General features: G+C 44.5%; 55 protein-coding genes and 1 pseudogene (1 of these 56 running past the window's edge). 10 read left to right on the top strand and 46 right to left on the bottom strand.

Annotation, left to right across the window (positions count from 1 at the left end; genetic code table 11):
• Nucleotides 1-530, top strand: the 3' portion of a protein-coding gene (locus LNN34_RS01070) for a hypothetical protein (RefSeq protein ID WP_069487077.1). It extends 127 nt beyond the left edge of the window; the window shows 530 of its 657 coding nt (coding positions 128-657); its start codon lies beyond the left edge, outside the window; the stop codon is at nt 528-530.
• A 30-nt stretch (nt 531-560) separates the two neighbouring features.
• Here the strand turns inward: LNN34_RS01070 and lrgB are convergent, their stop codons facing one another.
• The 4 genes from lrgB to lytS form a co-directional block, all read right to left on the bottom strand.
• Nucleotides 561-1,256, bottom strand: a complete 696-nt coding sequence (gene lrgB / locus LNN34_RS01065) for an antiholin-like protein LrgB (RefSeq protein WP_044153942.1) — start codon at nt 1,254-1,256, stop codon at nt 561-563.
• Between the two features lie 21 nt (nt 1,257-1,277).
• Entirely contained in the window at nt 1,278-1,718 is a 441-nt protein-coding gene (lrgA, locus tag LNN34_RS01060; protein WP_044153938.1) for an antiholin-like murein hydrolase modulator LrgA, read from the bottom strand.
• Between the two features lie 134 nt (nt 1,719-1,852).
• Nucleotides 1,853-2,578: a LytR/AlgR family response regulator transcription factor gene (locus LNN34_RS01055; protein WP_044153936.1), complete on the bottom strand. Its 726-nt coding sequence runs from the start codon at nt 2,576-2,578 to the stop codon at nt 1,853-1,855.
• The gene (gene lytS, locus LNN34_RS01050; protein WP_202647566.1) at nt 2,556-4,337 is read right to left on the bottom strand and encodes a two-component system sensor histidine kinase LytS; all 1,782 of its coding nucleotides are present in this window, start codon (nt 4,335-4,337) and stop codon (nt 2,556-2,558) included. The genes LNN34_RS01055 and lytS overlap by 23 nt, the downstream gene beginning before the upstream one ends.
• A 173-nt stretch (nt 4,338-4,510) precedes the next feature.
• Between lytS and LNN34_RS01045 the strand changes: the two genes are divergently transcribed.
• Complete coding sequence (locus LNN34_RS01045; RefSeq protein ID WP_044153932.1) at nt 4,511-5,296, top strand: HAD family hydrolase; 786 nt, start codon at nt 4,511-4,513, stop codon at nt 5,294-5,296.
• A gap of 39 nt (nt 5,297-5,335) precedes the next feature.
• Here the strand turns inward: LNN34_RS01045 and thrS are convergent, their stop codons facing one another.
• The 9 genes from thrS to LNN34_RS01000 form a co-directional block, all read right to left on the bottom strand.
• Nucleotides 5,336-7,267, bottom strand: coding sequence for a threonine--tRNA ligase (gene thrS / locus LNN34_RS01040; RefSeq protein WP_229042554.1), 1,932 nt, complete (start codon nt 7,265-7,267; stop codon nt 5,336-5,338).
• A gap of 395 nt (nt 7,268-7,662) precedes the next feature.
• Nucleotides 7,663-8,508 carry a putative sporulation protein YtxC gene (ytxC, locus tag LNN34_RS01035; protein ID WP_044153929.1) on the bottom strand — a complete coding sequence of 282 codons (846 nt, stop codon included), beginning with the start codon at nt 8,506-8,508 and terminating at the stop codon, nt 7,663-7,665.
• A 78-nt stretch (nt 8,509-8,586) separates the two neighbouring features.
• Nucleotides 8,587-9,228, bottom strand: coding sequence for a TVP38/TMEM64 family protein (locus LNN34_RS01030; protein WP_044153927.1), 642 nt, complete (start codon nt 9,226-9,228; stop codon nt 8,587-8,589).
• Between the two features lie 36 nt (nt 9,229-9,264).
• Complete coding sequence (gene dnaI, locus LNN34_RS01025) at nt 9,265-10,197, bottom strand: primosomal protein DnaI (RefSeq protein ID WP_059335577.1); 933 nt, start codon at nt 10,195-10,197, stop codon at nt 9,265-9,267.
• Between the two features lie 27 nt (nt 10,198-10,224).
• Nucleotides 10,225-11,646, bottom strand: coding sequence for a replication initiation membrane attachment protein DnaB (dnaB, locus tag LNN34_RS01020; RefSeq protein WP_059293438.1), 1,422 nt, complete (start codon nt 11,644-11,646; stop codon nt 10,225-10,227).
• Nucleotides 11,647-11,759: 113 nt separating this feature from the next.
• On the bottom strand, nt 11,760-12,218 hold the full coding sequence (nrdR, locus tag LNN34_RS01015; protein ID WP_010335260.1) for a transcriptional regulator NrdR: 459 nt from the start codon (nt 12,216-12,218) through the stop codon (nt 11,760-11,762).
• Nucleotides 12,219-12,491: 273 nt separating this feature from the next.
• Entirely contained in the window at nt 12,492-12,872 is a 381-nt protein-coding gene (gene speD, locus LNN34_RS01010) for an adenosylmethionine decarboxylase (protein ID WP_003223584.1), read from the bottom strand.
• A gap of 237 nt (nt 12,873-13,109) precedes the next feature.
• The gene (locus LNN34_RS01005; protein WP_202657607.1) at nt 13,110-14,132 is read right to left on the bottom strand and encodes a glyceraldehyde-3-phosphate dehydrogenase; all 1,023 of its coding nucleotides are present in this window, start codon (nt 14,130-14,132) and stop codon (nt 13,110-13,112) included.
• A gap of 206 nt (nt 14,133-14,338) precedes the next feature.
• Entirely contained in the window at nt 14,339-14,719 is a 381-nt protein-coding gene (locus LNN34_RS01000) for a winged helix-turn-helix transcriptional regulator (protein WP_044153912.1), read from the bottom strand.
• A 183-nt stretch (nt 14,720-14,902) separates the two neighbouring features.
• Between LNN34_RS01000 and LNN34_RS00995 the strand changes: the two genes are divergently transcribed.
• Nucleotides 14,903-16,093 carry an MFS transporter gene (locus tag LNN34_RS00995; protein WP_059352209.1) on the top strand — a complete coding sequence of 397 codons (1,191 nt, stop codon included), beginning with the start codon at nt 14,903-14,905 and terminating at the stop codon, nt 16,091-16,093.
• A gap of 23 nt (nt 16,094-16,116) precedes the next feature.
• Nucleotides 16,117-16,959, top strand: a complete 843-nt coding sequence (locus LNN34_RS00990; RefSeq protein ID WP_106293453.1) for an aldo/keto reductase — start codon at nt 16,117-16,119, stop codon at nt 16,957-16,959.
• Nucleotides 16,960-16,994: 35 nt separating this feature from the next.
• On the opposite strand, the gene coaE is transcribed toward LNN34_RS00990, so the two are convergent.
• From coaE to LNN34_RS00940, 10 genes and pseudogenes are all read right to left on the bottom strand, one after another.
• Entirely contained in the window at nt 16,995-17,588 is a 594-nt protein-coding gene (coaE, locus tag LNN34_RS00985; RefSeq protein WP_059293434.1) for a dephospho-CoA kinase, read from the bottom strand.
• A 15-nt stretch (nt 17,589-17,603) separates the two neighbouring features.
• A pseudogene (gene ytaF / locus LNN34_RS00980) lies at nt 17,604-18,254 on the bottom strand (sporulation membrane protein YtaF); the annotation flags it as partial.
• A gap of 153 nt (nt 18,255-18,407) precedes the next feature.
• Nucleotides 18,408-19,235 carry a DNA-formamidopyrimidine glycosylase gene (gene mutM / locus LNN34_RS00975; RefSeq protein ID WP_059293432.1) on the bottom strand — a complete coding sequence of 276 codons (828 nt, stop codon included), beginning with the start codon at nt 19,233-19,235 and terminating at the stop codon, nt 18,408-18,410.
• A gap of 24 nt (nt 19,236-19,259) precedes the next feature.
• The gene (gene polA, locus LNN34_RS00970; RefSeq protein ID WP_059293431.1) at nt 19,260-21,902 is read right to left on the bottom strand and encodes a DNA polymerase I; all 2,643 of its coding nucleotides are present in this window, start codon (nt 21,900-21,902) and stop codon (nt 19,260-19,262) included.
• A gap of 243 nt (nt 21,903-22,145) precedes the next feature.
• The gene (gene pnpS / locus LNN34_RS00965; protein ID WP_101863484.1) at nt 22,146-23,885 is read right to left on the bottom strand and encodes a two-component system histidine kinase PnpS; all 1,740 of its coding nucleotides are present in this window, start codon (nt 23,883-23,885) and stop codon (nt 22,146-22,148) included.
• Entirely contained in the window at nt 23,878-24,600 is a 723-nt protein-coding gene (phoP, locus tag LNN34_RS00960) for a two-component system response regulator PhoP (RefSeq protein WP_010335269.1), read from the bottom strand. The genes pnpS and phoP overlap by 8 nt, the downstream gene beginning before the upstream one ends.
• Before the next feature lie 226 nt (nt 24,601-24,826).
• Nucleotides 24,827-25,765, bottom strand: a complete 939-nt coding sequence (gene mdh / locus LNN34_RS00955; protein WP_010335270.1) for a malate dehydrogenase — start codon at nt 25,763-25,765, stop codon at nt 24,827-24,829.
• Between the two features lie 43 nt (nt 25,766-25,808).
• Complete coding sequence (gene icd, locus LNN34_RS00950) at nt 25,809-27,080, bottom strand: NADP-dependent isocitrate dehydrogenase (RefSeq protein WP_024122455.1); 1,272 nt, start codon at nt 27,078-27,080, stop codon at nt 25,809-25,811.
• Between the two features lie 160 nt (nt 27,081-27,240).
• Nucleotides 27,241-28,359, bottom strand: coding sequence for a citrate synthase (citZ, locus tag LNN34_RS00945; RefSeq protein WP_010335272.1), 1,119 nt, complete (start codon nt 28,357-28,359; stop codon nt 27,241-27,243).
• Nucleotides 28,360-28,688: 329 nt separating this feature from the next.
• Entirely contained in the window at nt 28,689-29,153 is a 465-nt protein-coding gene (locus tag LNN34_RS00940; RefSeq protein WP_044153881.1) for a DUF441 domain-containing protein, read from the bottom strand.
• Nucleotides 29,154-29,248: 95 nt separating this feature from the next.
• Between LNN34_RS00940 and ytvI the strand changes: the two genes are divergently transcribed.
• Nucleotides 29,249-30,364 (top strand): sporulation integral membrane protein YtvI, encoded by a 1,116-nt coding sequence (ytvI, locus tag LNN34_RS00935; RefSeq protein ID WP_101863485.1) that lies wholly within the window; start codon nt 29,249-29,251, stop codon nt 30,362-30,364.
• 30 nt (nt 30,365-30,394) lie between these two features.
• Here ytvI and LNN34_RS00930 read toward each other — a convergent pair whose 3' ends face one another.
• The 7 genes from LNN34_RS00930 to dnaE all read right to left on the bottom strand — a co-directional run bounded on the left by LNN34_RS00930 (nt 30,395) and on the right by dnaE (nt 40,706).
• Entirely contained in the window at nt 30,395-30,778 is a 384-nt protein-coding gene (locus LNN34_RS00930; RefSeq protein WP_024122457.1) for an FxsA family protein, read from the bottom strand.
• Between the two features lie 96 nt (nt 30,779-30,874).
• Nucleotides 30,875-32,632, bottom strand: a complete 1,758-nt coding sequence (gene pyk, locus LNN34_RS00925) for a pyruvate kinase (protein ID WP_044153869.1) — start codon at nt 32,630-32,632, stop codon at nt 30,875-30,877.
• Nucleotides 32,633-32,675: 43 nt separating this feature from the next.
• A complete protein-coding gene (gene pfkA, locus LNN34_RS00920) occupies nt 32,676-33,635 on the bottom strand; it encodes a 6-phosphofructokinase (protein ID WP_044153864.1) in 960 nt (319 codons plus the stop codon).
• Nucleotides 33,636-33,820: 185 nt separating this feature from the next.
• Nucleotides 33,821-34,798 (bottom strand): acetyl-CoA carboxylase carboxyl transferase subunit alpha, encoded by a 978-nt coding sequence (gene accA, locus LNN34_RS00915; RefSeq protein ID WP_024122460.1) that lies wholly within the window; start codon nt 34,796-34,798, stop codon nt 33,821-33,823.
• Complete coding sequence (gene accD, locus LNN34_RS00910; protein WP_044153863.1) at nt 34,783-35,655, bottom strand: acetyl-CoA carboxylase, carboxyltransferase subunit beta; 873 nt, start codon at nt 35,653-35,655, stop codon at nt 34,783-34,785. The genes accA and accD overlap by 16 nt, the downstream gene beginning before the upstream one ends.
• Before the next feature lie 334 nt (nt 35,656-35,989).
• The gene (gene maeB, locus LNN34_RS00905; protein WP_044153862.1) at nt 35,990-37,222 is read right to left on the bottom strand and encodes an NADP-dependent malic enzyme; all 1,233 of its coding nucleotides are present in this window, start codon (nt 37,220-37,222) and stop codon (nt 35,990-35,992) included.
• A 136-nt stretch (nt 37,223-37,358) separates the two neighbouring features.
• Entirely contained in the window at nt 37,359-40,706 is a 3,348-nt protein-coding gene (dnaE, locus tag LNN34_RS00900) for a DNA polymerase III subunit alpha (RefSeq protein WP_229042549.1), read from the bottom strand.
• A 140-nt stretch (nt 40,707-40,846) separates the two neighbouring features.
• Between dnaE and ytrH the strand changes: the two genes are divergently transcribed.
• From ytrH to LNN34_RS00885, 3 genes are all read left to right on the top strand, one after another.
• Nucleotides 40,847-41,188 (top strand): sporulation membrane protein YtrH, encoded by a 342-nt coding sequence (ytrH, locus tag LNN34_RS00895; RefSeq protein ID WP_024122464.1) that lies wholly within the window; start codon nt 40,847-40,849, stop codon nt 41,186-41,188.
• Nucleotides 41,185-41,688 (top strand): sporulation membrane protein YtrI, encoded by a 504-nt coding sequence (gene ytrI, locus LNN34_RS00890; protein WP_229042542.1) that lies wholly within the window; start codon nt 41,185-41,187, stop codon nt 41,686-41,688. The genes ytrH and ytrI overlap by 4 nt, the downstream gene beginning before the upstream one ends.
• A gap of 100 nt (nt 41,689-41,788) precedes the next feature.
• Nucleotides 41,789-41,980 (top strand): hypothetical protein, encoded by a 192-nt coding sequence (locus tag LNN34_RS00885; RefSeq protein WP_010335284.1) that lies wholly within the window; start codon nt 41,789-41,791, stop codon nt 41,978-41,980.
• A 17-nt stretch (nt 41,981-41,997) separates the two neighbouring features.
• Here LNN34_RS00885 and nrnA read toward each other — a convergent pair whose 3' ends face one another.
• Entirely contained in the window at nt 41,998-42,939 is a 942-nt protein-coding gene (nrnA, locus tag LNN34_RS00880) for a bifunctional oligoribonuclease/PAP phosphatase NrnA (protein ID WP_024122466.1), read from the bottom strand.
• Between the two features lie 130 nt (nt 42,940-43,069).
• Here nrnA and LNN34_RS00875 point away from each other — a divergent pair, with 130 nt between their 5' ends.
• Entirely contained in the window at nt 43,070-43,372 is a 303-nt protein-coding gene (locus LNN34_RS00875; protein WP_024122467.1) for a YtpI family protein, read from the top strand.
• A gap of 19 nt (nt 43,373-43,391) precedes the next feature.
• Here the strand turns inward: LNN34_RS00875 and LNN34_RS00870 are convergent, their stop codons facing one another.
• From LNN34_RS00870 to sppA, 14 genes are all read right to left on the bottom strand, one after another.
• A complete protein-coding gene (locus tag LNN34_RS00870; RefSeq protein ID WP_044153858.1) occupies nt 43,392-44,711 on the bottom strand; it encodes a CBS domain-containing protein in 1,320 nt (439 codons plus the stop codon).
• A 117-nt stretch (nt 44,712-44,828) separates the two neighbouring features.
• The gene (locus LNN34_RS00865; protein WP_044156693.1) at nt 44,829-45,512 is read right to left on the bottom strand and encodes a metal-dependent hydrolase; all 684 of its coding nucleotides are present in this window, start codon (nt 45,510-45,512) and stop codon (nt 44,829-44,831) included.
• Nucleotides 45,513-45,574: 62 nt separating this feature from the next.
• Entirely contained in the window at nt 45,575-46,342 is a 768-nt protein-coding gene (locus LNN34_RS00860; protein ID WP_044153857.1) for an SDR family oxidoreductase, read from the bottom strand.
• A 128-nt stretch (nt 46,343-46,470) separates the two neighbouring features.
• Nucleotides 46,471-46,602, bottom strand: coding sequence for a hypothetical protein (locus LNN34_RS21900; RefSeq protein ID WP_010335290.1), 132 nt, complete (start codon nt 46,600-46,602; stop codon nt 46,471-46,473).
• A 64-nt stretch (nt 46,603-46,666) separates the two neighbouring features.
• Nucleotides 46,667-48,052 (bottom strand): argininosuccinate lyase, encoded by a 1,386-nt coding sequence (gene argH, locus LNN34_RS00855; RefSeq protein ID WP_024122484.1) that lies wholly within the window; start codon nt 48,050-48,052, stop codon nt 46,667-46,669.
• Complete coding sequence (locus LNN34_RS00850) at nt 48,049-49,260, bottom strand: argininosuccinate synthase (RefSeq protein ID WP_024122485.1); 1,212 nt, start codon at nt 49,258-49,260, stop codon at nt 48,049-48,051. Before LNN34_RS00850 ends, argH begins: the two co-directional genes overlap by 4 nt.
• A gap of 168 nt (nt 49,261-49,428) precedes the next feature.
• Nucleotides 49,429-49,941, bottom strand: coding sequence for a MogA/MoaB family molybdenum cofactor biosynthesis protein (locus LNN34_RS00845; RefSeq protein WP_059352199.1), 513 nt, complete (start codon nt 49,939-49,941; stop codon nt 49,429-49,431).
• 79 nt (nt 49,942-50,020) lie between these two features.
• Nucleotides 50,021-51,208 carry an acetate kinase gene (locus tag LNN34_RS00840; protein ID WP_024122488.1) on the bottom strand — a complete coding sequence of 396 codons (1,188 nt, stop codon included), beginning with the start codon at nt 51,206-51,208 and terminating at the stop codon, nt 50,021-50,023.
• Nucleotides 51,209-51,554: 346 nt separating this feature from the next.
• Nucleotides 51,555-52,541 (bottom strand): class I SAM-dependent methyltransferase, encoded by a 987-nt coding sequence (locus LNN34_RS00835; protein ID WP_044153854.1) that lies wholly within the window; start codon nt 52,539-52,541, stop codon nt 51,555-51,557.
• 61 nt (nt 52,542-52,602) lie between these two features.
• Nucleotides 52,603-53,106 carry a thiol peroxidase gene (tpx, locus tag LNN34_RS00830; RefSeq protein WP_024122490.1) on the bottom strand — a complete coding sequence of 168 codons (504 nt, stop codon included), beginning with the start codon at nt 53,104-53,106 and terminating at the stop codon, nt 52,603-52,605.
• Between the two features lie 109 nt (nt 53,107-53,215).
• Nucleotides 53,216-53,671: a GerW family sporulation protein gene (ytfJ, locus tag LNN34_RS00825; protein ID WP_024122491.1), complete on the bottom strand. Its 456-nt coding sequence runs from the start codon at nt 53,669-53,671 to the stop codon at nt 53,216-53,218.
• A 13-nt stretch (nt 53,672-53,684) separates the two neighbouring features.
• Complete coding sequence (locus LNN34_RS00820) at nt 53,685-54,365, bottom strand: DUF2953 domain-containing protein (RefSeq protein ID WP_229042541.1); 681 nt, start codon at nt 54,363-54,365, stop codon at nt 53,685-53,687.
• A gap of 75 nt (nt 54,366-54,440) precedes the next feature.
• Entirely contained in the window at nt 54,441-54,935 is a 495-nt protein-coding gene (locus LNN34_RS00815; RefSeq protein ID WP_044153850.1) for an RDD family protein, read from the bottom strand.
• Between the two features lie 12 nt (nt 54,936-54,947).
• On the bottom strand, nt 54,948-55,955 hold the full coding sequence (gene sppA / locus LNN34_RS00810; RefSeq protein ID WP_229042537.1) for a signal peptide peptidase SppA: 1,008 nt from the start codon (nt 55,953-55,955) through the stop codon (nt 54,948-54,950).
• A gap of 183 nt (nt 55,956-56,138) precedes the next feature.
• On the opposite strand from sppA, the gene LNN34_RS00805 reads away from it, so the two are divergent.
• Complete coding sequence (locus tag LNN34_RS00805; protein WP_069487066.1) at nt 56,139-56,942, top strand: NAD kinase; 804 nt, start codon at nt 56,139-56,141, stop codon at nt 56,940-56,942.
• 136 nt (nt 56,943-57,078) lie between these two features.
• Here the strand turns inward: LNN34_RS00805 and LNN34_RS00800 are convergent.
• The coding region (locus tag LNN34_RS00800) for a transposase (protein ID WP_229042535.1) at nt 57,079-57,671 on the bottom strand (593 nt) is incomplete at its 5' end.

Raw genomic sequence — 57,671 nt, 5'->3', positions numbered from 1 at the left:
AGCTGGAGAAAGAGCTGAAAAACCTAAAACCCGTTTCATTGAAAATGGTGAATCCCCTCGCAACTGAATTAGGAAAGGTGAGGGCGAAGGAAGAAGCCGAGAAACAAAGGAAAATCGCTGCAGCGAAAAAACGTGAAAAAGAGCAGAGAGCGAAACGAAAGAAACAACAGGAGGAAGAAGCGGAACGGCAACGATTGGCACAGGCTGCAGCAGAGAGACAGCGATTAGAGGAAGCAGAAAGACAAGCTGAGCTTGAAAGGCAGCGTCAGGCAGCACTCCAAAAGCAGCAGGAAGCGGACGCCGAAAAAGAACGGCAAGCGCAGGCCCAGCGTCAGCAGAATGAGGCATCCTCATCTAACAGCCAAAATGCGCCATCTTCCCCAAGCCAGACAGATGATGCCATTCAACAGCCGGCTTCAGAGCTTCCTGATGACGACGGCTATGGTTATGAAGAACGAAAAAAGTGGCATGACGATCAAGTGGAATGGGGCATTAAACAAGGATATATCGATCCGGAAGACGCACCATAAAATAGAAAAAGCCAAGGGTTCAACCTTGGCTTATCCTCCGATCAGGTGCACGAACACAGGAATGACCAGAACCGTTACGACCCCGACAACGACAACAGCGATACTTGCCATCGCGGCTTCGACTTCACCCATCTCGATCCCGACAGCTACACCGAGTGCGTGTCCGGATGTTCCGAGAGCCAACCCTTTCGAAATGGGATTCTTCACTTTAAATATTTTTAAGAACAAAGCGCCGAGCGCATACACAATGACGGCGTTAAAGATAACAGCAAAAGCTGTGATATCGCTGATGCCGCCAATATCTTTTGATAAAGGAAGCGCAATCGCCGTTGTTGCCGCCTGCGGAAGCATACTTTTCATCACTGCCGCATCAAGGTGAATCCCTTTTGCAAGCAAATAGACAATCGTGACAGAGCAGATAGAGCCTGCGATAATGGAGGACATAATTTGCCACCAGTATTTTTTCAGTTTATCTCTTTGTTTGTACAATGGAATGGCAAAGGCAATCGTCGCGGGTTCCAAGAAAAACTTAATGATTTCTCCCCCGTTATTATAGTCAGCGTAAGAGAAACCGCCGATTTTCAAAAATGCAATCCCTAGCACCATCGCAACAAACAATGGAGTGAAAAGGAAGAACCCTTTTGTTTTTTTAAATAAAAAGGTGCCGATGCCGAAAGCGGCCAGTGATACGACAATTCCGAAATATGGACTCATTGTGCTTTCCATTTCATGAACCTCCTGCTTCTCTTAATGATGAACAAGTTCGTTTTTCTTCTGCGGGGGCTGTACTGTTTTTGCTTTTATGTCATCAGCAGTCTTGCGTTTTCCGCTCAGTGTAAGAATAAGCTGAGAAAACAGTCCTGTTGCCCCCAATAAAATAATCGTTGCGAGAAGAATGACAAGGACGATTTGCAGGCCGTATTGCTGCATCACACCAAGAGAATTCATAACAGATATACCTGATGGAACAAATAAAAATCCGATCAATGAGGTTAAAGACGCTCCGAGCGTTTCTACTTGGTCCAGTTTAATCACTTTCAAACATAATAGGAGAAATAATAAGACCAAACCTACAACCGACGCTGGTATAGGAATTGGGACAAAAGCGGCAATCATATTGGAAACCAGCATAATGACGGCAAAAATAAATGCTTGTGTTAAAAATCCGTACACTTTTTTAGCACTCATTTTCTTCACCTCTTTCTCTTTTGTACCCTCATTATAAATAAGAACCACTCTCTATTAAGCGCTTACATGATAACTTGCCGAATATTAAAGATGAGTTGCAGCATAAAAAGGATGAAATACAAAAAGCCGCCCCGTCAAATATGGAGCAGCTTTTTTAATTCCTTGGCATATGTCCGGCTGACCGGTATTTTCGATCCGTCTTTCATGATCAGATTATAGGTGGAATTAAACCATGGCTGTATCTCTTTGATGTACTCAGTATTAACGACAAAGCTTCGATGGACGCGGAGAAAATCAGTTTCCGGCAGTTTTTTTTCAATGACAACGAGCGTATCATTGACTGAATAAGATGCATCAAAGGTTTTCACATGGACATGGCCGTCTTCGGTTCCCGCAAAGATTATATCCTTCGTATCCACAATCACAATCGATTCGCCGACAGATAAGGCTAGTTTATGCTGGCTGGCATGGCTGATCTGTTCTGGTTCATCAATCTCCCGCTTTACCTTTTTATACTTTTTCATTGTTTGCCGAACCCTTTCTTCATCGAAAGGTTTGGTTAAGTAATCAAGAGCGTCCACTTCAAAAGCTTTAAGTGCATACTGGTCATAGGCCGTCGCAAACACAATAACCGGGGGATTCTTCATATTCTTCAATCGTTTTGCGATATCAAAACCATTCTCTCCGGATAAATCAACGTCTAAAAACAGCAAATCAGGCTTTTGATCCATCATTTGGTCAAATGCGGATTCAATATTTTCCGCTTCATTGATTTCTAATTCCTCATTTGTCCTTTTGAGCAAATAAGCCAGTTCATCTCTTGCCAGAATCTCATCATCAACTATTAACACCCTGAGCATGTTCTTCTCCCTCTTTCATTTGCTGCATAGGTACTTGAAAGGAAACCTCTGTCCCTTTATGTACCTCACTCTTGATATGTAATGCAGCCTGCTGGCCGAATAAACCGATCAGCCGCTGATTCAGATTATAAAGCGCAGTCCCTGTTCCTTCCTTAGAAGGCAGCGGTTTATTCCCCAGTTCCGGCAAGACGTCCGGCGGAATTCCGCGTCCATTGTCCGTGACCTTCATATAGACGGATGACTCATCAGATAAGACACAAACCGTTACTTTGCACATGTCTTGTTTTTTTGGAAATGCGTGCCGTAATGCGTTTTCAACAAGCACCTGTAAGACAAACGGAGGAATCTCAATTTGCTCCAGCCTGCTGTCAATATCAAGCTCAATCTTATATTTCCCGGGAAAACGCGCCTGTTCTAATGACAGATAGGCTTGAAGATGATTCAGCTCCTTCGAAAGCGGAATCAGCAGCTGCCTTGCTCCCTGGAGATTAGAACGAAAGTACACGCTAAGCTGCAGCAAAAGCTTACGGGTTTTTTCAACATCTGTCCGGCATAAAGCAGAAATCGTATTGATGGCATTAAATAAAAAATGCGGGTTAACCTGTGCTTGAAGCGCTTTGATTTCCGCATCCTTCAGAAGCTTGCTTTGCAGCTCGGCTTCACCGAGCTCAAGCTGTGTCGAAAACAGCATGGCCAGCCCCTCGGCAAGCTCCTCCTCTACCTGACTGAGACCGGCCGGGCTTTTAAAATACATTTTTAACGTTCCGATTGTGTTGCCGTTTGATGTCAAAGGCAGTACAATCGCCGCGTGCAAAGGGCATTCCGAATGGGTGCATTCAATCTCTTCCTGTGAAGTAGCCTTCATGATGCGCCCAGTTTTAATTACCTTTTTAGACAGACCTGTGATCAGGCTTTCAGATGGGATATGATGATCCATTCCCGCGCCGACATGCGCAAGTATTTTCTCATTGTCCGTCAGAGATACCGCATCCGTTCCGGTCATCTTATGGATGATGGCCGCTACACTTTTACAAGAGCTTTCATTTAACCCTTGACGGAAAAAAGGAAGCGTCTGATCGGCAATGGTCAGCACCCTGTGCGTTTCAAGCGCCCTTGCCTGTTCTTCCTTGCGAATAATGGCTTGAATAATCGACAGGAAAATAAAGCTGCCTGTTCCGTTAATGAGGATCATCGGAATCCCGATCATGCTGACAAGCTCCCAAGCGTCATTGAACGGCTTTGCCATCAGCAAAATAATGACCATTTGCAAGGTCTCCATACCGATCCCGACGAGGGCTGCGATACGCGGTGTCGGCATTCGATAGCGCTTCGTAAAATACCTGCCGATCCATCCCGCTAGAAACCCTGCTAAAACGGATGAGACCGCACAGCTTAAAGCCGTGCTGCCGCCGAGCGAAAAACGATGTAGGCCTGCTAATAAACCGATTCCCGCTCCTACAAACGGCCCGCCTAAAAGCCCGCCTATTTCAACGCCCAAAATACGGGTATTTGCAATAGAGCCCGACGGATCTATTGTAAACACCCAATCATTATTCACAATCATATGTTTTTGAATTTCGATGCCGGTATAATTGCTGATGATGCTGAAAAGAGAAAAAATAGAAATCAATACGGCTTTTCCTTTGTAGCCCTCCGGATTTTGAAGAGCCTGTCTGAAAAGTTTAGTGTGGGCCAGAATAAATCCCAATATAACAATAATCCCTACCCTTTCCAGCATCATGATCATTAATTGAATCATCTGTGTCACCTGTTCTTTCCCATTTCATTTTATCATTTTTTCGGTAAACCGTTTCATGGCTGACTGTTTTTTTAAAATCGTCTGAAAACATATTTCACAAGGCTTTTATCTATTGTAGAATAAACATGAGCCTTTTGGCAGAAAGAATTGAATCTGAAGCAGAGGAGAAGATCATGAAAGCCGTATTTTTTGATTTAGACGATACACTACTGTGGGATGAGAAAAGCGTCAGAACAACATTTGCAGAAACATGTTTACAGGCCGAGAAAAAATATGGTCTTGACCCTGAGGAATTCGAAGCAGCTGTTCGGGAAGCGGCGAGAGAATTGTACATGTCTTACGAGACATACCCTTATACGGTGATGATCGGCATTAACCCATTTGAAGGGCTGTGGTCAAATTTCTCCGAGCCGATCAGTGAAGGATTTCAGAAGCTGAATAAGATTGTGCCGGAGTACAGACGAAACGCATGGACAAACGGCCTAAAAGCGCTTGGTGTCGACGATCCGGCATATGGTGAATATTTGGGAGAGTTTTTTGCAGCGGAACGCCGAAAACGCCCGTTTGTTTACGATGAAACATTTGATGTGCTTGATCAATTAAAAGGAAAGTATGAGTTGCTGCTTTTGACTAACGGCGATCCGAGTCTGCAAAAGGAGAAGCTCGCCGGCGTGCCTGAGCTCGCCCCTTATTTCAATGAAATTGTCATCTCAGGCGCTTTTGGCAAAGGGAAACCCGATGCTTCTATTTTCGAGCATTGCCTGCAGCTAATGAAGATCCAGAAAGAGGATGCCATCATGGTCGGCGATAATTTGAATACTGATATTTTAGGCGCTTCCAGAGCCGGAATCAAAACCGTTTGGATCAACCGGACGGATAAGAAAAATGAAACAGAAGTGACGCCTGATCACATCATCAGCAGCCTTCATGATTTGTTTCCTATTTTAGAACATAAATAAAAAAGCATGATCTCTTTCATGAGATCATGCTTTTTTGTATTATTTCTTCGCTTCAGCTACAGCCTTTTTCACAAAATCATCAAGTGAAATGGTTTCAGACTTCTGCTCTCCGTATTTACGGACGTTTACCGCACCGTTTTCTGCTTCTTGGTCACCGACCACAAGCATGTACGGAATTTTTTGCATTTGCGCTTCGCGGATTTTGTAGCCGATTTTTTCATCACGGCTGTCGACTTCTACACGCAGGCCTTCACGCTGGAGGCTCTCTTGTACTTGCTTCGCATAATCCAAATGCACAGCCGGAGAAACCGGGATGACTTGGAACTGAACCGGTGCAAGCCATGTTGGAAGTGCGCCTTTATGCTCTTCGATTAAGAATGCAACAAAGCGTTCCATTGTTGATACCACACCTCTGTGAATAACAACCGGACGATGCTGCTTGCCGTCTTCACCGATATATGTCAGATCGAAGCGTTCAGGCAGCAAGAAGTCCAGCTGAACAGTAGATAATGTTTCTTCCTTGCCGATCGCTGTTTTCACCTGAACATCAAGTTTAGGGCCGTAGAATGCCGCTTCACCTTCTGCTTCGTAATAGTCGTGGCCGATTTCGTCCATTGCAGATTTCAGCATGGATTGCGCTTTGTTCCACATTTCATCATCATCAAAGTATTTCTCTGTGTCTTCCGGATCACGGTAAGACAGACGGAATGTGTAATCATTTAAACCGAAATCTTCATATACATCCTGGATTAAACGGACTGTACGGATAAACTCATCCTTAATTTGATCCGGGCGTACAAAGATGTGTGCATCATTCAACGTCATTCCGCGTACGCGCTGAAGCCCTGACAGCGCACCTGACATTTCATAGCGGTGCATCGTTCCCAACTCCGCAATACGGATTGGAAGTTCGCGGTAGCTGTGAATGTCTTGTTTGTAAATCATCATATGGTGCGGGCAGTTCATCGGACGCAATACAAGTGTTTCGTTGTCCATTTCCATCGGAGGGAACATGCCTTCTTGATAATGATCCCAGTGTCCTGATGTTTCATACAGCTCTTTGCTTCCAAGCACTGGTGTATAGACGTGTTCATAGCCGAGGCTGATTTCTTTATCGACAATGTAGCGCTCGATCGTGCGGCGGATTGTCGCGCCTTTTGGCATCCAAAGCGGCAGACCTTGTCCGACTTTTTGAGAATTCGCAAACAGCTTTAATTCTTTGCCGAGTTTTCTGTGGTCACGCTCTTTTGCTTCTTCAAGCATGCGAAGATGCTCGTCAAGATCAGCTTTTTTGAAGAAAGCTGTTCCATATACACGCTGAAGCATTTGATTATTGCTGTCACCGCGCCAATATGCACCTGCAAGGCTTAACAGCTTAAACTCTTTGATTTTTCCTGTTGATGGAACGTGTACGCCGCGGCACAGGTCAAAGAATTCGCCCTGCTCGTAAATCGATACGGTTTCTCCCTCAGGAATCGCATCCAGCAGTTCAAGCTTCAGGTCATCGCCGATTTCCGCAAAGCGGGCTTTCGCTTCTTCACGGCTGACTTCTTTTCGAACGATCGGAAGGTTCGCATTGACGATTTTTTTCATTTCTTTCTCGATTTTCGGCAGATCCTCCGGCGTAATCGCTTCTTCCATTTCTACATCATAGTAAAAACCGTTTTCGATAACAGGACCGACACCGAAATTCACGTCTTTGTAAATGCGTTTAATCGCTTGTGCCAGCAAGTGAGCCGTACTGTGGCGCATAATCTCAAGACCCTCTTCTGATCCTTCAGTAATGATTTCCACAGTGCCGTCTTCGTTGATCGGCGTTTTCAAATCGATTTCTTTTCCGTTCAGTTTTCCGGCTAATGATTTCTTTTTTAATCCCGGACTGATGGATGCCGCGATATCTTCTGTTGTTGTTCCTTTCGCAAACTCCTTGACTGCTCCATCAGGAAATGTGATTTTTACCATATCTGACATCATTGTCACTCCTTTTTTGCATATAAAAACCCCGCCCCCTATGAAAGGGACGAGGTTGAATAAACGGAATCGTGGTTCCACCCTTTTTTCCGCAAGCCAATACACCGGCACCTGCGGCTCTAAACTCTGTAACGGGAGTTCCCGTCAGCTATTACTGTTCCTTATAAAGGGGTTCACAGCTGAAGTTCAAAGGCGGTAAAGCGAATGGTCCTTAGCTGGGAAGCTTGCAGCCGTGACTTCCCTCTCTTTAAGCCGGTATCATTCCTTCATGTCCTTATCAGTACGTGTGTCAATCTTAATCTCCTATGTATTATAAATTGTTCGTTCCAAAAAATCAACACGATTGTATTTCCTTTTTTTCAAGCGGCAGCCTTATGTTTACAGGCTGCCGGCACTTATCCCTCTGAGTGCTTGACCGGTGTTTCAGCGTTTGAAAACGCCTGAAGCGGAAGCATTTGCACACGCTCTTGAAATACGTTTTGAATCGTCCTTACCATCATATGCTCGGGCTGGTCTGTATAGAGAATCACCTCATCAGGCGCGATGGAGATCAGCGGCGCAAGCAAATGGGAGTCAATGTACATGGGATGATCCCGGACAAATCGCCTGTCTATGTATTTCATTTTTTCCCGTTCCGGCACATAGCGCATCTCCCACAGTGTAAATGAACCATCATGGACAATGTGCACCCTTTTGATTCGCGGCGGTTTAGCCATTACATAGTCTCTGAGTGTCTGAATAAAGTTTTGGTACTCCTGCTCCATCTTATATTCGTCTATTGCCGCTTCCACAGTTTCTCTAAGCTGTTCGTAGTACTGTCCGAGGCGAAAGGTTTGAAAGGAACGAATTGAAAATACCCCGTCCTCTAAACAAATCGTTTGGAGCTCATCTAAAATACACTGCTTGCGCGGCGGCTTCATCGGTTCAAACGGAAGAACATCAGCTTCTCCTTCTATAATACTGTGTGCGAGCTGAAGGATTTGCTGCTGCTCATCCTGGTCCGTGAAACAATACGTCTCTTCAATCAACGACAGCATATGCTCGTCTTCTTTGCAATCTAAAAAAAACTTGACCAGAATCGGCTCCATAAAACCCTGAATAGAGAAAGCCGGCTCAGCTTTTTCAATCCCGATTTTTCGTATGCCTTCACGGACAATGATGTTTTTCCGATCGTCCGAATGCTGAATGAGATGTAAAAAAGCGGCAGTATCATGGTCATCTTCAAAGATTATTTCAAGCATGTTTGTCCCCCCTTACGGCATCTGTTACAAGTATATGGGGGATGTTTTTAAAATAGACGTAAAGGTCACCGGCAAATCTTAATTTGATTCTTGAAACAAGCTTTGCATTTTCTTTCTGAAGATAAATGGCAGCGCCATAAAAATGATATAAAATCCGAGGACGAGAAAGAAGGCGGGCAAATTGCCCGTGAAAAAGCTTGCTCCCAGCACGTTCAGTGCAACGGTCCCAGGGATGATTCCCGCAGCCGTCGCCGCAAAGTATGGGAGCGGCTTGACATTAGAAAGCCCTGCCGCATAGCTGACGAAGTCAAAATTAATCGGAAGGATCCGCAGAAGAAAGATATAGAAAAAACCGTTTTCCTCCATCTGCTTCTGGATGTTTTCCAGCCTTTCGTGATGGCTGTTGGTTTTTGCCGCAAACAGACCGGCTGCAAAAAATGAGACAGCCGAAGCGCACATCGACCCAAATAGTGTGTAAAGCGTGCCGAGAATCGGGCCAAAGGCCAGACCGCCCGCAATAGAAATAACTGATACCGGAAATAATACAAGCGGCCTGACGATCGATATCCCGATAAAGATAAGCGGCGCAAAGATGCCGAATGATAAAACCCATATCCTGATTTCTTTCGGAGATAGATTTAAATACCTTTTATTTGCCCAAAAAATCAAGCCTGCTCCCGCAAGCACTGCCAGCCATTTAACAGCCGTTTTTAGTTTCATACCCTCAGTTCCTTCCCCTTTGAACCGCAGCGGTTATTAATGGCGGCGGTTTTCTCCGTCAAGACGGATAGGAGCAGCCAGATATAAAATTCGCTCCATTAATCTTGCCGCTTTCACTTCTTCCTTTTCTCCCCTTTGAGAATACGTAAAATGATGTTTCAGCTCATCAGGCGAGAAATTAGAAGAGAAGAAAGTCGGCAGCTGCTGGGACATTCGGTGCTGAAGCACTGTCCCGATGACTTCATCCCTGACCCAGCTCGTCATCGATTCTGCTCCGATGTCGTCGAGCATCAATACAGGCGTGGTTTTTACCATGTTCAGCTTTTCTTCCAACGAATGATCTTGAAGCGAATTTTTCAGCTCTCTGACAAATTCGGGCACATAGACGATCATGGAGGAATACTCTTTTTCCGCCAGCTCATTGGCAATAGCGGCGAGCATAAAGGTTTTCCCTACACCGAACTTGCCGTACAAATATAATCCTTTCCCTTTTCCCGTCTCATTATAGCTTTTCAGAAAATCCGTGACATGCTGGAACATTGCAAGTCTGCTCGGATCATTAATATCGACCTGCTGGAACGTCGCTCCGAGAAGATCCTGCTGAATATACATGCTTTTCATGAGGGACTTCTGTTTTTTCTGCTGATCGAGCTTTCGTTTGACCGGACATTCGTAATACTCGATATCAATAGAGCGGCCGGTCATCACAAGCTTCGGGTGGTAGCCCTCCAACAGATTATTGCTGTTTTCGTCTTCTGAACAATAAGAGCAGTGCTTGCTCTGTCCACTATATTCATAAAGCTTATTTAAGCTTCTTTCAATCATTTTTTGATCGATGACGTTTTCATTTTCCTTTAAAAATGCCTGAACGTCTTGATCCTTCATCACTTTTTCCTTCATTTGTTCAAGACGCTTTTGGAAATCCGGTCTGCCGGTTACGCCCTGCAGGGAACGGCTGATTGGTTCCATGTATTACTTCACCCCGCATCTCTGCTCTTAATAGGCAGAGTATTTTTTCAGTTTTTTCATTTCTTCCATCATCTTTTTCTTCTGTTCTTCCAAGTCCTGTTCTTGCAGCATTTGCTGTCCGGTTTCAGAATCGGAAGCCGTTTTCTTTTCTTTCATCCAGTCAGGAAGTTTTTCCTCGCGAATTACTTTTTGATTTCGTTTAGAAGATTGGCTCGTTTTCCCTTCAGCCCATTCGAGATACTGGCGGTTTTCTTCTATGGCAAGCTTCATCGCTTCTCTGACCGTTTTGACTTTTTTGCGCGCCCAATGGGAGGCAATTTTTTGTATATAGTTTTTCGACAGCTTCATGTCGGTTTTCAGCATGACGTAATAAATCAATACATTTGTGACGCCTGGCTCCAGCTTCTGTTCAAACATAATCTCTTCTATAATTTTCAAATCTGCTTTTGACGGTTCGGTTCCGTCCGCGATATCCTGAAGAAGCTTTTTCGGTGAGATGACCTCCAGCAATGCGATCAGCTCACTATCCAGCGAATCCTCTTCTGCCGCTTTTCCGCCTTCACGCAGATGTACCGGCTGTGTTTTCTCCACTAAGTCCGGCAGCTGTCCGTTCCTCTCGATTTGGTACCAGTCGCTTGCCGCTTTTCTTAAAGCTTCGGTGGTAATCACTTCATGCTCATCGATCGCGCTCATGACAACGTTTTGCATCTGCAAAGGATCAATGCCGTACAAATAAGAAAGCTTTTTAATCGTTTCCCGCACCTGCTGTGTCATTGCTTTTCTTGGAATCATCGTCTCCGAAAGCCCCGCTAAAAACAAATCAAAATCGAAAACATCCTCTGTAACAGTATAGGACGGAGCCTGTCCGACAGTTGTATACTCCCTTCCCGTCGCAAGTCTCACCGTTTCCTCCATATCGGATGTGAGCTTCCATTCACTCGGCTGCAGTGATTCAAACGCATGATTAAACGGCCTTGTAATGTCTTTGGCGTCTTCTGAAATCGCCGGATGCGTGAAAAATTGTTTTAACTGCTGATATTTTGTTTTTCCGACTCTGTTATACAGAAAAACGTTCAGCATGCCGTCTTCGAAAAATTCATTCGGCCGCAGCGGCGGCAGCAGTTCATATATAAAGAGACGCTCCTGCCGCTCGGATTCTTTCATATATACTTTTAGCAATCCGATGCCCTCGAGCTTTCCCTGTTCCTGATGGATCGTTTTCAAATTGGACTGGGTCATTCCCATCAGCTGTCTATGTGTGGATTCTCCGCCCCACAGACGGTTTTGTTCAAGTTCTCCCCACAATGTCATATAAAGAGAGAATGCAACAGGGCCGATTAAGGGCTGGTACAGTTGTGTAATAATTTGTCTGTCAATATCCTGCAGCATTGATTTGCTTTTCACCACATAAGGGTCTACAGGCAGTACATCTTTCCAATAGTCAGCCATACATTCTCAAACCTTCCGATTATGTTTCTACCTCTCATTTTACACCGTTTCGAATATCTATCAAATGCCAATTTTGCACATGAGAAAAGAGCTAGAAGAATCCTTTTAGCTCTTTAACGCTCTTTCTTTATTAAATCTTTTAATTCATCGATAAAGACATTAATATCTTTAAACTGCCTATAGACGGACGCGAACCGCACATATGCGACTTCATCAACCTTAGCCAGGCGGTCCATGACCATTTCTCCGACGAACTCGCTTTTCACTTCGGAACAGCCTTGATTGCGCAGTTCCTTTTCAATGTCAAAACACATATCTTCCAGCGTTTTGAGTGAAACAGGCCTTTTTTCACACGCTTTAATAAGGCCGCGCAGCATTTTTTCCCTGCTGAATTCCTCTCGCACGCCTTCTTTTTTTACAACGATGAGCGGGGTTTCCTCCACTTTCTCAAAGGTAGTAAAGCGGTAATGGCAGGCTTCGCATTCCCGTCTTCTGCGAATGGATTTTCCGTCATCCACAGGACGTGAATCGAGGACTCGCGTTCCGTTATGCTGGCATGAAGGACATTTCAATAAAATCAGCTCCCAACTATTTCGTTCCCTGCAATGTATATTCGGCAGCCTCCGGCTATAAAAAGATGTGACAGGCATCTGTCGGGAGAGCCGTTGTTTAGGCTGTGTCTAACAGCATCAGGCGGTTTATGACATATCTCTTTCTTATTTTACAAAAAAAACGGAAAAAGAAAAAGCTAGCCGCCCTTGTTTGTTCATAAAAATAAAAGGAGCATAAGCTAAAAAGCGCGTAACGGCTTTCTAGCTCCAGCTCCCTTTGTGTTCGTGTTTACTTTATAGGACTTTCGCTTGCGCCTGCTTAATCTGCACAGGCCCCATTCCTCTTGGTATTTCAATGTTTTCTCTTGTATCAGCATGTAATGCCTCTGCAATGTAGTCAGCAGCGACATTAGGATCTAAGTCTCCACAAGTATAAACATCAATGCTTGCATATCCGTGCTCAGGAAAACTGTGAATCGTTAAATGTGATTCAGAAATAATAACGACTCCGCTTACGCCCTGCGGTGCAAATTTGTGAAATGCAACCTCGCGCACCTCAGCTCCTGATTTTAAAGCAGCATTTACAAACGTTTTTTCAATAAAATCCATGTCATTCAGCTTATCAAAATCGCATCCCCATAGCTCGGAGATAACGTGACGCCCCATTGTTTCCATAGTCATGGACCCCCCTTAACAAGAATTAAAAAGTGAAGTTCCAACAACTGGGTCGGCTATTTACCACGGGGGAAAGTTAGTCCGGAGAGGTCCTAACCCTTTAAGTAATCCCGAAACAGTCTCAAGCAAGAAGTTCACGAAAAATAGTATACTGTGTTTAAGTCTAATTTGCAAGAAGCGTTTTTTCAGAAATATGCTGTTAAGGGTTTTTTCTTAAATTGTGTCCATGACCTTATTCTATACAGCAGATGGATGTTTCATTCGTGCCGCCACATGGCGGATGAGATCAACTACTCTGCATGAGTAGCCCCATTCATTGTCATACCATGCGAGAACCTTTACTTTCCTGTCTTCCATCACCATTGTCGTAAGCCCGTCAATAACCGCTGAATGCGGATTCGTATTATAATCTGTCGACACGAGCGGTTCATCCGAATAATCAAGCACTCCGTACATTGACGTTTTGGCAGCCTGCTTGAATGCTTCGTTTACCTCTTCTGCCGTTACATCCGTTTTCAAGTCGACAACAAGATCAACTAATGAGACGTTCGGAACAGGCACACGCAAAGCGAGACCGTGAAGCTTTCCTTTCAGGTGAGGCAGAACAAGCGAAAGCGCCTTTGCCGCTCCTGTTGTCGTCGGAATGATGGATTCACCGCATGCCCGGGCGCGGCGCAAATCTTTGTGCGGATTATCAATATTTTTTTGATCATTCGTATAAGCGTGCACTGTCGTCATTAGACCGCTCTCAATGCCAAATTCATCATCAAGCACTTTCACAACCGGTGCAAGACAATTTGTCGTGCATGACGCATTTGAAATAATCACGTGGCGTTCAGCATCAAATTGGTCTTCATTAACACCCATCACAATGGTAACGTCTTCATTTTTCCCCGGAGCGGTCAGAATGACTTTTTTCGCGCCCGCTTCAATATGTCCCATCGCTTTTTCTTTTGAATTAAACTTCCCTGTTGCTTCAATGACAATGTCAATATCATATTCCCGCCAAGGCAGCTGTTGCGGATCACGGCTGTTTAACAAGAGTACTTTTTTTCCATTCACAATCAGACTGTCTTCTCCAGCCTCAACCTCTTTGTCGTACCGTCCGTGATTTGTGTCATACTTTATTAAATGAGCCAGCGTTTCAGCCGAATAGCTGGCATTAATAGCCACTACTTGAATTTGATCGTCTAACATTGCTTTTCTAAAGACCATTCTTCCGATTCTTCCAAACCCGTTTATCGCTACTTTTACCTTCACGTTGGTCACCCCTCATCAATTATGTCATTCTAAATTGTTGTCATCTGAAATTAGTATAACACATTAAAAAGAATTCGCCAGTACATATTGATAAAAATCAACGATTATAACGTTAATTTATGATGTATCATACGTTTTCTTGCACACAATATGAGGATGAAGAATCAAAAAAGCAGACAGCGCTGCGCACTGCCTGCTTTATTTTCTTATGATTCCTGTTTCAATTTATCATTGAGCACACTTTCTTCTAATACAGAGAAAGTATCGCCGTATACCTTGTTGATATGATTCGCTCCCCAATCGCAGAGCATATTTAAAATGCCTTCTAAGCTGCGGCCGTATTCACTCAGTTCGTATTCCACTTTAGGAGGAACCTGATTGTACACGATACGGTTAATGACACCGTCAGCTTCCAGCTCGCGCAGCTGCTGGGTCAGCATTTTTTGAGTGATATTCGGCATTAAACGCTTTAACTCACTTGTTCGTTTTTTTCCGTGTGTCAGGTGGCATAAAATCACGCATTTCCATTTCCCGCCTATTACTTCAAGAGTCGCTTCAACTGAAATGTTATATTTTTTCTTCTCCATGCGGTTCACTCTCCTTACAGGCACCAAAAAGTGACTATAGCACTTAAAAGTACGTACTTTTCTTTTTTGATGATATCTTTCATAATCACATTTGCCGGCTGAATTGAATCTGCTCTTTTATTTATATAGCTTGTTCGGCAGAATTTCAATCATACAACACATAACAGAAAAGGAGGATCTTGAATGACTTCAGCCAATAAAAGCAGCATTCCTGCACTTCTGGCACTCGCCATTAGTGCATTCGCGATAGGGACAACCGAATTTATCAGCGTCGGCCTTTTGCCGTTAATATCTGATGATTTACACATTCCTGTAACAACAGCGGGATTGACCGTTTCGCTATACGCACTGGGTGTTACGTTCGGCGCGCCTATTTTAACGTCATTGACCTCAAGCATGTCACGAAAGACGCTATTGCTTTGGATCATGATCATTTTTATCGCCGGGAATACGATGGCCGCGTCGGCCTCAAGCATCGGGATTCTTTTAGCAGCACGTGTGATATCCGCTTTTTCACACGGTGTGTTTATGTCGATCGGCTCGACGATCGCAGCTGATCTTGTCCCTGAAAATAAAAGGGCGAGTGCGATTTCCATTATGTTTACAGGACTCACCGTCGCAACAGTAACCGGAGTTCCTTTCGGCACGTTTATCGGCCAGCAGCTCGGCTGGCGGTTTGCCTTTATGGTTATTATCGCCGTCGGCATTATCGCTGTCATTGCAAATGGCATTCTTGTCCCTTCCAATTTACGAAAAGGGACGAAAACAACGATGCGGGACCAATTGAAGCTTGTGACAAACGGCCGTTTACTGCTTTTATTTGTCATAACAGCTTTAGGGTACGGAGGAACATTTGTTGTGTTCACTTACCTGTCTCCCCTGCTTCAGGAAGTGACGGGCTTTAAGGCCGGCACTGTAGCCATTATCCTGCTCGTATACGGAATTGCCATTGCCATCGGCAATATGATTGGCGGGAAACTGTCCAATCGAAATCCGATCGCCTCGCTGTTTTATATGTTTATCGTACAGGCCCTCGTCCTGTTTACGTTAACATTTACGGCTCCTTATAAAATTGCCGGCCTCATTACGATTCTCTTTATGGGCTTGCTGGCCTTTATGAATGTGCCCGGCCTGCAAGTATATGTCGTCATGCTGGCTGAACGTTTTGTACCGAGCGCAGTAGACGTAGCATCCGCGATTAATATTGCAGCATTTAACGCAGGAATTGCCCTAGGATCTTTTTTGGGAGGCGTGATTACCGATTCCATCGGACTGATTCATACCGCGTGGATTGGAGCTTTAATGGTAGCAGGAGCCGTCATCTTAACAGGCTGGAGCCGTCTTCTGGAAAAACAGGATCGGCAGGCAGCCTAACATTTCAATAGGAGGAAACAAACATGACAACACATTTACAAGCAGCAGCAACACTTCATAACGGGGTGAAAATGCCGTGGTTCGGCCTCGGTGTATTCCAAGTGGAAGAAGGATCAGAACTCGTCAGTGCGGTGAAAACAGCCATTGTTCACGGTTACCGCAGTATTGATACTGCCGCTATCTACGGAAATGAAGCGGGAGTCGGGGAAGGCTTGCGGCAAGGAATTGAAGAAGCCGGCATCTCCAGAGAGGATCTATTTGTCACATCAAAAGTGTGGAATGCGGATTTAGGGTATGAGGAAACATTGGCGGCATTTGAAACAAGCCTGTCAAAACTCGGTTTGGAATATTTAGATCTATACCTCATTCACTGGCCTGTGGAAGGCAAATATAAAGAAGCTTGGAGAGCACTTGAAACACTGTATAAAGAAGGCCGTGTCAAAGCGATCGGAGTGAGCAATTTCCAAATCCACCACCTGGAGGATCTGCTGAAGGGTGCTGAAATGAAGCCTATGATCAACCAAGTGGAATTCCACCCGCGCCTTACGCAAAAAGAGCTGATGGATTATTGCAAGAAGCAAGGCATTCAAATGGAAGCATGGTCACCTTTAATGCAGGGACAATTGCTTGATCATCCCGAACTGACAGACATTGCAAAATCATATAACAAATCCGTCGCGCAAATCATTTTACGCTGGGATTTACAGCACGGCGTCATCACCATTCCTAAATCTACAAAGGAACATCGAATTAAAGCGAACGCGAACATATTTGATTTTGAATTATCACAGGATGACATGAACCGAATTGATGCGTTAAATGAAAATCTGCGCGTGGGTCCTGATCCGGACAATTTTGATTTTTAATCACAAAAACACCGTTCATAATGAACGGTGTTTTGTTATGCCCAGCAGCTGAGAATTTCCTCAAGCTGCTGTTTTGTCTCTTCCAGTGTGCCGCTATTATCTATAACGTTATCCGCTCTTGACACTTTTTCCTCTAATGGCATTTGGGAGCGGATCCGGCTAAGCGCTTCTTCCACCGTTAATTGGTTGCGCTTGGTCAGGCGTTCAAGCTGAAGCTCTTTTGTCACACTGACCACAATAATTTTATCCACTAAAGACTCCAATTTGCTTTCGAACAAAAGCGGAATATCTAATACTACAAATGTCTCCTGATTTGCAATGGACTCATCACGCCGCTTGAGCATTTCCTCTCTGACCGCAGGATGAACAATTGAATTCAAAGCAAGACGCTTCTGTTCATTTGTAAAGACCAGCGCCCCAAGCTTTCTTCTGTCTATATCACCATTTTCGAGCAGAATGTCTTCACCAAATTCGTCAATGATCTGCCGGTAGGCCGGCATCCCTATTTCTACCGCTTGTTTTGCAATGATATCCGCATCTATGACAGTGATTCCTTTATCTATCAGCATATTGGCAACCGTACTTTTGCCGCTTGCTATTCCTCCCGTTAAACCAATGACTAAGGTCAAGAGATCCACTCCTTTTTACAATTTCCAGAGCCCGATCGTGATCAGCAGAAGCCCCGGCAAAAACGCCATTTTATCGATCCATCTCCATTTAGACAGAATATGGCCGGCATTGATGCCGACTGACACAAACAGCGAACTCATCATCGCGACGGTTATGCTCATCGCAATGGGGGAAAAACCGAGAATGGCTGCTCCCATACCTGCTCCGAAGGCATCAATCGACAGGGCGAATCCCAATAACACCGCTTCAATTCCATTAATCACACCAGATTTGTCGATATCCGCACTCATCGGTTTTCTCAAAATATGGATCACAATGCCCAATGACCGAACCTCTAAATTAAGCAGCGTTTTTTCATGCAATAAGTAGTCTTTGTCTTTTGCCGGCCTGAAAAATTGATATAAAACCCACACGCCGATTCCAACCAATATTAACCCGCCGAGCTTCTCAGTCACATACACGGGAAAAAACTTGGTGAGAAAGCTTCCGATCAGCATGGATATAAACATAACAGTGCCGGAACAGAAGGCAATGACAATAATGGCTTTTAGCGGTATCTTCATTTTTCGCAATCCATACGTAAACCCGACTGAAAAACTGTCCAAGCTGACAGCTAACGCCAGCAGCAGTATAGAAACCATTTGCATATCCGTTTCTTCCTTTCTGTTGGTGCTCTTGTATCAGATGTTAAATGCCCGGAGATTCATCACAATCATGTATATGGAAAAGTGAAAAATCCGTGTTTCCGAAAAACGGCACTTCCTCTATTACAGAGTTACTGATATATGCACCGACAGCTTGGACGATGAAGCATTCCTCTATTTTTTCTGGCACTTGGCGCAAAAATGTGTGCCTCTGCCTCCGACGACAATTTTGGTAATCATGGTACCGCAATTTTTGCAGGGCTCATCTTTTTTCCCGTACACAAAATGCTGCAGCTGAAACATTCCGATTTCTCCTTGGGAATTGATATACGACCGGACAGTGCTTCCACCGGCATCAATCGCTTCCTGAAGGGTATTTTTAATTTCAGCATGAAGTTTTTTGATTTTTTGATCTGATAGCTGGTTTGCTTTTGTCTCAGGATGGACGCCCGCTCTGAACAGAGCCTCGTCCACATAAATGTTCCCGAGTCCGACGACCGTTTTCTGATCCAGAAGAGCGGTTTTGACAGCTCGGTTTGTTTTCGCCAGCCGTGCTTTCAAATACGCACTCGTAAATTCTTCTGCATCCGGTTCGGGTCCCAGCTGAGAAAGCGGCAGCTCCCCTGCTTCCTCTCCCGGTTTAAATAAATGCATGGTTCCGAATTTCCGAACGTCCCTGTAACGCAGCTGGGTTCCGTCCGTCATCGTAAATATGACATGCACGTGTTTATCGTCCGGCTCCTCCTCTTGGTGAAGCCCGTACTTCCCTTCCATACGAAGGTGGGAGACCATGACATAATGATCCAAGAAAAACAGCAAAAACTTTCCCCGTCTTCCGATAGACTGGATGGTTTCTCCTGCTAAGTTTCGCGCAAATTCCTCCGGTTCGGCAGGCCGTTTGATGATATTCGGCCATCTGATCTCTACCGATTTGATTGTTTTTCCTCTTACAAGCCCGGTCAGAGTGCGCCGGACGGTTTCAACCTCTGGTAATTCCGGCACATCCATCACTTCCTTTATCTCTGTTTATTTCGCATCGTACCAGGATGGGCCTGAAGCAAAGTCCACCTTTAACGGCACATCTAATGCAAGCGCATGCTCCATCACTTCTGGAACAAGCTTTTCAAGTATTACAATTTCTTCCTTCGGCGCTTCAAAAATCAATTCATCGTGCACTTGAAGCAGCAATCTTGTCTTCAGCTGCTTTTCTTTCAGCTTGGCTGCCATATCAATCATGGCTTTTTTAATAATATCCGCGGCACTTCCTTGAATCGGCGTATTCATTGCCGTCCGCTCCGCAAAGCTGCGGATATTAAAGTTTCGGCTCGTCAGTTCAGGGATGTAGCGGCGGCGATGCAGCAGCGTGGTTACGTAGCCTTTTTGCTTCGCGTCCTGCACCGAGTCCTCCATATACGCTTTGACGCCCTGGAAGCTTTCCAAATATCGGTCGATGAATGCCCCGGCTTCTTTCCGCGTAATGCCGAGATTCTGTGAAAGCCCGTAATCACTGATGCCGTATACGATCCCGAAGTTGACCGCTTTCGCCTGGCGTCTCATCGCCGATGTCACTTCATCCTCAGCAACATGGAACACATCCATTGCTGTTTTTGTATGAATATCCATGTCGTTTGTAAAGGCTTCGATCAAATTTTCATCCTTTGAAATGTGGGCAAGCACCCGCAGCTCGATTTGCGAGTAATCAGCAGCAAAAATGAGCCAGTCTTTTTCAGACGGAACAAAGGCCTGGCGGATCTTGCGCCCTTCCTCAAGCCTGATCGGTATGTTTTGCAGGTTCGGATCAGTCGAGCTGAGACGTCCTGTTTGCGTTAATGCCTGGTTAAAGCGTGTATGCACCTTGTGTGTATCTTTTCTTGTCACCTTTAAAAGCCCTTCGATGTATGTCGATTGGAGCTTGCCGATTTGTCTGTACTGCAAAATATAGTCAACAATATCATGTTTGTCAGCCAGCTTTTCAAGCACATCAGCAGACGTTGAATAGCCTGTTTTCGTTTTCTTCACAACTGGCAGGCCGATCTTTTCAAACAGGATGACGCCGAGCTGTTTAGGAGAATTGATATTAAACGACTCTCCCGCAATGTCATGAATTTTTTCTTCATATTCCTTCAGCTTGGCGCTCAGTTCTTCTCCCATTCGTTTTAAGCGGTCAACATCAACCTTAACGCCTGTTGATTCCATTTCTCCGAGAATAAGCGCCAGCGGCATTTCCAGCTCCTCAAACAATTCAAGCTGATCGTTGTTCTCCAGCTCCTGAACGAGCTTTTCCCGGAGGCTTTGAATGGCTAAAGCCTTTCTGACGAGATGCTCAGACAGTTCGCCCTCTGCCGGCACTGCGCGTTTTGCTCCCTTGCCGTAAACTGATTCATCGCTTGAAACGATGTGCAAGCCGTAATCCTTGGCCACACTGGCAACGTCGTCATACGAATTGCCCGGATTAATGATATAAGCGGCAAGAAGCGTATCAAACTCCGCACCTTTCAGCTCAATGCCCTGCCAGCGCAAAGCCACGACAGCCCGCTTGCTGTCAAAGACCCATTTTTTCTGATCGTCATTTTCCACCCATTCTTTAAACACAGCAGACTCGACAGCAGCGTCTTTTGGAATAAAGTAGGCTCCCGTTTCGTTCACTATTGAAAAACCGAGAATCGGCACTTCATGATAATTATCGCCAATCTGTTCAACGACAAATGCAGATGGAGAAACCAATATATCGCTAGTCACATCGGTGACTGTTTTGACATCAATTTCTTCTAACGATTGATCCTGCTCCGCCTCTACACCGTCTTCCCCGAGCCGTTCAAGAAGCGTATTGAACCCAAGGTCCTTAAAGATGGCAATGACCTGTTCACGATTAAAGCCTTGATATTCCAGACCCGAAACGGACACCTCAATCGGCGCATCGGTCATAATCGTCGCCAATTCCTTGCTCATCAAGGCCTGATCCTTAAATTCTTCCAGCTTTTCCTTGAGTTTTTTTCCGCTTACCTCATCAATTGATTCGAGAAGCTTTTCAACAGAATGGAATTGCTTTAACAGCTTAATCGCGGTTTTTTCCCCGACACCAGGCACACCCGGTATGTTGTCAGAAGAATCCCCCATTAAACCCTTCATATCAATAATTTGGTCAGGCGTGAGTCCGTATTTCTCCCGGACGTGCTCTGGTGTGTAAAACTCAACATCGGTAATTCCTTTTCTCGTAATGGCAACCGTCGTCTGATCTGTTGCCAGCTGTGTTAAATCCTTATCTCCCGAGAAAACCTTTACCTCAAAGCCGTCTTTTTCAGCCGATTTGGCGAGTGTGCCGATAATGTCGTCAGCTTCGTATTGTTCCAGTTCGTAGCGGCTGATTTGATAGGCATCAAGCAGCTCGCGGATAAACGGCATTTGTTCTGAAAGCTCAGGCGGGGTTTTCTGTCTTCCGCCTTTATACTCTTTAAATGTGCCGTGACGAAACGTCGTTTTCCCGGCATCAAACGCAACCAGCATATGCGTCGGCTTTTCATCCTCAAGCATTTTCATCAAAATCATCGCAAAACCGTAAACCGCATTTGTATGAATTCCTTTATCATTGCTTAACAGCGGCAATGCGAAAAACGCCCGGTAAGCGAGACTGTTTCCGTCTACAAGCACTAATTTTTTTCGTTCCGTCATTCAATATCCTCCTAAGAAGCAGCAGCTTCCATTTATCTCATAATAATAGTCTTTAGCTTCTCTTATTTTAACAAAGTTCAATTTGAAAGGAAAATACGCGAACCGATGAGAACACACAAAAAAGGACGGGAACACAAAAAGGTTCCCGCCGTCAAAATTGGCTCCTTGGATGAAGGGGTTCTACTACATCCTACCAGCATAGGTTTAACAGTGCATGAAGATATTGTTAAAGCTTTGTAAACATTAAACAGGCTTTTCAGCAGCCCGCTTCAGCGTCACTGTAAACACAGTGCCTCTGCCCGGCTCGCTTGTCACATCGATTTTGCCTTCATGAGCCTCTATTAAATGCTTTACAATCGCAAGACCGAGACCGGTCCCGCCTGAGTTTCTGCTTCTGTCTTTATCAACGCGGTAAAACCGTTCAAAGATGCGGGGAATTTCTTCTTTCTGGATTCCAATCCCGGTATCGGAAACTTCGATTTGAATCTCTGTTTCTCCCGGTTTGACATTGATAGCTACCGAACCCTTCTCCGGTGTATAGGTTAATGCATTGTTTACGAGATTCAAAAACACCTGTTTCAGCCGGTACGGGTCGCCCGCTACATAGAGAGGGTCTTTCGGAACATTCAGCTGTAAAGAGATACCCCTCTCCGTCGCTTTATGCTTAAGTAGCGTTTCAATATCAGCCAGCATTTTCGCTGCATCGAACGTTTCGATGCTGAGCGTAAAGTTTTGCTGCTCAATCTTAGAAAGATCAAGCAAATCCTGCACCAATGACTGAAGCCTTTTGCTTTCCTTTAAAATAATCGAGAGAAATTCTGAAAGCGCCTCTTTGTCCTCCATTGCCCCGTCTAATAGCGTTTCAGTAAACCCTTTGATCGATGTAATCGGCGTTTTCAGCTCGTGGGAAACATTGGCCACAAAATCTTTTCTCATCTGCTCTAATTTTTTCGTTTCCGTCATGTCATGAAAAACGAGCACGATCCCTTTCCATTCATCATCCGGCCCCATAATAGGAACGCCGTCCACTTCAAAATAACGCCTTTCAATTTTGATCGGAAGCCTTAATAGCTTGCATTTCTTCGTCTCAGTCATAAAAATCTCTTCGACAAGCTGGATCACTTCTTCATGTTCAAATGCATCATGATAAAGACGGCGCAGCATCTGATTCGGATTGACATGAAACTGCTTCGCGTAAGACCTGTTGACGAGATTGATAAAACCTCTTCCATCAATCATAATCAGCCCGGAGCCGATGTTTTCAATGACAGTCAGCAGGCGGTCGCGCTGCATTTCCTGCGTCCTCGTCATTTCCATCAGATCAACAGCAAGGCTGTTCATGGCCCGGCCAAGCTTGTCAGAACGCCTGATATAACCGCCGTATGTACGGGCATCGTAATTCCCCTTGGACAGCTCTGTTGCCATGTTTGTGGCTGCTTCAATAGATCTTTTGTAGCGAGAGGTCATATTAGAATAAAAGAAAACAATAATAATAAAAGCGGTACAAAGACTGGCCGTCAGCATGCCCCACATCTCGCCATTCAGACCCGAGCTTTCTTCACGGGAAGTAAGCAGCACATACCCAGTTTTTTCGCCTTTGCTCCTAAGCGAAAGCCCATAATAAAGCATGTTCTCCTCTTTTTCGAGAACTCCCTCATGACCGGAGACAAGCGCCTGAATCTGTGAAGAATCCGCCGCGCTGCCGTCAGACCCGTACAGCACCTTTCCTTCTGTATCGATCACGGACGCTTCTACATCAAGCGCACTGCCTGCATCTTTAATGACTTTCTCATTTGCCTGGTCATTCAGATTGCCGGCATCAAGCAGCGAAGCCATGTATTTGGCTTCCTTTTCAATGTGTTCCTCCGAATTTTTTTGATCAGAAGATTCAAAGAGCTGCTGTAAAAACAGCCCGAGTACACTAAACACCACAATCATACAGACAACGAGCACAGAAAAAAGGCGCACACGATATTTAATCATTCATTTTTGGCTCCTCCAATTTATACCCCAATCCCCTAATGGTTTTAATATAGATCGGTTTTTTTGTATTCGTTTCAATTTTGTCTCGAAGATGGCTGATATGCACATCAACAATTCTCGTATCTCCGGCAAAATCGTAATTCCAGACAGCACTTAAAAGCAAATCTCTCGTCAGCACTCTGCCTTTATGTCTGCCTAAATACAAAAGCAGCTCAAATTCTTTCGGTGTCAGCTCAAGCTGATTTTCTTTAAAATAAGCTTCATAATGATCGGGCAGAATCTTCAAATCGCCGATAACAATTTGTCCTTCTGTTTCCTCGTTTTTCATATCATTAGAGGGCGCAGCCATTTCAGAACGCCTTAAAATAGCTTTTACCCTTGCATTGACTTCTCGAGGGCTGAACGGCTTGGTCATATAATCATCAGCACCAAGCTCAAGCCCTAATACTTTGTCAAATTCTTCATCCTTCGCTGTCAGCATCAAAATAGGAAACATGAGTTTTTGCTGTCTCAGCTGCTTGCATACTTCAATTCCATCCAGCTTTGGAAGCATCACATCTAGCACAATTAAATCAGGATTTTCTGTTTCCGCTCTTTTGAGTGCTTCTTCTCCATCCGAAGCAGTAATAACCTCATAGCCTGATCGCTCCAAATTGTACTGCAAAAGTGTAACGATAGATTCTTCATCATCCACAACTAAAATTTTCTTGTTCATGCTGTGCCTCCAGTATCTTAATTCCCCGACATCCTATTTCTCTATTTTATGTCATCTTACCATGTTTCATGATTTTATTTTAACGAAAGCCGGACATTCCGACAATTCGCCTTTTACATCATTTTAAAAGAAAAATACAAGAGGCAGCTGAGGAATAGGAGGAAGCGCTTTCATTTTGTAATAAAAAGAGAAAGGCTTCGATTAAACCAGCCTTTCTCTTTTTATTTTAGGATAATACTTTCATCACATTTTTGACAGATTCAACTGATTTATTCAGCTGTTCTTTCTCGTATTCTGTCAATTCAAGCTCAATGATTTGTTCAAGCCCATTTCCTCCGACAATTGTAGGAACACCAAGGTAGATGCCTTCATAGCCGTATTCTCCCTCAAGATAAGCAATTGTAGGAAGGACGCGGCGCTGATCTTTTAAGATTGCTTCGATCATTTCTGTCAATGAAGCCGCAGGCGCATAATATGCGCTTCCGTTTCCTAAAAGATTCACGATCTCGCCGCCGCCTTTTCTTGTGCGCTCCACAATCGCGTCAATCCGGTCTTTTGGAATGAGAGTTTCAAGCGGGATACCGCCAGCATAAGAATAACGTACAAGCGGCACCATATCGTCACCGTGCCCGCCGAGAACAAAACCAGTCACATCTTTCACTGACAAGTTTAATTCCTCCGCCACAAACGTTCTGAATCTTGCCGTATCAAGCACACCTGATTGGCCGATCACGCGCTCTTTCGGGAAGCCAGACTCTTTATATACTGCGTATGTCATTGCGTCAACAGGGTTTGTCAAAACCACAATGATAGAGTCAGGAGAATATTTCACGATTTCTCGTGTGACGCTTCTCATAATTTTTTCGTTTGTAGAGACTAGATCATCCCTGCTCATACCAGGTTTTCTTGCAATACCGGCTGTAATGACAACAATGTCAGAGCCCGCCGTATCCTCATAATTAGATGTACCCGTAATTTTCGCGTCAAAGCCTTGAACCGGGCTGGCTTCCAGCATATCAAGGGCTTTTCCTTTCGTCGGGTTCTCCAATTGCGGGATATCAACGAGAACAACGTCCGCCAGCTCTTTTTGAGCGGTTAAGAAAGCTGTTGTCGCTCCGGTAAAACCTGCTCCGATAACAGAAACTTTTTTACGAGTATTTCCCATGTCTCTCTTCTCCTTTATGGCTAATTTTAGGCTGTTTCCTTGCTTAGTCCATGTTTTTAATCAGTTCTTCTCCGAACTCTGAACATTTAACTTCAGTCGCGCCGTCCATTAATCTGGCAAAATCGTAAGTTACGACTTTAGAAGCGATTGTTTTTTCCATAGATTTAATGATTAAATCAGCCGCTTCATTCCATCCTAAATGCTCAAGCAGCAGCACACCTGAAAGAATAACTGAAGATGGGTTTACTTTATCAAGTCCGGCGTATTTAGGAGCCGTTCCGTGTGTCGCCTCGAAAATCGCATGTCCTGTTTCGTAGTTGATGTTCGCCCCAGGAGCAATACCGATTCCGCCTACTTGCGCCGCAAGAGCGTCAGAAATATAGTCTCCGTTAAGGTTCATTGTTGCAACAACATCAAATTCGCTTGGACGTGTCAGAATCTGCTGAAGGAAAATATCAGCAATGCTGTCTTTGATAATGATTTTGCCTGCTGCTTCTGCTTCGCTTTGCGCTTTATTAGCGGCGTCTTTTCCGTCTTTTTCAGCAATGCGGTCATATTCAGCCCATGTGAAGACTTTTTCGCCGTATTCTCTCTCTGCAAGCTCATAGCCCCAGTTTTTGAAGGCGCCTTCCGTGAACTTCATGATGTTTCCTTTGTGTACAAGCGTTACAGACTTGCGGCCGTGCTCAATCGCATATTCAATTGCCGCTCTGACCAGACGGCTTGTTCCTTCTTCAGAAACAGGCTTAATACCGATACCTGATGTTTCAGGGAAACGGATTTTGTTGACATTCAATTCATTTTGCAGGAAGCTGATAAGCTTTTGCACTTCTTCAGAGCCTTTTGCGTACTCGATGCCTGCGTAAATATCTTCTGTATTTTCACGGAAGATGACCATGTCAGTATCCTCAGGGCGTTTTACCGGTGACGGCACTCCAGTAAAATATCTTACCGGTCTCAAGCAAACGAATAGGTCAAGCTCTTGTCTGAGCGCTACGTTCAAAGAACGGATACCGCCGCCGACAGGTGTCGTTAACGGGCCTTTAATCGCGATGAAATATTCGCGGATGACATCTAATGTTTCAGCAGGAAGCCACTCACCTGTTTTATTATAAGCCTTTTCTCCGGCATAAACTTCTTTCCACGTAATTTTCTTTTCACCTTTATATGCTTTTTCTACTGCGGCTTCCAAAACTTTTGAAGCCGCATTCCAAATATCAGGACCGGTTCCGTCTCCTTCAATAAACGGGATAATCGGGTTGTTTGGTACGTTTAATACTCCGTTAGAGACTGTAATTTTTTCACCTTGTGCCACAATAAAAACCTCCCAGTATGTAATTCATATTTAGAAAACATTTTATTTTTCTTATATAGAAAACAAAATGATTTTTCTTAACATTCTAAAGTGTAAACCATCTTTGATGTTCTGAACAAGAGGCTAACTTCATTAACATAAGCCAGCCCCCCATGGTTCTTTAGGCTCTTTCTTCAATCGGAACAAAAGTTTGTTTGTCAGGGCCTGTGTAATCTGCACGCGGGCGGATCAGGCGGTTATTGTCATACTGCTCAAGGATATGAGCGAGCCAGCCGGACATTCTGCTCACAGCAAAAATCGGTGTGAACAGGTCATGGTCAATTCCGAGGCTGTGATAAACAGAAGCGGAATAGAAATCAACGTTAGGCGGAAGCTTTTTTTCTGATGTCACGATTTCTTCGATGCGAATCGACATGTCATACCATTTGCTTTCGCCGGTCAGGTTGGTCAGACGTTTGCTCATTTCTTTTAAATGCTTGGCGCGCGGATCGCCATGCTTATAAACGCGATGGCCGAATCCCATTATTTTTTCTTTCTTTTCCATCTTGGCGCGAACGAAAGGCTCGACATTCTCCACTTCGCCGATCTCTGTCAGCATTTTCATGACGCCTTCGTTTGCACCGCCGTGAAGCGGGCCCTTCAGTGCGCCGATTGCTGCAGTAATTCCTGAGTAAATATCCGAAAGTGTTGCCACACAGACCCTCGCTGTAAACGTTGACGCGTTCAGCTCGTGATCGGCATGTAAAATCAGTGCTTTGTTGAAGGCTTCAACCTCAATCGGTGAAGGCTCTTCTCCATTTAATGTGTAGAGAAAATTCTCGGCAATGCCGTAGTCTTCTCTTGGCTCAACGGGTTCAAGACCCTTGCGGATTCTGGAAAACGCTGCAACCAGACCAGGCACCTTTGCCTGAAGGCGGATCGCCTTTCTGTAGTTGGCTTCCGGGTTCATGGTATCAGCCTCGCTGTCAAGCAGGCCTAGTAAAGAAATCGCTGTCCGAAGAGCAGCCATGGGATGAACATTTTCGAGGGAATAAGATTTGAAGTGCTCAATAATTTCTTGCGGAACGGCAGCTTCTTTTGCTAACTGCTGTTTTAACTCATCAAGCTCTTTTTTGTTTGGCAGCCTTAAGTGCCAAAGCAAGTAAATGATTTCTTCAAAGCTCGCATTCTCTGTCAAATCATCGATATCATACCCCACATATGTAAGGGTATCATCAATAATCGAACTAACAGATGATGTTGTTGCTACAACCCCTTCAAGACCGCGTGTCGCTGTCATATATAACATCTCCTTTTCAATAAATTTCCCCTTTAAGAGTGTTGTAAAAACATGAGGCTAACTTAAAAAGCATGTTGTAAGTATTTCTCCCCCCAAAAGAAAATGCTTACATTTTACTGCCTGCTGGTGCTGAAACCCTTTGCTTATGAAAGAACATAACAAATTCTTATAAGCTTTTTTAAGTTTGTGCCTATTCCTATTATAAACAATAATCAGACATTTGTTAAATGTTTACCTATAATTTTTTTTTTCATTCTATGATTTTCCCGAAAAAACGCCTTTATTTGCGGGTTTTTGGCATAAAAAAAAGCGGCAGCAAGCCGCTTTTTTCATGAAGTGAACAGTTTTACGAGCTGCATCGCAATATAAGCAATCCCCGCTCCGATCAGCGGACCCACTGCGACTCCGCCGAAAAGCGCGACGGCGAGAATGGTACCGATGACAAGAGCAGTGGTGATGTGAGGATCGTTTTCCAGCAGGGTCAGGCCATTTTTGGCAATCAGCGCAACGGCAATTCCCGCCCCCAGTGCAATCCAGGCGTAAGAAGAACGCATTGCCTCACCAAGCTGTTTAAATCCAATCTCTCCTGTGGCGATTGGAACAAGAACAGCAATTGTGATGACGGTCACGCCCCAGTTGATGCCTTTTGACTGGATAGTCGGAAAAATTTTTTGGTCAAGTCCCACGATTTTTATGATCAAAAGGACGGATACAGCAAAAAGCAGCGATTGATTTTTTGCGATAAGTGCAATAGCCAAGAGTAATATTAAAAATAAATTCGCTTGTGTAAACACGCGTCATCCCTCCTTTAAGATGAATGTATTCATATACAGCCGTACCGTGAATAAACATAACAATAGGACATGCTGACGAGAGGAGGATCGTTTTTGTGAATCAATCCTATATCACTATTTTTTTCCGAACCCTCTTTGTCGTGTCGCTTACAGCCGGGTCAGCAGCCGCTGTTTATTATTCGTTTCCGTTAACATATCCGTTCCTCATTGCCCTTATTCTTTCAACAGCGATTCACCCTGTTGTAGACTACTTGGACAAGGTGACGGGATTCCCGCGAACTTTAAATGTCATCGGCGTGCTTGCCTTTTTTCTGCTCGCGGCGTTCGGTGTGCTGACCATTGTGGTAGCAGAAATCGTAACAGGGACTGCATATCTTGCAAAAACCCTTCCTCCGCATATCAGCACATTTATCTCTTATTGTGAAAAACTGTTTACCACTCATATCCAGCCGCTCTATCACGAACTGACCGTTTTATTTCATGAATTGGAGACCAACCAGCAGGCTTCCATCGTCACTCACATTCAGACACTTGGAGATTCCGCTGCCAAAAACGCAGGACTGCTGCTGTCTCACATTCTTGAAATGATCCCGAAGTTTTTCGCGCTGCTTCCGAATACCGCGGCTGTTTTGATATTTTCACTTCTTGCTACATTTTTCATGACAAAGGATTGGCACAAGCTGAAAGCGATGCTCGTTTCAGTGCTGCCGGATCGAATAACAGCAAACGGAAAGGCGATCAGCAGCGAGCTGAAAAAAGCAATGACCGGTTTCATTAAAGCACAGGCTGTTCTTGTATTTCTTACGATGGTCATTGTATTCATCGGTCTTTCTCTCTTAAAGGTTGAACATGCAGCAACGATTGCTTTTTTAATCGGGCTAGTCGACCTTCTCCCGTATTTAGGAGCAGGATCCGTCTTCGTGCCGTGGATTTTGTATTTATCGATTACAGGCCAGCTTCCTCAAGCAATTGGAATTGGTGTGCTGTACCTTGTCGTACTCGTTCAGCGGCAGCTGACAGAGCCCAAAATATTAAGTAAATCAATCGGAATCGATCCGCTGGCAACACTTATTGCCCTCTTTGCAGGCTTTAAATTGTTCGGATTTTTAGGACTGATTGCCGGTCCTGCCGTTATCGTCGTCATCCAAGCTTTTATTACAACAGGTGCCTTAAAGGAAATATGGTCCTACATCACTGTCCAGCAAAAATAAAACAGCAGCCCATAATGCAGGCTGCCGTTTTTATTTTATAATGATCCGCTTGTTCTTCGACATGCCTCTCAGCCATTTGAACAGGATCGGCTTACACCAGCTGCGGGTGAACGGGATAAGCAGGCATGCGCCGGCCAGGTCTGATAAAAAGCCTGGCAGCATCAGCAAAAGGCCGCCAATAAAGATGCACAGGCCGTCAGCAATCGCTTCACCAGGCATCTTGCCGTATTGAAGGTCACGCTGAACCTTGAAGTAGACTTCAGTTCCTTGTTTTTTGGCAGCTGCTGCCCCAATGATTCCGGTCAGAATCATTAAAAGGACCGTCGGAAGAATGCCGATCAGCTTGCCCGAAAATAGAAATATGCCGATTTCAATTGCCGGAAACACAATAAAAAGCAAAAATAAAAACCTCATCTCCAGCCCCCCACATGTGTAAAACGCCTTAGTTCAAAAATAGTGACAAATAGAGAAAAGGAAGGGAATTCGCTCCCTTCCCATTTTCAGATGTGATTAAAGTACACTTGCACGGCCTTGGTAGACTGCCCCTCTAGAAGCGTCAACCGTAATATCCTGGCCTTCTGTCAAAATGGATGTCGCATTTTCCAAACCAACAATAACCGGAATACCGAGGCTTAATCCGACTACTGCAGCATGGCTTGTCAAGCCGCCTTCTTCTGTAATAAGGGCAGACGCTTTTTCAAGAGACGCGATCATGTCACGGTCAGTGCTAGTTGTAACCAAAACCGCGCCGTCAGTCATTTTTTGTTCGGCTTCTTTCGCGTTTTGCGCAATGACAACCGGACCGTAAGCTGATTTGCGGCCGATACCTTGGCCTTTAGCGATGATATCGCCGACAGTATGAACTTTCATCAAATTCGTTGTTCCTGACTCACCGACAGTGCCTGCTGTAATGACGATCAGATCACCATTTTTCACAATTCCGCTGTGTAATGATTTTTGCACAGCATCTTCCAGCATCTCATCAGTTGAGCTTGCATTTTGACCGCTTTCTGCGAAAACGCCGGATACAAGAGCGAGCTTTCTGGAAACAGACTCATTTACTGTCACAGCGACAATCGGTGCCTGCGGGCGGTATTTAGCAATCATACGCGCTGTATGGCCGCTTTCAGTCGGAGTCACAATCGCAGTAGCATTCAAGTTAATGGCCGTATGTGCAACCGATTGGCCGATTGCATCAGTAATCGTCATGCCTACCTGGTCTCTGCGTTTTGAAAGAATCTCTTTGTAATTCAGCGCCTCTTCAGAACGGGATGCGATGTTGTGCATCGTTTGAACCGCTTCAACCGGATAGTTTCCGGCAGCTGTTTCACCAGAAAGCATGATCGCATCTGTGCCGTCGAAAATTGCGTTTGCGACGTCACTCGCTTCCGCACGAGTCGGACGCGGGTTGCGCTGCATGCTGTCAAGCATTTGTGTCGCTGTAATAACCGGTTTGCCCAGTGCGTTGCATTTTTTAATCAGGTCTTTTTGCACGAGCGGCACTTCTTCAGCCGGGATTTCCACACCTAAGTCTCCGCGCGCAACCATTAAGCCGTCAGACACTTCGAGAATAGAATCGATGTTGTCTACGCCCTCTTGGTTTTCAATTTTAGGGATAATTTGAATATCCTGAGCATTATGCTCCTCAAGAAGTTCACGGATTTCAAGCACGTCAGTAGAACGGCGTACAAAAGACGCAGCGATGAAATCTACGCCTTGCTCAATACCGAAAACGATATCTCTCGCGTCTTTCTCAGTAATACCAGGAAGGTTGACGCTGACACCCGGCACGTTAACGCCTTTTTTGTTTTTCAGTGTTCCGTTGTTTAGTACTTTTGTTTTGATTTCGCGTTTAGCGGCATTCACTTCAAGTACTTCAAGACCGATAAGCCCGTCATCTAAAAGAATCGTTGAGCCTTTTTCAACGTCCTCTACTAAACCTTCATACGTTACTGAAATTTTATCAGTTGTTCCAACTACCTCGTCCATTGAAACGATAAGCTCTTTGCCTGTTTCAAGCTCAATAGCACCGTTTTCCATTGTATGTGTACGGATTTCAGGGCCTTTTGTATCAAGCAGGATTCCGACGTTTTTACCGAGCTTTTTGCTCGCTTCGCGGATATTTTTAATACGTGCTCCGTGCTCCTCAAAATCTCCGTGAGAAAAATTTAAACGAGCCACATTCATTCCTGACTCCATTAATTTCGTAAGCATTTCAATACTTTCACTTGCCGGACCGATGGTACAAACAATTTTTGTTTTTCTCAATTCGTTCACTTCCTTCTGAAATCTTCAGCCTTCTGCTGCATTCTTAAATAGACAGTTCTTTTGAAAGCTGATACATGTTTTGCTCAACTGTGTGTTTTTGATCCAGTATTTCTATAATATCATGGTCTACAAGCTTATTGTTTTGTATACCTACACAGCGTCCGCCTTTTCCTTCAAGCAGCAGTTCAACTGCATATGCGCCAAGTCGGCTTGCCAGAACACGGTCAGCAGCACTTGGGGAACCGCCGCGCTGGATATGGCCTAATACAGATACCCTAGTTTCAAGATTTGTTTCTTCTTCAATGCGTTTCCCGAATTCAACACCGCTGCCTACACCTTCGGCAACGATAATAATACTGTGTTTCTTCCCGCGCTCATGGCCGCGTTTTAACCGGGCAATGATTTCGTGCATGTCGTAATCAGCCTCAGGGATCAAGATTGATTCCGCGCCGCCTGCAAGTCCGGCCCATAATGCAATATCGCCGGCGTGGCGGCCCATCACTTCGATCACATATGTACGTTCATGAGAAGTCGCTGTATCGCGGATCTTATCAATTGCGTCAATTACTGTATTTAAAGCTGTGTCGAAACCGATTGTAAAATCAGTACCCGGAATGTCATTATCAATTGTACCCGGTACACCTACACATGGAAACCCGTGCTCCGTTAATTTCTTCGCACCCATGTATGAGCCGTCTCCGCCGATAACGACAAGCCCTTCGATACCCAGCTTCTTCAAGTTTTCGATCCCTTTTTCACGGCCTTCAACCGTTTTGAATTCAGGACATCTTGCTGTATAAAGCTTTGTTCCTCCGCGATGAATAATATCACCTACAGAACCGAGCTCTAGCTTTTCAATCTTTCCGTTGATCAATCCTGAGTATCCGTTATAAATGCCGTAAACTTCAACGTCATGATAAATCGCTTTTCTGACAACTGCGCGAACTGCTGCATTCATTCCCGGGGAATCCCCGCCGCTCGTCAATACCCCTATACGTTTCATTCTCCATTCACCTCAGCAAACATATATGATTAAAACATAACATGATCATTGCCCTAAAAACAATGAAAAGGGATCTCCATCCTCCCTATGAAACCTTACCTATTATACAATTAAATAAATTGTTTTTAAATAAAATTTAAGGAATGTCACAAAAAATAAACGTGAGCCAAAGGCTTCACGTTTATTTAGTTTACCCCGATATATTGATCTTCAATCGATACTTTCCCAATTGCTTTGTATTTTTCATAGCGCTGCTGAATTAATTCTTCTTCATTCAGCTTCAGCAAAGTCTTTAACGATTGTTTAAGGGTTTCATCCATGTAGCTTGCCTGCAGCTTAATATCGTGGTGCGCTCCGCCTTTTACTTCTTTTATCATATGATCTATAATACCTAATTCTTTTAAGTCAGGCGCAGTGATTTTCATTGTTTCCGCCGCTTTTTTGGCAAGACTGGAGTCCTTCCATAAGAGTGCCGCAGCACCTTCCGGAGAAATAACAGAATAAGTAGAGTTTTCCAGCATATGCAAGTGGTTGCCCACACCTAAACCTAGAGCTCCGCCGCTTCCGCCTTCGCCGATGACGATACAAACAACAGGCACTCTAAGACCGGCCATTTCAAACAGGTTTTTGGCGATTGCTTCGCTTTGTCCTCTCTCTTCAGCTGCTCGTCCAGGGTATGCCCCCTTCGTGTCAATAAAACAGATAATCGGTCTGTTAAATTTATCAGCCTGTTTCATCAGACGAAGCGCTTTACGATAGCCCTCAGGATGAGGCATTCCAAAGTTGCGGACCAGGTTTTCCTTCGTGTCTTTTCCGCGCTGATGACCGATAACTGTCACAGGCAGGCCGTGGAACTTGGCAATACCGCCGACAATGGCTTCATCGTCTCCGTACGCTCTGTCGCCGTGACATTCAAAAAAGTCTGTAAACAGGTAATGAATATAATCAAGTGTTGTCGGACGGTCCGGCAGACGTGCGATTTGAACACGGTCCCAAGGCTTCAGATTTTTATAAATATCATCCTGAAGCTTAGCTAGACGGTCTTCAAGCCGTTCGATTTCTGCACTCAGATCCATTTCCGAATCCTGGGTGAATTTTTTTAATTCGGCGATTTTGGTTTGCAGTTCAATCACCGGTTTTTCAAATTCTAATCTTGCAGCCACTCAATGTCACCTCCTGTTTGATGCATATCCAGCAGATTCTCTAACGTTTTTTTCATGTCGTCGCGGTGAATAACCGCATCAAGCTGTCCATGTTTTAATAAGAATTCCGCCGTTTGGAAGTCCTCCGGCAGTTTTTCGCCTATTGTCTGTTCGATAATCCTTCTTCCGGCAAAACCGATCAGCGCGCCGGGCTCCGCGAAATTATAATCGCCAAGAGAAGCAAAGCTTGCCGATACCCCGCCGGTAGTCGGATGCGTCATGACTGAGATAATGAGACCCTGTTCCTCACTGAATAATTTTAAGGCAGAGCTTGTCTTTGCCATTTGCATAAGGCTTAATATGCCTTCCTGCATCCTTGCACCGCCGGAAGCAGTAAAGATAATAAACGGAACTTTATCCGCTTTTGCTTTTTCAATCGCAAGCGTGATTTTTTCGCCGACGACAGAGCCCATGCTGCCCATACGGAATGAAGAATCCATTACCGCGACAACAGCAGGAAATCCCCCGATGGTGCCCTTGCCTGTGACAACAGCCTCGTTTAAGGATGTTTTCTCGCGATCTTTTTCAAGCTTTTCCAGATATCCCGGGAAACCGAGCGGGTTTTCCGATAACATCCCCTGATTGAATTCCTCAAAGGACTGTTCATCCATCAAGCTTTCGATACGCTGTTTTGCATTCATTGGGAAATGATAATCGCAGTTCATGCATACTCGCATATTTTTATCCAACTCTTTAGTGAGCATGATTTTTTTACACTTAGGACATTTTGTCATAATGCCTTCCGGAACATCGTGCTTCGCTTGATCTGACGGTACGGAAGCATACTTTTTCTTTTTAGTGAATATATCCTTTAACAAATGATTACCTCCCTTTTGTGAAGGGTTCTCTTCACCGCATGCCATCCAGACAGATAGACTTGCTAATAACTTTACCGAAACTATTGTACTTTTTTTGTCAAACGCTGTCATCCTCAATTCGACAACTTTTTATCCGCATACGCGTGCGGACAGACTCATGATAAACCTGATAAATCGTTGAACCAGTAGGGTTGGTAACGTATTCAAAAATCATGTTAAACTCGGCTGAAATTTTTTTATGTCCTGGCCCCAAAAAAATTTCAGCCGCAAGTTTAACTTGAGAACAGCGCGCCGGTCTCCGCCAACGCGCTGCCATTTTTGGAATGAATTAAAACTATTCGCCAATAATCGTAAGTTTTCTGGTTTTTTCTGCAACTTCTTCAGGATCTACAGTAATTCTTGCCACACCTGTTTCCATCGCCGCTTTCGCCACAGCCTTAGCCACAGCAGGCGCAACACGTTTATCAAACGGTGCAGGGATGACGTACTCTGGGCTAAGCTCATCGTCTGATACTAGTGAAGCAATGGCTTCAACCGCTGCAATCTTCATTTCTTCGTTAATGTGAGTAGCGCGCACGTCAAGAGCTCCGCGGAAAATTCCCGGGAAGGCAAGCACATTGTTTACTTGGTTCGGAAAATCTGAACGGCCTGTTCCGATAACGCTCGCTCCAGCTTCACGCGCATCTTCCGGCATAATTTCCGGATTTGGATTTGCCATTGCAAAGATAATTGGATCTTTTGCCATGCTTTGAACCATTTCTTTTGTTAACGCGCCTGCTACAGAGACACCGATAAATACGTCAGCATCAACGATGACATCTTTCAGAGAACCGTCTTTGCGGTCTTGGTTTGTGAACTTCGCCACTTCGTTTTTAACATCGTTCATGCCGTTCGGGCGCCCTTCATAAATGGCCCCTTTGGAATCGCACATCACAATGTCGCGAACGCCATAATGATGAAGAAGCTTGATAATCGCAATACCAGCCGCACCCGCGCCGTTTGCGACAACTTTAATGGATGACATGGATTTTCCAGACAGTTTCAGCGCGTTTACAAGACCTGCTACGGTTACAATGGCAGTACCGTGCTGATCATCATGGAAAACCGGGATATTTGTTTCTTTTTTGAGGCGCTCTTCGATGATAAAGCAGTTTGGCGCTGCAATATCTTCTAGGTTGACGCCGCCAAATGTCGGTTCAAGTAATTTTACAGTTTCAACGATTTTATCAACATCGTTTGTGTTTAAAGCAATCGGGAACGCGTCTACGCCGGCAAAGCTTTTGAAAAGAACGGCTTTACCTTCCATAACAGGAAGTGCGGCTTCAGGGCCGATATTTCCAAGGCCGAGCACAGCTGTACCGTCTGTCACGACTGCTACCATGTTCCCCTTCATTGTATAATCATATACTTTGTTAATGTCTTCATGAATATCCTTACATGGTTCTGCTACACCCGGGGAATAAGCAAGGCTTAAATCTTTCGCATTTTTAACCTCTACTTTAGATTTAGATTCGAGCTTCCCCTGGTTCACTTTATGCAGATGTAATGCTTCTTCTCTTAATGACATTCTCCTAAACACTCCTTAATGGAATTTTTTGATTCGTATGCTGCTGCATTGATTGCTGCATTCTGCGGAGTTTATCTATCAGAATATTTAAACAGAGTAACATAATTGCTCCAATTGTATAACAAAAAGCGAATGGTTACCACTGTTTTAAAACGACGTTTTTTTGACCTAACAGCTCTTTTAAGCGGTATAACACCTGGTGATCCGCATCGATATGGAACGCCTCAGGAAGCTTTATCGTCTGTTTTTGCCTTTCATAATAGAGATAAACGCCGGTTTCCCCCTTATGCTCCAGCAAAATGCGCTTGATCTTTGTCAGGATCTCCTGACTGTGCTGACTGCTTTCTATCTTCATATAAACCGATGGCGCTTTTTCAGCATTCATATTTTCCAGCAATTCCGCTCTGGACATAATAAACTGGACTTTTTCCTGCCTGATTTCACATTTCCCTGCTGAGAACAATAAAGCGCCCTCTTTTAAAACCGGGGAAAGCTGTCTGAATTGTTCAGGGAACACAACGGCTTCCATTTCGCCGGTCTCATCACTTAACGTTAAAAACGCCATGTTTTGACCTGTTTTTGTCCGAATCGTTTTGATTTTCGACAGCAGGACACCGAGTGAAACCTGCTTTTTAACAGCCTGCTGAGCCTGCTGAATGGATACCGCTCCGCGCGCTGTCAGCTGGTTTCGAAAGGCAGAGAGCGGATGATTTGAAAAATAAATACCGAGCGTTTCTTTTTCAAATGCAAGAATATCCACAAGCGGAAGCTCCTCGGTCTCCACGTACTTCGGTTTAATGGAAAACGATTCATCTAAAAACAATCCCATTTGGTCATCATCCGCGGCGAATAGCTCGGCATGCTCTAACGCAACGTCAATCGATGCGAGCAGCGTAGCCCGGTTTTGATCGAATTCGTCCATTGCACCAGAAAATATGAGTGCTTCGAGCGTTTTGCGATTTACGCTTTTTGACGGCACGCGAAAGCAGAAATCGAAAAGATCTTCAAATGGTTTCTCTTTTCTTGCTTTATATATATCTTTGACTGCTGAGACGCCTACACTTTTTATCGCACGGAGGCTGTACCTGACAGCTCCGTCTTCAACTGTAAACGGATAGCTGCTTTTGTTCACTGACGGAGGAAGGATACGAATCCCGCTCCCCTTCGCTTCGTAAAGATATTGAGCTATTTTATCCTCATTGCCAATGACGCTTGTAAGCAATCCGCACATAAAATATAAAGGATAATGAGCCTTCAAATACGCAAGCTGGCAGCCGATCATGCTGTATGCCACCGCATGGCTTCTGTTGAAGCCATAGTTTGCGAATTTGACGATTAAATCGTAGACTTCATTTGCAGTGTCTACAGAATACTCCTTTTTTAAGCACCCTTCAACAAAATGGCTTCGCTCTCGGTCAAGAATGTCTTTCTTTTTTTTGCTGACTGCACGTCTGAGCAGGTCCGCCTCACCTAAAGAAAATCCTGCCATACGCGATGCAATCACCATAATTTGCTCCTGATAAACGATGACGCCATACGTATCTTCCAATATCCCTCTTAAATCTTCGTGAGGATAATGAACCGGCACGCGCCCGTGTTTACGGTCAATAAATAACGGAATATTTTCCATCGGACCGGGCCGGTACAGTGCGTTTACCGCGACAATATCTTCTAATCCTGAAGGCTTAAGCCTTTTCAAAACGCTTCTCATCCCTGAGGATTCAAGCTGGAAAATCCCTGTCGTATCCCCTTTTGACAGCAGAGAGAATGTTTTTTCGTCTTGATAGGAAATACTCGAAAGATCTATTTTAATATTTTTTTCTTTTTCAATCATTGAAGTGATCGACTCGATGAGTGTCAGGTTGCGCAAGCCCAAGAAATCCATTTTCAAAAGGCCCAGATCTTCGAGGTGATCCATCGCGTATTGCGTTAAATAGATCCCTTCATGTCCTTCCTGAAGCGGGACAACATCAGTTAACGGTTCCTCACTTAAGACAACGCCGGCCGCGTGGGTTGACGTATGTCTCGGAAGACCTTCTATTTTTCTGGCAATCGTAAATACTTGCTGAAGCAGACTTGACTCACTGAGTCGCTTATTCAGCTCCGCCGATTGTTTTCTCGCATCATCCAAGGTCATGCCCGGCCTTGAAGGTATGAGCTTCGCAAGCTGATCCGCTTCCTTCGGGCTTACACCGAATACCCTTCCGACGTCCCGAAGCGCCGCTTTTGCCGCCAGCGTCCCGAAGGTAATAATCTGCGCGACGTGCATTTCGCCGTATTTCTGCTGAACGTATTGAATGACCTCGTCCCTTCTCGTATCCGGAAAGTCGATATCAATATCCGGCATACTGATCCGTTCCGGGTTTAAAAACCTCTCAAACAGCAGGTGATGCTTGATCGGATCAACGTCCGTGATATAGAGGACATAAGCTACGAGCGATCCCGCCGCAGAACCCCTTCCCGGTCCTGTCACAATCCCTTTTTCATGGGCGTGCTTCATAAAATCCCATACGATCAGAAAATAATCGCTGAACTTCATCCGCTTGATGACATCAAGTTCATATTGAAGACGTCGAATATACTGTTCATCTGGTGTATCGAAGCGGCTGCGAAGCCCTGTCATACAAACATCCGTCAAATAATCATCCGCGGATGTACCGTCTGGAGTCGGAAATGACGGCAGGCGGGTCTGTCCCAGACTGACGTCAACCCAGCATTGTTCTGCAATCTCAACAGATGCTTGCAATGCCTCAGGATGCTCTTGGTATATAACACGCATTTCATCAATGGATTTCAAGTCGAGATCCGGCATCTCTTCGTTTGATGCCTCAGTGAGTTTTTCACCTGACTTTATCGCTTTCAAACAGCGATAGGCAGCCTGATCTTCTTTCCTTATATAATGAACATCGCCTGTCGCCGTGACCGGAATTCCCGTTTCTTCAGACAGCCGGAGGATTTGCTCAGATAAGAATTTATTTTCTTTAAACGGCTGAAAGGATAAATAAAAAGCACCTTTTCCGAATATAGACTGAAAATGAAGTGCGGCTTGAGCGGCCTGGTCAAACAGCCCTCCTTCAAGCAGCATTTCAATATAGCCCTTCTCGCCGGGAGTGATCGCAATAATGCCTTCGCGATAGCTGTTAAGCCATTTTGGCTTCAGGCCGTTTTTTGATTTCGATTGCAGGACGCTGCTGATTTTCAGCAGGTTTTGATAGCCTGTATTTGATTTTGCCAGCAGGACGAGCGGGAAGGCTTCGAGCTCGTCATCATCTGTGAAAACAGAAGCCGTCAAGCCGATAATCGGGTTGATCCCCCTCGCCTTGCATGCTTTATAAAATTGAATAGCTCCGTACATGACATGATCATCTGTCAGCGCCAAAGACGCATATCCGAGCCTGTCAGCTTCACTGACGAGCTCTTCCACAGCCGCGGCGCTGTTTAGCAGGCTGTACCCGCTATGCACTTGCAGGTGAACAAAAGACATGCTATCACCTCTTTCTCCATTACGATCCATTTCTTTCTTCATTATAAGTCGGGTTTTCAAAAGAAACAAATGTTCTTTTTCGAGTCGTCATCATACTTGTCCCGAATGCTCAATATGATATAAAAGGTGAGGTGATCAAGATGGATCAGGAAGCTGGTTTTATGGTAAATTTTATCAACAGTTATTTTATTGCATTAGGGGTGCTGATCGGAGGCGCACTCATCGGAGGCCTTGGAGCATATTTGGCAGGCGAAGCCCCGCTTACGGTCATTACAAAGCTTGCGAACAGATTAAAAATATGGGCGCTGGTCGCCGCTATCGGCGGTACATTCGATGCGGTATACAGCTTTGAACGGGGTATTCTTGAAGGCAATACGAGAGATTTATTCAAGCAGATTCTTCTCATTATCTCGGCCATGGGCGGTGCGCAAAGCGGCTGGCTTATTATTTCATGGCTGACGCAGGAGCATATTTCTTCATGAGAGTGCCGGAGCATTACAAGAAACCGGGATGGCAGCGTTTTTTTGCTGGTATGATGTGCGGAGCCGTGATCAGCTGGTTTTTTTTCCTGTTTACATACGGAACATTCCAGGAGGAGCAGGTTTCCCTCATCGAAAAACAAAAAGAGCACGTCAAAGACTTGAACGACCAAATTTCCATCTATCAGGAAGACCTCCACAAACTAAATGAAGACAATAAAAGAAAACTGCTTATTCAAAGCGTCGATGTCAAATTGCTGAATGGAGAAAAATATAAAATTTCGCAGCCTGATAAAACAAAATTCGAGGAGCATGTGAAGGATGATATTTCAGAGGTCATTACAAAAGATATAGAAAGCGTCTATAAAACGAAGGAGCTTTTAAAACGGACAATTGAAAATAAAGTCTATACGATCAATGAAAAAAAATATGAGGCAGCCGTCAAGGAATTAATTATTTACACAAGGCTTTCGGTAGAAATCGAAATATCATTCGCGACGTAAATATGGAATTTTTTTAAATTTTTCAAACTCCTGTCGCTTTTTCCCATTCTTTTTTATAAACTATAAATGAGGCTTAATAGCGAAAGGAGGAGGAAGGGAAATGGAGGTTTACAGTGACCGTCAGTTAGCAAAAGATCAAGCAGCCCGACTCAGACAAGGTTTTTCTGCATATGCCGAAACAAACTCACTCGCTTCCCTCATCAAAAAAGAACTTCAATCTCACAATCTCCAAGTCTACGAGGACCTTACTGAGTTCGGCTGCTGGTTCATCCCCGTCACAGATGAACACTAAGAGAGAGGGTCTCCCCTCTACTTGTGTTCTTTACATAACGTCTCCAGATCAGCTAAAATCTGTTCCGCTTTATCCCAGCTGTAAATGGAGGCGCCTGAAGCCAGAGGATGCCCTCCGCCGTTATATTTCCGGGCGAGTCCGTTAATAACAGGCCCCTTTGAACGGAATCTGACTCTGATTTGATCGTCTTCTTCTATGAAAAACACCCATGCGCGAATACCTGAGATATTTCCAAGCGTCCCGACAAGCTGCGACGCTTCAGAAGCCGTTGTGCCGAACCTTTCAAGAGTATCCTTTTTGATGAAAACAGAAGCAGCGCCATTTTCAGACAAAGACACATTTTGAAAGATATAGCCGTTAAGCTTCACCACATTCAGTTTTGTTTCATACAATTGATTAAACAGCTCTGAAGAAGAGAACGGATACTTAATAAGCTCGCCAGCATATTTTAATGTTTTTTCCGTTGTATTCGGAAATAAGAAGCGTCCGGTATCACTGACAATGCCGGCATAGATCAGCTTTGCGGCTTTTGTATTCAGCTTCCAGCCGTGCTCTTTTCCTTCTAAATACAGCTCGTAAATCATTTCACTTACTGAGCTTGCATTCGTATCGACCCACAGAAGATCGCCGTAAGGATCTTCGTTCGGATGGTGGTCGATTTTCATTAGTTTGGCGCCTGATAAATAACGCTGATCGTCGATTCTTTCCTGATTTGCCGTATCGCAGACGATCACAAGGGCGCCTTTATATGTTTCATCATCCACCTCATCGAGGGTATATAAGAAAGAGAGGGACGGTTCTGGCGTGCCGACCGCAAAAATATTTTTTTCAGGATACGTTTCACGCAGGATTTCCGTAAGTCCGCACTGAGATCCGTAGGCATCCGGGTCAGGGCGCACATGTCTATGTAAGATAATCGTGTCATATAATGATATGGTTCTGATCAATTCTGTTTTCATTTGATACTCCTTTATTGTTTTTTTTCATTAAATCACATTCTCTGCCGACGGAAAAGAAAAATAACGTCAAAACCAAGCCCGTTTTTGTATAGAATGGGTTTGTAAACTTTTACGATGGAGGATTTCATTTATGCTGGTTCTTGTTTTTTTGATTGGGCTTTCAGCCTGCTTTTATGTGTACTATAAAGTAAAAGGCGTACGGGCAAAGCAATCTTTGGAAAAAGAAATCTTTTCAGCAAAATCTAGCATGGCATTAGGATCGCTGGTGCTGTTTTACGGACTCAATCAAATGATATTATTCCATTCAGTATTAACGCTAGTAATCGGCGGCATCTTTATCGTCATCGGAGCCGGAAGCGCATGGGCAGGTTATAAAGCCTACAGCCATTACAATCCCCTTCACGCCAAAGAAGCTGAAAGAGATCACGCGTAAGGGGCGCCTGAGACGTCCCTTAGCTTCTTTCCATCAGCTGAACCATCAGCATTGCTTTAGACACGATATGGCCTTGGCTGTGCACTTCAACTTCCATTTTTCCGAACTTTCTTCCAGCCTCTAAAATGCGCGGCTTGACTTCGATGACCGACTCCATCTGCACAGGCTTCAAAAAGAAAATGGTGATGCTTTCTATCACTAGTTCGCCGCGTTTTTTCGAGCGCAAAAACCGATTGGCCGCTTGCGTCAAAATGGTCGTAAACACGCCATAAGAAATCGTCCCCAGCTGATTTGTCATTTGCGGTGTTACTTCATACTGATAAACCGTCTGATCCTGTTTATCCTCATCCTCATCTTTAAATCCTCTTGAGACGATATCATCAAGCTTTTCCCCGACTTGAGGCTGCTTTTGAATCATTTGAAGAGCTTTCAGCACGTCTTGGCGGCTGATCATGCCAATGAGCTTTTGGTGTCCGTCAGTGACGGGAAGCACTTCGATCCCTTCCCATACCATCATTTGCGCCGCTGAGGCGACAGACGTTTTTCCAATAACCGTAACCGGATTTTTTGTCATGACTTTTTCAATGGGTGCATTCCGGTCGTGACCTGCGATATCTTTCGAGGTCAAGATCCCGTGGATTTTCATTTGTTCGTCGACAACCGGGAAACGCCCATGGCCCGTTTCAAAATTTTTCTCGTACCATTTTTCAAGTTTATCCTTGGGTGAAAGATATATCGTACGGTCAGCGGGCGTTAAAATGTCCTCCACCAGAACGATTTCTTTTTTGATCAGCTGGTCATAAATCGCCCGGTTAATCATAGCGGCGACTGTAAAGGTGTCATAGCTAGTGGATAAAATCGGCAGCTCAAGCTCGTCTGCCAGCTGCACGATGCTGTCATCTGTGTTAAATCCGCCCGTTACAAGTACAGCGGCGCCTGCCTCAAGCGCCTGTCTGTGTGCATTGATTCGATTTCCGACAATCAAAAGATTCCCGGCTGCCGTATACCGCATCATCGCATCCAGCTCCATTGCACCTATGACAAATTTATTTAATGTCTTATGGAGTCCGGCCCGGCCTCCGAGCACTTGTCCGTCTATGACGTTTACAACCTCTGCATAGGTAAGCTTTTCGATATTTTCTTTTTTCTTTTGTTCAATTCTGATTGTTCCGACACGTTCAATCGTACTGACAAAGCCTTTATTCTCTGCTTCCTTGATTGCTCTGTACGCCGTGCCTTCACTTACTTTCATTTCCTTTGCGATTCTCCGCACAGAAATTTTTTCACCGACAGGCAGCGAATCAATATATGTTAAAATTTGTTCATGCTTAGTTGCCAAACCTTTCACCTCTAAGGGACAGTCTTCTGCTTTTATTATAAGGGCTCGGATGATTGATTCGCAATGAGGCAGGAAAATAAAAAGCATCTCCTGATTTTCAGGAGATGCTTTCAGTGTTTAAAGCTCAATCGTTTCACCTACGGCCATGACTTTTCCGACTCCGCCCGGCAGGCTGTCTGCAAATGCTTCCGGGTCTTGCTCGATGACCGGGAATGTATTGTAATGAACCGGAACGACTTGTTTTGCCCGCAGCCATTCTGCAGCTAGCTTGGCATCTTCAGGCCCCATCGTAAAGTTGTCACCGATCGGCAGGAAGGCAAGATCAATATGGTTCAGCTCCCCGATCAGCTTCATGTCAGAGAAAAGAGCCGTATCACCGGCGTGGAAGATTGTTTTGCCTTCGACAGTCAGCAGAATACCGGATGGCATGCCCGTGTAGGTGATCGTTTTATTTTCTTCGTCAGATATGGCAGATCCATGAAAGGCCTGTGTAAGCTTCACTTTCCCAAAATCAAACTGATGGGAGCCGCCGATGTGCATAGGGTGAACATTTAACCCTTTCCATCCCAAATATACAGCCAGCTCATTCGGTGCCACAACCAGCGCGTTATTTTGCTTTGCGATTTGCTCAGTGTCACCCACGTGGTCATTGTGGCCGTGAGTCAATAAGATAGCGTCCGCTTTTGCATCCTCCGGCTTCAAGTCGGTTAACGAATTTCCTGTCAAAAACGGGTCAAATAAAATATGGTGGTCATTCGTTTCTACTGCAACTACAGAATGTCCGTGATACGTTACTTTCATTTCCTTCACCTCGTCACTTTGTTTTTGATGTTTCATTTTCCCTCTTTAAGATGCTGAAAAACTTATGTGGATTGATTCTTGTTAATCACATTGAGGCCCCCGGTTGCTTCAATTACAGTTCCTGTTACCAGGTCTGAGTTCTCTTCGCACAAAAAGGCAATGATTCTGGCGATATCTTCACCGGTGCCGGATCTTCCTATCGGCGTTTTTTCTTTGCCGATACGCTGTCTGGCTTCCTCAATTGACGCTTCCTTCATGTCGCCGACAATGTCGCCCGGGCAAACCATATTAGCGGTTATGCCCGATTCGGCTTCTTCTATCGCAATTGTTTTTGTTAAAGAAGCCAATCCCACTTTTGCGGCGCCGAAAGCGGAGCGGTGAAGCCAGCCGGGTGCGTGTGCCGCGCCTTGAAATCCGTACGTGATGATACGCCCAAATTGCTGTTTCCTCATGACCGGAATAACTGCTTTGAATAAGTGAAAGACGGCGCTTAAATTCCCTTCCAGCATACCGTACCATTCGTCATCGGTATAATCGGCTAACTTTTTTCGTTCAAATATGTATGGCCCCGCGTTGTTAATCAAAAAGTCGATTCTCCCGAAGCGGTCCAAGGCAGCGTCTGCGATGCGCAGCAAATCTTCTTTTTTAGTGACATCACCTTTTACAAATTGCAGCCGGTCAAGGTAATCAGGACAGGCATCCTTCAGGCGGTTTACTGCCTCTTCATCCTGCCTGTAATTCACTGTTACTGAATACCCCTTTGCAAGCAATGTTTCAGTCACTTTGCGGCCTAATCCCTTCGAACCGGCAGTAATTAAAGCATGTCGCACATGAATACCTCCCAAAGCAACGTTGCCGCTTTTCAATAAAGTGTTTCTTCTTCTACTTTACTATAAAAGGCCGTCAATATCACTTTTTACACTTTGCCATACAAAAAAAGCTGCCTATAATAGACAGCTTATTCCGCAGAAGATGAAGGCTCTTGATCCGGGATATCCACATAACCGCTTTGATATGCTTCGGAAATGAGCCGTGTTGTCTCCTGGCTTTCTTGTTCATCATAAATATAGCGTTCCGGTTCTTTTTTCATCCTTCTGCCTCCCATCATTATAGAGGTAGGTTGGCTATAAAGACGGGATTTTATGAAGGAAATTTTAACAAACTCCGGCAGCCACACAAGCTTTCGCCTTTACGAGCGCCTCCTCTACCTGTTTGAAGCCCGTGCCTCCTGCGCTCATTCTTTTTTCGACCGCATGATAAGGATCCAAAACAGTGTAAATATCTTCTTCGAAGAGATCGCTCGCCTTCTGAAAATCGTCAAACGGCATGTCGCTTAAATAAATTCCTTTTTCGATGCATGTGTACACAAGCTTTCCGACCACTTCGTGCGCTTCTCTGAATGGCATTCCTTTCTTCGCTAAATAATCAGCCAGTTCCGTCGCATTTGAAAAGTCTTGTTTTGTCGCTTGCTTCATGACGTCTTTGTTAACAGTCATTGTTTGAATCATGCCTGTGAAGATTTGCAGGCTGCCTTCGACCGTTTTCACCGTGTCAAACATGCCTTCTTTGTCTTCCTGCAGGTCTTTGTTATAAGCGAGCGGAAGGCCTTTCATGATCGTAAACAGCCCCATCATGTCACCGTACACGCGTCCTGTTTTGCCGCGGATCAGCTCAGCCATATCCGGGTTTTTCTTCTGCGGCATCATGCTGCTTCCCGTTGCGTACGTATCGTCTAGCTCAATGAATTTAAACTCCTGCGAGCACCACAGAATGATTTCTTCAGAGAAACGGGAAAGGTGCATCATCAGCATGCTGCTGTTGCTTAAAAATTCCAGAATGAAGTCTCTGTCGCTGACGCCGTCGAGGCTGTTTTCATAAATGGAATCAAAGCCGAGCAGCTCTGCTGAATACTCACGATCGATCGGGAAGGTGGTACCCGCGAGCGCTCCGCAGCCGAGCGGAGATTTGTTGATCCGCTTCATTGAATCCTGAAAACGTTCCTTGTCGCGCTCCAGCATCCAGAAATACGCAAGCAGATGGTGCGCGAATGAAATCGGCTGGGCGCGCTGAAGATGAGTATAGCCCGGCAGAATGGTTTCAACATTTGCTTCTGCCTTATCAATGAGCGCGCCTTGAAATGCCTCTATCAGCTCGATAATGTGAGTGACATGGTTTTTCAAGTACAAATGCATGTCAGTTGCCACCTGGTCATTCCGGCTTCTTCCGGTATGCAGCTTGCCGCCGAGAGGGCCGATTTCGTCAATGAGCATTTTCTCAATGTTCAAATGAATATCTTCATAATCAACTGAGAATTCTAATGCACCGTCTTCTGCTTTTTGCAAAAGGGCATTCAGTCCCTCACGGATTTTCAGCTCTTCTTCTTCTGTCAGGATACCGCATTTTTTCAGCATGGCAGCATGTGCGAGAGACCCTGTAATGTCTTCAGTCACTAAATGTTGGTCAAATGATATGGACGCGCCGAATTCGTCGACCCATTTTTCCGGTGTTTTTTGGAATCGGCCTCCCCAAAGCTTCTTCATGCTTTAATCTGCTCCTTCTTTTTCACGATGCTGTTCACTTTTGTCGGAAGTCCCCAAAGCTCGATAAATCCGATTGCCGCATGGTGGTCAAACGCATCGTCTTTTGTATATGTTGCAAGCTTTTCATCATATAGAGAGTATTCTGATTTACGCCCTTCTACAATCGCATGGCCTTTAAACAGCTTCACGCGAACGATGCCTGTAACGTGTTTTTGCGTTTCTTTTAAGAAAGCGTGCAGCGCGTCTTTTAAAGGCGAGAACCATAAGCCGTTGTAAATGATTTCTGACAGCTTTTGTTCAATGGCCGGTTTAAAGTGTGCGACCTCTTTCACTAATGTCAAATCTTCCAGTTCTTTGTGTGCTTTGATAAGCGTCATCGCACCCGGGCATTCGTATACTTCACGGGATTTAATGCCGACAAGGCGGTTTTCCACGTGGTCGATACGTCCGACACCATGCGCGCCTGCAATTTCGTTCAGTTTTAAAATTAATTCAGAAAGTGAGTAAGAGACGCCGTCAATGGATACAGGCACGCCTTGTTCAAATGCGATTTCTATCACTTCCGGCGTGTCCGGCGTTTTTTCCAGCGGCGCTGTAAGGTCGTATGCTCCTTCTGGCGGAGCAGCCCACGGATCTTCTAAAATGCCGCACTCATTTGCGCGTCCCCAAAGATTTTGATCAATGGAATATGGGCTGTCAAGATTAATCGGAATTGGAATGCCGCGGCTTGCCGCATATTCAATTTCTTCTTCACGAGACCATTGCCATTCCCGAACCGGAGCGATGACTTCAAGGTCAGGATTCAATGATTTAATTGATACCTCAAAACGCACCTGGTCATTTCCTTTCCCTGTGCATCCGTGCGCAATTGCCTGCGCCTCTTCTTTTTCTGCGATCTCGACTAATTTTTTTGCAATAAGCGGCCGAGACAATGCGGACACGAGCGGATATTTCCCTTCATACATCGTGTGAGCCTGCAAAGATAACAGCGCGTAATCCTGGGCGAATTCTTCTTTTGCATCGATCACGTAAGAATTTGTTGCGCCGACTTCAAGCGCTTTTTGCTGAACAAACGCCAGATCCTTGCCTTCGCCGACATCCAGACAGCAGGCGATGACATTATACCCTTGCTCTTGAAGCCATTTTATCGCGACGGAAGTATCGAGACCCCCTGAGTATGCTAATACGACTTTTTTCTGTTCTGCCATGATAAAAATCTCCTCTCAACCCTGTTTCTTTTGTATAAAAATAAATTATATTTAATAAAAATACATTTTGTATGTATATACTTTAACAAGTAAGTTCCTTTTTTTCAAGCCTTTTATTAAAAAAACTTCACCCATTTTTCCGGGTGAAGTTTCGTAGTATTTATTCATTTACTTGTCTTTTCTGATTTCTCTGACCACATGGGCGAGCTCCGGAATAATCAGCTTATTCATCGCCAGCTTTACCGCACCGCTGGAGCCTGGCGTTGAAAAAACGGCTGTATGTTGGATAACGCCGGCTGCGGCTCTCGACATGATCGCACTGGAGCCGATGTCTTCTGTATAACTGAGCATCCTGAATATTTCTCCAAAGCCGGGCAGCTCTTTAGAAAACAACGGCGAAATGGCTTCAATGGTGACGTCCCTCTTTGCAATACCCGTCCCGCCGTTTAAGAGGACCGCGTCCGTCTGATCATCCATGCATCCCGCTAAGACAGACCGCTGCAGGGCATCCTTTTCGTCTTTCACAATTTCATATGCAGCAATCTGATGGCCGGCTTCTTCTAAAGATGAGATCATCAGCCTGCCGCTTTTATCCGTTTCTTCCGTTCTCGTATCACTGACAGTAATCACTTTGCACCGGACAATATCGGGTGCTTCTTGTTTATGCTCTTGAACGCTCATTGGCTCACCTCTTTGTATTTTTGTCTACCTTTATGATGCTTCAACAAAAAAGCACATTCAAGTGAATGTGCTTTTTGCATTATTTAGCTAAACGAACAACGTCTCGTGCAATCATGACTTCCTCATCAGTCGGAATGATCATAACTTTTACTGGAGAATGAGGGTAGCTGATGAACGCTTCCTCACCGCGTACGTTATTAAGCGCAGGATCCCAGTATACACCCATAAATTCCAGACCGCGAAGAACGCGTTCTCTGACTTCTACGCTGTTTTCACCGATACCGGCAGTAAAGATAATCGCATCAACACCGCTCATTCTGGCAGCGTAAGAACCGATGTATTTGTGGATGCGGCTCGCGAAGACTTCAAGCGCAGTTTCCGCACGCTCATTTCCTTGTTTCGTTGCTTCAACGATGTCACGAAGATCGCTTGAGAAACCGGAGATGCCAAGCAGTCCGCTTTTTTTGTTTAATGTATTCAGTACTTCGTCAGCTGTCTGGCCTGTTTTCTCCATAATGTATGGGATCAGGGCAGGGTCGATGTTTCCAGAGCGTGTACCCATTGCAACACCGGCAAGCGGCGTGAAGCCCATAGATGTATCAATTGATTTTCCGCCTTCAACAGCTGCAATACTTGCGCCGTTACCAAGGTGGCAGGAAATCAGGCGTAAATCTTTTAACGGACGGCCGAGAAGCTCTGCCGCACGCTCAGTCACATATTTATGTGAAGTGCCGTGGAAGCCGTATTTACGAATACCGAATTTTTCATAATATTCGTATGGCAGGCTGTACAGGTAAGACTGCTCAGGCATTGTCTGGTGGAATGCCGTATCAAAAACAGCAACCGCAGGAACATTTGGAAGCACTTCTTTAAAGGCTTTAATTCCGACGATATTTGCCGGGTTGTGCAGCGGCGCCAATTCAGAAATATCTTCAATCTCCTGAATTGTTTCGTCCGTTAATAAAACGGAATCGCTGAATTTTTCTCCGCCGTGTACCACGCGGTGTCCAATTCCGTCAATTTCATTTAAATCTTTGATAATGCCGAATTCTGTCAGCTTATTAAGCAGCATTTTAACCGCTACCGCATGATCAGGTATATCAGTTACTTCTGTATTTTTTTCGCCGTTTACAGAAATCGTGAACACACTGTCGGCGATACCGATTCGTTCAACTAAGCCCTTCGTTAAAACGGTTTCTGAAGGCATTTCGAAAAGCTGAAATTTCAAAGACGAGCTTCCTGCGTTAATTGCAATAATTTTGGACATGATTGACGCTCCTTTTTACTCTGTATCAACATCTTCGTTTTTCGTACTTTTTTCCCGGGTGAATCATCATTTTCTCCCGAAAAATATCTGACTTTTCCATTTAAACATTGTCATGTCGGCTTTTCAAGTCAACTTACGTATTGATAACGCTTACAAAAAGAAGTCGTTATTTTCAGACACATTACCTATGCGCTTAACATTGATTAACGCTTACATTCTGCAGTTTCTCCTTTCGTATTTTGTGTTTTGAAACCCTATTCAATTCGTTTATCTGCCCCCAGATATTCATACAAAAAAACAGCTTAAGCTTCCTCATATGACGGACGCTCAAACTGTTTTTTCATTTCTATTTTTCCTTAGTAAACCACGCATCTATTTGCGCCATCATGTCGAGCATCGCCTTCTGGTTGGAGAAAGACGGCAGATTCGCAAGCAGAATTTGGTTCGGCGCTTTCGTCTCTTCATCTGTTTTCTGAAGCACAAGGATACTTTTGGCATGGGCTTCGTCTTTAAAAATTGATTTCGGCAGCTGCAATAATGCATTGATATGAACCTTGTCCTTGAAAAACTGCTTCAGTTTGTCGCTTTGAGAGCTTTCAAACAAATGATTCGGGATCATAAAGAACAGGTAGCCGCCCGGTTTCGTATGCTTGACGCTTTGCTCAATAAACAAATGATGAGCGAAGGAATGGCCTTCATCCGCTTTCAGTTCAAAGGCTTTTGCCCCTTCGTCATTCGGATAATAGCCAACCGGCAGATCGCATATCACTGTGTCAACCGGATCGATAAACAGCGGCTCGAGGCTGTCCTGGTGGAACAGTTCCAGTTCTTTTTTCAGAAGGTTCGCCTGGTCATAGGCGATTTTCAAGAGCACGTCATCTATCTCTATGCCATAGCTTTTCGCCGTATTTTCAGACAGCTGGTTTAACACGGTGAACAGAAGATTTCCCGTTCCGACAGCCGGATCAAGAAGCGTTAACTCCTTTTTTCCCGCCATAAACTTATTTACCAGATAACTGATAAAAAGCCCAATTGTGTCCGGCGTCATTTGTCTGTTTGGATGAGATATATCCTTTAATCCCTTTAGGACGGCAAGCTGGAATGCTTTGCGCACCCACTCGTGCTCATATGTGTCAAATTCGGCTTTTTCAAGCAGTGCTTGAAGCTTTTCAGCCTTCTCATTCGGCAGCTTCAGCTGATCCGTTTTTTCAAGAAAATACATTTCTCCCGCTTCGGCAAGCGCTTCTATATATGAAATCTGCAATTCATTTTTTATGATGATCGCGGCATCATCCAGCAGCCCGTATACCGCACCTACATGATCGTTTTGCATAATGTGTTCCTCCTTGCCATGAAAAAAGCTCCGGCGGCAGCCTGGAGCTTTTTTCACCTGCTTACTTCAATAATGCCTTGGCAGCCTCAATCGGCTCTTCATAATTCGGGTGGTTCGTTGCTTCGCTTACATATTCAGCGTAAACGACTTTTCCGTTCTCATCAAGCACAAATACGGAACGCGCAAGCAGACGAAGTTCTTTTATGTATACACCGAACGCTTCGCCAAATGACATGTCTTTGTGGTCTGACAGAGTTTCCACTTTGTCAATTCCGTTTGCTCCGCACCAGCGCGCCTGTGCAAATGGAAGGTCCGCACTGATTGTGTAAATGTTGACATCTCCAAGCTTTGCAGCCTCTTCGTTAAAGCGGCGGGTTTGTGCATCGCAAACGCCTGTGTCAATTGAAGGGATAACAGAAATAATCGTTACTTTTCCTTTCATGTCAGCTAACGATTTTTCTTCAAGGCTGTTTGTCAGCACTGTGAAATCAGGAGCTTGATCCCCTACTTTCACTTCTTGTCCGACAAGCGTAACCGGACCGCCTTTGAATGTAATTTCAGCCATTATAATTCCTCCCTTTCGTATGTATGTCTCTATCATAGTAAAGTTTCTTGCAAACTGCAAAGTTTATGCCAAAAAAAAGTTAACTGCGGCCGCCGCAGTTAACCCTTCTTTAATAATTCATATTGTTCATTTGGTTTTGATTTTGGCCTTGGTTTTGATTCTTGTTATTTTTCTTAAACATTTGCTGTATGCGTTCCAGTGTTTGAGGGGCTGCGTCTAGAATTTTCTCAATCAAATGAGTATTTTCATCTAAATGAAGCATTCTGATGCCAGTCGAACCGACAATTAAAAACGCGATCGGCGTAATGGACACACCGCCTCCGCTTCCGCCTCCGAAGGGCAGTTTTTGTTCTCTTGTTTCATCGTCTTCCGATTTTTTCTCAGCCGGCTTGCCGCCAAACTCGCTGCCGCCTGCAGCGAATCCGAATCCGACTTTAGAAACGGTTAAAATCACGCTTCCATCCGGTGTTTCAACCGGATCCCCGATGATTGTGTTAACATCAATCATTTCCTTCAAGTTTTCCATTGCGGTTTTCATTAAACCTTGGATGGGATGGTCTGCCATATACGCTTCCTCCTTAAACTGATGAATCATTCTTTGAAGTCATTCGAGCTGACGGATTCTTCTTTAATACAGAAAGCTCCCGTCCGTATTTGACGAATTTGAAAGCTGCAAGCATAGCATGTCCAAAGCGAAAAAAGAATATACACTGAAAATGGGTCTTGGAAACAGGGACTTGAAACGATGGAATCACTTCATAAACAGGCTTGTTCACAAAGTCTAAATGGTCATGAAGCATAGCTGCGATAGCGCCTTTGACTCCCCATACGGCACCCGTTAACACACCTGTCACCGCTGCGTCATGAATCCCGATAACTGTGATCCATTCGAGTTTTGTGATATGCAAATGCGCCATAAAAGAGGCGCTGATTTTCCTTAACTTAGTGACATGATGCAGAAGCATTTCAATGTTATTGATGCTTTGCTGCACATCATCAAACGTAATTTTTTTCTTGCTGCTGCTTTTATTCACTTTCGATTTTGTGTTCTGTCTGATATTGACTGTTCCGTCATCTTTGTTCACCTTAATCGCCGGAATTGTTTTTTTAATCCGAACCAGGCCAAACAGCGTTGTAATCTTCAAAGTTATTTTGTCATTATCCTCAGCATGAAGATACTCCGCGGCAACATGAATTTTCATTCTGAGAAGCAGCACGATACCTATAAGAATAAGAATGGCTGACAGCACATATACCATATTCTTCACTTCCTCTAGGAAGCATTATCGCCCATTCAGCAAAAAATAAACCCGGACGGGGTCCGGGTTTATTTGTTATTTACGATATAATTTTTCGTGCACCACAGTTGTATCAGCAATGTAATCATGAATCCCCTGTTTTTTAGGAGAAAAAGCGATGACGATATATAAAATCCAAATCTTATCAATATACCGCCCGACCACTTCACGGAAAATCACAGTGCTCCATGTCAGCTTATGGCCCTGCTTGACAGAAATTACTTTGAGGCCGAACACCATTTTTCCGAGCGTTTGCCTGAAGTATTTGGTCATCAGCGCAAAATATGCCAGATAAACGAAAAGCGTTGTGATGCTGTACGCTGAGATGGTGAACATGCCGGATGTTTTCGGCAGATCCAGTAAAGTAAAGATGGGAGAAACGATTAAATGGTTTAACCCCCACACAACGAGCCAATCAAGCAGGAAAGCCCAAAAACGGACCCAAAAGCCCGCATATGCGTGTGTGAGCTGTTCCGCTTGATCCGGGCCTGCGATGTCGCTGCGCTCTAACTCTTCATATGTCGCATCCATTATTGACCCCTCCTACTTCGCATAGAGATACATCATTCTCGGCGAACCGGATTGTGAAAGAACTTCTTTCATATTCAGAAAATCAATTTCACTTTTAAACATTTTGTTCGCTCCCATGGTAAACAGAGAGCCTAATCCGAAGCTTTCCTCGTAAGAGACGACAGAAGCGTTTTTCAAGTTTTTATGATCTTTTTTCATGGCCGCAATTGTATCATCATAAAATCCGAGTTCATCCACAAGATTCAGTTTTTTCGCCTGCCGCCCGTCATACACGCGTCCGTCCGCGATTTTCTTTACTTCCGCTTTCGATATGCCGCGGCCTTCTGAAATGACATCGACAAAGCCTTCATAGGAGTTATCAACCATAGATTGCATAATATTTTTTTCTTCTTTTGTCATCTCACGGGAAGGAGACATAATATCCTTGTGAGCCCCGCTTTTAATGGTCTCAAAAGAGATGCCGAGCTTATCAGCCAGCTTTGAGTAATTCACGCTCTCCATGATAACCCCAAGAGATCCTGTCAGGGTTTCCGGTGTCGCAAAAATTTTATCGGCAGCTGTTGAGATATAATAACCTCCGGAAGCTGCCATCGATCCCATTGACACATAGATTGGTTTTTTTGTTTCTTTTTTTACTTCTTCCAGTTTTTTATGTATTTCGGCACTTTCATACACTCCGCCTCCCGGAGAGTTTACCTTGAGTACGATCCCTTTAACCGCATCATCCTCTTTTGCCTGCTCAAGATTTTTTAAGAATGTTCGGTGGTTATACCCGTCTGAACCGAGCAGACTGCTTGAATCACCATTATCCTGAATGGTGCCGCTGACCTCCAAAACGGCGATTTTGCTGGAAAGGCTTCCGTTTTCAAGCGTCACTTCCTGGGATTCATCTGTCAGTGACGTAAGGTCTGTTTGAGCACCCTTGACACTTTCAAAGAAACTCATTGAGATACTGACGATGATGGACACACCAAAAATTCCAAGGGCGATCACTAATGCAATCCATCTTTTTGCATTCATTTTTTCTCCTCCTTTTTCCCAACTCTCTCATTATACGATTCAAATAAAAAAATGTTTCATTGATGAGAAAGCTCCGGCTTAACGGGCTGCCGGCAAACGTGGTACACTTATGACCAAAGGTATTTTATCACAAATACTGGATGGCAGAAAAATTTAAATATGACAGCAAAGGGGAAATGGGATATGACCGATCATCGCCGTAATGTTTATTTTTTTCACAAACAGGACCAGGACACAAATAAACAAGTCAGCTCCTTGACACAATTGGCTGAAGAAAACGGATTTACTGTTGTCAATCAGCCTTCTGACGCCAATATTATTGCCAGTGTAGGCGGAGACGGTACATTTTTGCAGGCGGTCAGAAAGACGAATTTCCGTGACGACTGCTTATACGTCGGCATCACCAAAAAGGGGAAAGCTCATTTATACTGTGATTTTAATAGTGATGAGCATGAAAAAATGGTGGATGCGATGACGTTTGAACAAATTGAGGTCAGAAAATATCCGCTGATTGAAGTGACAGTGGATCAGACCAGTCCTTTTCATTGTTTAAACGAAGTTTCCATTCGTTCGAGCATAATTAAAACCTTTGTGATGGATGTGCTGATTGACGATCTGCACTTCGAAACGTTCAGAGGAGACGGGATGATTATTTCCACGCCTACAGGCAGCACAGCTTATAATAAGTCTGTGGCCGGAGCTGTCGTTGATCCGCTGCTTCCCTGCATGCAGGTGACGGAGCTTGCTTCGCTTAACAATAATACCTACCGCACTCTAGGCTCTCCGTTTGTCCTCAGCTCTGAACGAAAGCTGACGCTTCGTGTGGTGCAAGCCGGAAATGAACACCCGATTATCGGTTTGGACAATGAAGCACTCAGCACAAGAAACGTGAAAACGATTGAAATCAAGCTGTCTGATAAAAAAATAAAAACAGTGAAACTAAAGGACAATTCATTTTGGGAAAAAGTAAAACGGACATTTTTATAGAAAAAGAAAAGGACAGGCTATTCGCCTGTCCTCAGCTTGTAGAGAAAACGATGTTTTTTCTACAAGCTTTTTTGTTTTGTGCTGTTTCTTTGGGTTTTCAGCTGATTTCAGAAACAGAAAAAGAGCTCCCACATACCTAGCCCTGCTTGGCTAGGTATGTGGCAATCTTCTTCATGTTCTGGCATGCGGCTGTGAGGAGAACTTGTTCGCTCACATTCCGTTGTCCCCTCAACCTGCAATAGCGAAGCCCATGCAGCTGTTTTGAATCTGCAAAGCTTCGCTCTATTTTTTCTTTTCTTTTTTTGTAGAGGTTTTTTCCTGAAACAGTCAAGCGATTTTGCCTGATCTTTTCTTTGTGGTCTTCCCATACATGCCGGGTGATGACCTTTTGGCGGTTCTTTGACTTCGTGCATTGTTCAAGCAATGGGCATGCGGAACAGATTTCAGGATTTGATTTATATGATCGGTAGCCTTTTCGATTAGTTGTTGCGTATGTAAGTGTTTGGTGATGTGGACAAATGTATCTATCTTGTTCACTGTCATAATGAAATTTCCATTTTGGAAACAAGCCCTGCGTAGGGTGATAACGTCTATGTGCGATGACACCAAAGATTTGGCGGTCAGATAATCCTTTACAGATCGGAGTCGTTAAATATCCGGAATCAAGAGCGACGGCTTCTACTTGAAAACCAAATCGTGCGATTTGGTGATCTAATCGGTCAAGATAAG

Origin of the sequence: Bacillus sp. AF23, assembly GCF_020861455.1 — a bacterium.
In the GTDB taxonomy this organism is placed as follows: domain Bacteria; phylum Bacillota; class Bacilli; order Bacillales; family Bacillaceae; genus Bacillus; species Bacillus halotolerans.
This window is presented reverse-complemented; position numbering and strand designations above follow the sequence as displayed.

Coding starts and splice junctions, on each gene's coding strand:
- lrgB (WP_044153942.1), bottom strand. CDS start 1,256: ATGGAAAGCACAATGAGTCCATATTTCGGAATTGTCGTATCACTGGCC.
- lrgA (WP_044153938.1), bottom strand. CDS start 1,718: ATGAGTGCTAAAAAAGTGTACGGATTTTTAACACAAGCATTTATTTTT.
- LNN34_RS01055 (WP_044153936.1), bottom strand. CDS start 2,578: ATGCTCAGGGTGTTAATAGTTGATGATGAGATTCTGGCAAGAGATGAA.
- lytS (WP_202647566.1), bottom strand. CDS start 4,337: ATGATTCAATTAATGATCATGATGCTGGAAAGGGTAGGGATTATTGTT.
- LNN34_RS01045 (WP_044153932.1), top strand. CDS start 4,511: ATGAAAGCCGTATTTTTTGATTTAGACGATACACTACTGTGGGATGAG.
- thrS (WP_229042554.1), bottom strand. CDS start 7,267: ATGTCAGATATGGTAAAAATCACATTTCCTGATGGAGCAGTCAAGGAG.
- ytxC (WP_044153929.1), bottom strand. CDS start 8,508: ATGCTTGAAATAATCTTTGAAGATGACCATGATACTGCCGCTTTTTTA.
- LNN34_RS01030 (WP_044153927.1), bottom strand. CDS start 9,228: ATGAAACTAAAAACGGCTGTTAAATGGCTGGCAGTGCTTGCGGGAGCA.
- dnaI (WP_059335577.1), bottom strand. CDS start 10,197: ATGGAACCAATCAGCCGTTCCCTGCAGGGCGTAACCGGCAGACCGGAT.
- dnaB (WP_059293438.1), bottom strand. CDS start 11,646: ATGGCTGACTATTGGAAAGATGTACTGCCTGTAGACCCTTATGTGGTG.
- speD (WP_003223584.1), bottom strand. CDS start 12,872: ATGGAAACAATGGGGCGTCACGTTATCTCCGAGCTATGGGGATGCGAT.
- LNN34_RS01000 (WP_044153912.1), bottom strand. CDS start 14,719: ATGGAGAAGAAAAAATATAACATTTCAGTTGAAGCGACTCTTGAAGTA.
- LNN34_RS00995 (WP_059352209.1), top strand. CDS start 14,903: ATGACTTCAGCCAATAAAAGCAGCATTCCTGCACTTCTGGCACTCGCC.
- LNN34_RS00990 (WP_106293453.1), top strand. CDS start 16,117: ATGACAACACATTTACAAGCAGCAGCAACACTTCATAACGGGGTGAAA.
- polA (WP_059293431.1), bottom strand. CDS start 21,902: ATGACGGAACGAAAAAAATTAGTGCTTGTAGACGGAAACAGTCTCGCT.
- pnpS (WP_101863484.1), bottom strand. CDS start 23,885: ATGATTAAATATCGTGTGCGCCTTTTTTCTGTGCTCGTTGTCTGTATG.
- phoP (WP_010335269.1), bottom strand. CDS start 24,600: ATGAACAAGAAAATTTTAGTTGTGGATGATGAAGAATCTATCGTTACA.
- mdh (WP_010335270.1), bottom strand. CDS start 25,765: ATGGGAAATACTCGTAAAAAAGTTTCTGTTATCGGAGCAGGTTTTACC.
- citZ (WP_010335272.1), bottom strand. CDS start 28,359: ATGACAGCGACACGCGGTCTTGAAGGGGTTGTAGCAACAACATCATCT.
- LNN34_RS00930 (WP_024122457.1), bottom strand. CDS start 30,778: ATGAGGTTTTTATTTTTGCTTTTTATTGTGTTTCCGGCAATTGAAATC.
- pfkA (WP_044153864.1), bottom strand. CDS start 33,635: ATGAAACGTATAGGGGTATTGACGAGCGGCGGGGATTCCCCGGGAATG.
- maeB (WP_044153862.1), bottom strand. CDS start 37,222: ATGTCATTAAGAGAAGAAGCATTACATCTGCATAAAGTGAACCAGGGG.
- dnaE (WP_229042549.1), bottom strand. CDS start 40,706: ATGTCTTTTGTTCACCTGCAAGTGCATAGCGGGTACAGCCTGCTAAAC.
- ytrH (WP_024122464.1), top strand. CDS start 40,847: ATGGATCAGGAAGCTGGTTTTATGGTAAATTTTATCAACAGTTATTTT.
- ytrI (WP_229042542.1), top strand. CDS start 41,185: ATGAGAGTGCCGGAGCATTACAAGAAACCGGGATGGCAGCGTTTTTTT.
- LNN34_RS00885 (WP_010335284.1), top strand. CDS start 41,789: ATGGAGGTTTACAGTGACCGTCAGTTAGCAAAAGATCAAGCAGCCCGA.
- nrnA (WP_024122466.1), bottom strand. CDS start 42,939: ATGAAAACAGAATTGATCAGAACCATATCATTATATGACACGATTATC.
- LNN34_RS00875 (WP_024122467.1), top strand. CDS start 43,070: ATGCTGGTTCTTGTTTTTTTGATTGGGCTTTCAGCCTGCTTTTATGTG.
- LNN34_RS00865 (WP_044156693.1), bottom strand. CDS start 45,512: ATGAAAGTAACGTATCACGGACATTCTGTAGTTGCAGTAGAAACGAAT.
- LNN34_RS21900 (WP_010335290.1), bottom strand. CDS start 46,602: ATGAAAAAAGAACCGGAACGCTATATTTATGATGAACAAGAAAGCCAG.
- argH (WP_024122484.1), bottom strand. CDS start 48,052: ATGAAGAAGCTTTGGGGAGGCCGATTCCAAAAAACACCGGAAAAATGG.
- LNN34_RS00850 (WP_024122485.1), bottom strand. CDS start 49,260: ATGGCAGAACAGAAAAAAGTCGTATTAGCATACTCAGGGGGTCTCGAT.
- LNN34_RS00845 (WP_059352199.1), bottom strand. CDS start 49,941: ATGAGCGTTCAAGAGCATAAACAAGAAGCACCCGATATTGTCCGGTGC.
- LNN34_RS00840 (WP_024122488.1), bottom strand. CDS start 51,208: ATGTCCAAAATTATTGCAATTAACGCAGGAAGCTCGTCTTTGAAATTT.
- LNN34_RS00835 (WP_044153854.1), bottom strand. CDS start 52,541: ATGCAAAACGATCATGTAGGTGCGGTATACGGGCTGCTGGATGATGCC.
- tpx (WP_024122490.1), bottom strand. CDS start 53,106: ATGGCTGAAATTACATTCAAAGGCGGTCCGGTTACGCTTGTCGGACAA.
- ytfJ (WP_024122491.1), bottom strand. CDS start 53,671: ATGGCAGACCATCCCATCCAAGGTTTAATGAAAACCGCAATGGAAAAC.
- LNN34_RS00820 (WP_229042541.1), bottom strand. CDS start 54,365: ATGGTATATGTGCTGTCAGCCATTCTTATTCTTATAGGTATCGTGCTG.
- LNN34_RS00815 (WP_044153850.1), bottom strand. CDS start 54,935: ATGGATGCGACATATGAAGAGTTAGAGCGCAGCGACATCGCAGGCCCG.
- sppA (WP_229042537.1), bottom strand. CDS start 55,955: ATGAATGCAAAAAGATGGATTGCATTAGTGATCGCCCTTGGAATTTTT.
- LNN34_RS00805 (WP_069487066.1), top strand. CDS start 56,139: ATGACCGATCATCGCCGTAATGTTTATTTTTTTCACAAACAGGACCAG.